This is a genomic window from Sphingomonas sp. P2_B6 (assembly GCF_056404755.1).
In genome coordinates this window covers 1-57,671 of record NZ_JBFUDK010000016.1, presented here as the reverse complement: position 1 = coordinate 57,671, position 57,671 = coordinate 1, and the positions used below count along the sequence as shown (strand labels likewise).

The window sequence follows — 57,671 nt, the reverse complement described above, 5'->3', positions numbered from 1 at the left end:
TCTCGACTTCGCTCGAAACGAACGGAGAGGGGGCGATCCGTCGTGACTGGACCCGCCAGGAAATCGCCGCGCTGTTCGATCTGCCCTTTACCGAGCTCGTCTTCCGCGCCGCCGAAGTCCATCGCGCGCACCACGCCGCGGGCGAGGTGCAGCTCTGCACGTTGCTCTCGATCAAGACCGGCGGTTGCCCGGAGGATTGCGGTTATTGCTCCCAGTCGGCTTCCGCAGAGTCCGGCCTCAAGGCCGAGAAGCTGATGGAAGTGCAGGCCGTGCTCGCCGCCGCCGCCGAGGCCAAGGCGGCGGGCTCGCAGCGTTTCTGCATGGGCGCCGCCTGGCGCAACCCCAAGGACCGCGACATGGGCGCGGTCGTCGCGATGGTCGAGGGCGTCAAGGCGATGGGCCTCGAGACCTGCATGACGCTCGGCATGCTCGAGCCGCATCAGGCGCATCAATTGGCCAAGGCGGGGCTCGATTACTACAACCATAATATCGATACCTCGCCCGAACATTATGGCGAGGTCATCACGACGCGGACCTTCCAGGACCGGCTCGACACGCTGGAGAATGTCCGCCAGGCCGGCATCAATGTCTGCTCGGGCGGGATCGTCGGCATGGGCGAGACGCGGGCCGACCGGGTCGGTCTCGTCCACACGCTGGCGACGCTGCCGCGCCACCCGGAGAGCGTGCCGGTCAATGCGCTGGTGCCGGTCCGGGGCACCGTGCTGGGCGACATGCTCGCCGACACGCCGCTCGCCAAGATCGACGATATCGAATTCGTCCGCACCGTCGCGGTCGCACGCATCACCATGCCTCTGTCGATGGTCCGCCTCTCGGCCGGCCGCGAGAGCATGAGCGAGGCGACTCAGGCCTTGTGCTTCATGGCGGGCGCCAACTCGATCTTCACCGGCGAGAAATTGCTGACCACCGGCAATGCCGGCGGCGGTGCGGACGAAGCGCTGTTCGCCAAGCTCGGCCTCAAGCCGATGGAGGGCGAGGAGCCGATGCGCGAAAAATCCCCCTCCCGCCTGCGAGTTTCAGGTCGGTCAAGCCCCCGGCTTGACCTGAACGATGCGGGGCATCGTTCACCTGAAACTGGGCCAGGGGAGGGCCTGTCCTTCAGATCGGACCTGGCTGTAGCGGGACAGGCCCTCCCCCAACCCCWCCCGCAAGCGGGAGGGGAGTAAGTGTTCAAGAAAATCCTGGTCGCGAACCGCGGCGAGATCGCGTGCCGCGTCATGCGTACCGCCAAGAAAATGGGGATCGCCACCGTCGCGGTCTATTCGGATGCCGATGCGCGCAGCCCGCATGTACTGATGGCCGACGAGTCCGTGCGGCTTGGCCCGCCGCCGGCGGGCGAGAGCTATCTGCTGGCCGACCTGATCCTGCTGGCGGCCAAGGAAACCGGCGCTGACTGCATCCATCCGGGTTACGGCTTCCTGTCCGAGCGCGAGAGCTTTGCGCGCGCCTGCGCCGAGGCCGGCATCGCGTTCGTCGGTCCGCCGCCGAACGCCATCGCCGCGATGGGCGACAAGATCGAATCCAAGAAGCTGGCCAAGGCGGCCGGCGTCAATGTCGTGCCCGGCTTCCTCGGCGAGATCGACGATACCGAGCATGCCGTGCGCATCGCCTCGGACATCGGCTATCCGGTGATGATGAAGGCCTCGGCCGGTGGCGGCGGCAAGGGCATGCGGCTTGCTTATTCGGAGCAGGACGTCCGCGAGGGCTTCGAGGCGACCAAGCGCGAGGGCCTGGCCAGCTTCGGCGACGACCGCGTGTTCATCGAGAAGTTCATCGAGAGTCCGCGCCATATCGAGATCCAGGTGATGGGCGACCAGCACGGTAACATCGTCTATCTCGGCGAGCGCGAATGCTCGATCCAGCGCCGCCACCAGAAGGTCGTGGAAGAGGCGCCGTCGCCCTTCGTCACGCCCGAGATGCGCAAGGCGATGGGCGAGCAGGCCGTCGCGCTGGCCGCGGCGGTCGGCTATTTCAGCGCGGGCACGGTCGAGCTGATCGTCTCGGGCGCCGACAGCTCGGGCAAGGGTTTCTACTTCCTCGAGATGAACACCCGGCTCCAGGTCGAGCATCCCGTCACGGAATGCATCACCGGCCTCGATCTGGTCGAGCTGATGATCCGCGTCGCCGCGGGCGAGCCGCTTGGCTTTACCCAGGACGACGTCACGCTCACCGGCTGGGCGATCGAGAACCGCGTCTATGCCGAGGACCCCTATCGCGGCTTCCTGCCCTCGATCGGGCGGCTGGTGCGGTATAACCCTCCTGCGAGCACTGAGACGCCCTATCATGAAGTCCCCCTCCCGCTTGCGGGAGGGGTTAGGGGAGGGCCTGTCACGGACTCCGCCTCCGACAGGACAGGCCCTCCCCCGACCCCTCCCGTCAACGGGAGGGGAGAAGAAGCGGACGGCGAAGCCTATGTCCGCGTCGATGACGGCGTGCGCGAGGGCGGCGAAGTCTCGATGTTCTACGACCCGATGATCGCCAAGCTGATCACCTGGGCACCGACGCGCGAGGAAGCGATCGACACCCAGATCGCGGCGCTCGACGCGTTCGAGATCGAGGGGCCGGGCAACAATATCGACTTCGTCTCGGCGCTGATGCAGCATCCGCGCTTCCGCGAAGGCGCGCTGACCACCGGCTTCATCGCCGAGGAATATCCCGATGGTTTCCACGGCGCGCCGGCATCGCCCGAACTGGTCCGCAGTCTCGCCGCCATCGCCGCCTTTGCCGCGACCGCCGAGGCCGACCGCGCGCGGCGGATCGACGGGCAGCTTGGCAAGCGGCTCCAGCCGCCGTCCGACTGGGTGGTGAAGATCGGCGATGCCGAGCATGCGGTGACGATCTCGCCCGACGGCCTCACCGTCGATGGCGAGGAGCTGGACATTGCGCTCGAATATACGCCGGGCGACCGGGTGGTCGAGGCGGAGATCGGCGACGAAATACTGATCGTGAAGATCGCGCGCGCCGGCGCCGGGTTCCGCCTGACCACACGCGGCGCCTCGCACCAGGCGCGTGTGCTGCCCGCGCATGTCGCGCCGTTCGCGAAACACCTGATCGAGAAGATCCCGCCCGACCTGTCGAAATTCCTGCTCGCGCCGATGCCGGGGCTGCTGATGCGGCTCGATGTCGCGGCGGGCGACAAGGTCGAGGCGGGCCAGCCGCTCGCCGTGGTCGAGGCGATGAAGATGGAGAATATCCTGCGCGCCGCCAAGACCGGAAGGGTCAAATCGATCAATGCGGCGCCGGGCGACAGCCTCGCGGTGGATGCGGTGATCCTGGAGCTGGAATAACCGCCGGACAGCGCTCCGCGGTGCTTGTCGGAGTATATTTTGGTCTTCGACCGGGCAAGTAACGACACTGCAAGATTGTGAAAAAGCGCGTTATTTCGGTCGTTCCGCGTTCCGGGGCGACAAATTGCGACAATATTTCGATGGACCCAAACCGGCCCCATGGCCATTTGTGCCGGTATGTTTCGCAAGCGCATCCTTCTGTTGCTCACCGTCGCCCTGCCGCTTCAGGCGTGCGTGGTCGGCCCGGATTATGCCCCGCCCGCGCCCGGTGCGCTGGGCGTGCCGGGGGGCTATTCCACCCCGGCGCCGTCGGGCCAGCCGGCCGATATCGCGGCCTGGTGGACCAGCTTCAACGATCCGCTGCTGACCTCGATCATCGACCGGGCGCGCAGCGGCAATCTCGATATCGCCCAGGCCGTGGCGCGGCTGCGCCAGGCACGCGAATCGCTGGTACAGGCCCGCGCTGCGCGGCTGCCGAGCGTCAGTGGTTCGGCCGGCTATGGCCGCGACCTGCTCGACGCGACCGGCCCGCGCGACAGTTTCTCGATCGGGGCGGATGCCTCGTACCAGGCCGATCTGTTCGGCGGCGTCAGCCGCAGCATCGAGGCGTCGCGCGCGAGCTATGCTGGCAGCGGTTATGATCTCGCCACGGTGCAGACCTCGATCGCGGCCGAGGCGGGGCGCAACTATATCCTCGCCCGCCAGGCCCAGGCCAGTCTCGCCATTGCGCGCAATTCGCTCGGCATTCAGGACGACAATCTCGAGATCAGCGGCTTCCGGGTCCAGGCCGGGCTCGTCTCCTCGCTCGATGTTGAGCAGTCGCGCGCCCAGCGTGCGCAGACCGCGGCGACCATCCCCTCGCTCGAGCAGAATTACCAGTCGGCGGTGAACCGGCTCGGCGTGCTCACCGGCCAGGCGCCGGGCGCGCTCAAGGCCGAACTCGAGGCGACCGCGCCGATTCCCGCCGGGCCGGCAACCATCGCGGTCGGCATTCCCGCCGATGCGCTGCGCCAGCGCCCCGATGTCCGCGCGGCCGAGCGTCGCCTCGCTGCCGCCACCGCGCAGATCGGGGTGGCCGAGGCGCAGCTGTATCCGGCGCTCAACATCACCGGCAATATCGGCACGGCTGCCACCTCGTTCGGCAGCCTGGCGAGTGTCGTCACCGGCGGGCTGTTCGCTGGCCTCAGCCAGCTGATCTTCGACGGCGGACGCGCTCGCGCGCAGGTCCGCTCGCAACAGGCGGCAGCCGAGGGTGCCCTCGCGCTCTACAAGCAGACCGTGCTGACCGCGCTGGAGGATGTCGAGAATGCGCTGACCGCGCTTCAGGCGGCGAAGGATCGGCAGGCGCAGTTCGTCATCGCGCTCGACGCGGCGAACAACAGCGCGATCCTGTCGCGCAGCCAGTATCGCGCCGGCCTGACCGATATCACCACGCTCAACACCAATGAGAGCGCGCTGCTCTCGGCGCAGAACGGGCTGTCCAATGCGAAGGCCGATCAGGCCCAGGCGCTGGTCCAGCTCTATCTTGCCCTTGGCGGCGGCTGGGACAGCACGACCGTGCCCCAGGCCCCGACGACACAGACTCCCTAGGAAGCATCGATGGCCGATCCGAACAGCAATGATCTCGACGAATTCCTCGGCGTGAAGACAGCGCCGGCATGGCAGCGCTACGCCAAATGGGGGGCGATTGCCGTCGGCGTGATCCTGCTCCTGCTGCTGGCGAAGAGCTATTTCGCGGGCCCCACCACGGGTGGCTATGCGACCGCCGAGGTGCGGCGCGGCTCGCTGTCGGTGACGGTCTCGGCCACCGGCAAGCTCGCCCCGACCAATCAGGTCCAGGTCGGCTCGGAGCTTTCGGGTCTCGTCACCAAGGTGGTGGCGGATGTGAACGATCGCGTGGTGGCGGGCCAGCCGCTCGCGCTGGTCGATCCCTCGCGGTTCCAGGACACGGTCAACCAGAGCAAGGCCGCGCTCGATGCGGCGGTGGCGACGGTCGGGCAGAACCAGGCGACCCTTGCCCAGTCCAACGCGCAGCTGTCGCGTCTGCAGGAAGTCAGCCGGCTGTCGGGCGGGCGCGTTCCGGCCAAGACCGAGATGGAGCAGGCAATCGCTGACCGCGACCGCGCGATCGCCAACCTGCGTGCCGCCCAGGCGAACGTGGTGTCGGCGCGTGCCGCCCTGTCCTCCAACAACACCCAGCTGACCAAGACGGTGATCCGCTCGCCGGTCAACGGCGTGGTGCTCGCGCGCCAGATCGAACCGGGCCAGACCGTTGCCGCCTCGTTCAATACACCGACGCTGTTCGTCATCGCGCAGGACCTGTCGACGATGAAGCTCGAGGTCGCGATCGACGAGGCTGATGTGGGGTCGGTGAAACAGGGCCAGCAGGCGACCTTCACGGTCGATGCGTTCCCGGGCAAGACCTTCCCCGCCTCGATCACGCGGGTCGATCTCGGATCGAACCTCAGCGCGCAGACGACCACGACGACGACCACCACGACGGCGCAGGTCGTGTCCTATGGCGCCACCTTGAGCGTCGCCAATGCCGATCAGCAGCTTCGCCCCGGCATGACCGCGACCGCCGACATCGTGACCAATGCGCGCAACAACGTGCTGCTCGTCCCCAATGCGGCGCTACGCTTCACGCCGACTGTCGACACGCCCGCGGCGTCCGCCAGCGGCGGCATCGCGGGCGCTCTCGTCCCGACCCGGCGGCGTGGTGGCGCGGGTGCGCCGCGCACCGCGACAATCGGCGCCGGGGCGAAGCAGACCGTCTATATCAAGGGTGAGGACGGCAAGCCCAAGCCAGTCGAGATCACCACCGGCGTGACCAACGGCACCGTGACCGAAGTGGTCGGCGGTGGCCTGAAGCCCGGCGACCAGGTCATCACCGGCCAGCTCAGCGGCGACAGTTCGAAGAGCGGCAGCGGCCAGCGGCGGCGCTCCGGCGCGGGCGGTGCTGGTGGGGTCGGTGCAGGCGGTGGGCAGCGCAGTGGCCAGTGAAACGCCAGCGGAGGGTCCGCTGCCCCTTATTCGGCTGCGCAAGATCACCAAGACCTATGGCGTAGGCCCGACCGCGTTCAGGGCGCTGAAGGGTGTAGATCTCGACATCCAGCAGGGCGATTTCATCGCGGTGATGGGCGCGTCCGGCTCGGGCAAGTCGACCACGATGAACATTCTAGGCTGCCTCGACGTGCCGAGTTCGGGCACCTTCCTGTTCCGCGGCCATCATATCGAGACGCTCGGCCGCGACGAGCGCGCGCTGCTGCGCCGGCGTTATCTCGGCTTCGTGTTCCAGGGCTTCAACCTGCTGGCGCGCACCACCGCGCTGGAGAATGTCGAGCTGCCCCTGCTCTATCGCGGCGATCCCAAGAAGGAACGCCATGACGCGGCGATGGCGGCGCTCGACAAGGTCGGGCTGGCGAAATGGTGGGATCATACGCCGGCGGAACTGTCGGGCGGACAGCAGCAGCGCGTGGCCATCGCCCGCGCGATCGTGACCTCGCCCGACGTGCTGCTTGCCGACGAGCCGACCGGCAACCTGGATTCGGAGCGGTCGGTCGAGATCATGGAATTGCTCAGCGGCCTCAACCGCGATGCCGGCATCACCGTGCTGATGGTGACGCACGAACCAGACATGGCGGCGTTCGCGCGCACCATCGTGCATTTCAAGGACGGGCTGGTCGAGCGAATCGACAGCAAGCACCATGAAGGGGAGCAGGTGTCGTGAGGCGTCTCACTTCTTCATCCCCCTCCCGCTTGCGGGAGGGGCTAGGGGAGGGCCTGTCAACCAGCGCTCCGCTCTCCTTCGGACAAGCCCTCCCCCGACCCCTCCCGCAAGCGGGAGGGGAGTAAGTAAGATGCTCGCCACCACCTTCCTCCTCGCGATCCGCTCGATCCTGCGTCACAAGCTCAGGTCGTTCCTGACCACGCTCGGCATCATCATCGGCGTCGGCGCGGTCGTCACCATGGTGACGCTCGGCCAGGCGACCACCGCAGCGGTGCAGAAACAGATCGCCGCGCTCGGCACCAACGTGCTGCAGGTCCGTCCCGGCCAGGGCTTCGGCCGTGGCGGCGGCGGTCCGCGTCCGGCCGATTTCAAGCCGGAGGACGTCACCGCGATCAAGGACCAGATCGCCGGCGTCACCGCGGTCGCGCCCCAGGCGCAGACCACCGCGACGGCGATCTATGAAGGCGCCAACTGGTCGACTACGATCAACGGCACCACGCTCGGCTATTTCGAGGTCCAGCCCTGGCCGCTGACCGCGGGCCGGCTGTTCACCACGACCGAGGAGCAGGCAGGCAAGAGCGTCTGCATCATCGGCAGCACGGTCGCGCAGAATCTCTATCGCGGCGGCGCGGCGGTGGGCACGCGCATGCGCATCGGCGGCATCTCCTGCGACGTGATCGGCGTGCTCTCGACGCGCGGCCAGGCTGGCTTCGGCGGCGACCAGGACGATGTGGTGATCATGCCATTAAAGGCCGTGCAGCGCCGCTTCATCGGCAGCACTGACGTGCGCCTCATCCTGGTCGGCGTCGACGAGGCCTATTCGACCGCAACGGTGCAGACCGGGATCGAAGGCCTGATGCGCGAGCGGCGCAACATCACCGGCAGCAAGACCGACGATTTCAACATCTTCGACACCAAGCAGATTTCCGACACGCTGACCGGCACCACGACCCTGCTGACCAGCATCGTCACCGCGGTGGCGGCGATCTCGCTGCTGGTCGGCGGGATYGGGATCATGAACATCATGCTCGTGTCGGTGACCGAACGGACCCGCGAGATCGGCATCCGCCTCGCGATCGGCGCGGTGGCGCGCGAAGTGCTGCTGCAGTTCCTGGTCGAGGCAGTGGCGCTGTCGTGCCTCGGCGGGCTGATCGGCCTGGTCGTGGCGCAGATCGCGATCGTGTCGCTGGCGCCGCTGATGAAGGTGAGCTGGATCTTCGTGCCGCAGATCAACGTGCTGGCGTTCGGGATATCGGCGGTGATCGGCGTGGTGTTCGGCTATTTCCCGGCACGGCGGGCGGCGTCGCTGAACCCGATCGACGCGCTACGGCACGAGTAAGATCCTCCTCGTACCAGGGAGGATTGAAGGCTTAGAAAACCAACCCCCGCAGCCTTTCCAGATCCTCCGGCGTATCGATATCGATCAGCTCCGCCGGCGACGTCACGACATGCCGGCCTTTGCGGACCAGATCGCGGGCGCCGGCATCGCCTTCGAGCGTCAGCAGGAAATCGAATTGCCCGGCACCGAACACGGCGGGCGGGCAGGGGCGGATGCCGTCGCTCGACGCGACCACCGAATGCCGCGAGTCCACCGCTTCGAGCAGGTGATAGACATGCGAGGCGGTGACGCGTGGCATGTCGGCGAGCGCGATCAGTACTGCCTCGGCACCCTCGTCCCGGGCGGATTGCACGCCGAGCTTCACGGAGCGCGACATGCCGATCATTGGCTCGTCATTGTGGATCACCTGATAGCCCCGGCTGGCGAAGTCGAGGTCAGTGCCGTTCTTCACCACGATGCGCGACTGGAACGGGATGTCCTCGAACGCCGTCACCACATGCATCGCCAGCGGATGGCCGAGGAATGTCTGCTCGAGCTTGTCCAGATCGCCGAAACGCTCGGAGCGCCCGGCCGCGAGCAGGATCAGCACGGTCTTCTCGACATGGATCATGCGTGTTTGCCGTCCCTTGAATTGAAGGCCCCGACCATTGCCGCCGCGATCGACAGCGCGATCTCGGCCGGGCCGATCGCGCCGATGTCGAGGCCGACCGGCGCATCTATGCGGTCGATATCCTGCGCACCAACCCCCTGGGCGGCGAGCCGTTCCCGGCGCGCGGCGTGGCTGCGGCGGGAGCCGAGCGCGCCGACATAAGCGGTCGGCGCGGAGAGGGCGGCGAGCAAAGCGGGGTCGTCGATCTTGGTGTCGTGGCTGAGCGTTACCACGGCGGTCGAGGGGCCGGGCGCATAGGCGGCGACGGCTTCGTCCGGCCAGCGATCGTCGAGGGTGACCCCGGGGAAACGCTCTTCGGTGAGGAAACGCGCTCTCGGATCGATCACCACGGTGTCGATCCCCAGCTCGCGCGCGAGGCCGGCCAGGGCCTGGGCGATCTGTACCGCCCCGACGATCAGCAGCCGGCGCGGCGGATCGTAGCGGTTGAGGAAGGCAGAGCCGGTCTCGAGCGGCCGGGCGTCGCTATGGCCGGTTTCGAGATCCGTCGCGACGGTCAGCGCCTGGCCGGCATCGCGTGCCTCGGCGATGCGGTCGAACAGCTCGGGGTCGAAGCCCTCGGCCGAGACCGGCTGGACCATCACCGCGATCTCGCCGCCGCAGGGCAGGCCGACTTCCCAGGCAGCGGCATCGGCCACGCCGTACGTCTTCACCTGGAACGGCGCACCGGCGATCACCTCGGCGGCGGTGGCGAGGATGTCGCTCTCGACGCAGCCGCCCGAGACCGAGCCCTCGAACCGGCCATCGGCATGCACCAGCATATGGCTGCCGCGCGGGCGCGGCGCCGACCCCCAGGTCGAGACGACCGTGGCGATCGCCATCGGTGCGCCTTTCCACGCGGCGGCGGCGGTCAGGACGGTGTCGTTATCGGCCATAAACTTCCTTCGTCATGCTGAACTTGTTTCAGCATCCATGCGCGGCCAATTGATCCAAGAGCGGCGCCCGAGAGGCAGATGGCCGCGCATGGACCCTGAAACAAGTTCAGGGTGACGGATGTGTGGGATCATATCGGCGGCAACCCGGCCAGCACCTTGTCGAGCGTCATCGGGAAGTCGCGCACCCGTACCCCGCAGGCATTGTAGATCGCGTTGGTCACCGCCGCCCCGGCGCCGGAGATGGTCAGCTCGCCCAGACCCTTCGCGCCGATCGGGTTGGCGTGACGGTCATGGTCCTCGATGAAATGGACGTCGAGATGCGGCACATCGGCGTGCACCGGCACATGATATTCGCCGAGATCATGGTTGACGAACAGGCCGTAGCGCTGGTCGATCTCGGCGCCTTCCATCAGCGCATAGCCGATGCCCCAGATCATGCCGCCGATCGCCTGGCTGCGCGCGGTCTTGGCGTTGAGGATGCGGCCCGCCTCGAACACGCCGAGCATGCGCCGCACCTGCACCGCGCCGGTTACGGCATTGACCGCGACTTCGGCGAACTGCGCGCCGTGCGCTGCCTGGCTATAGGTGCGCGCGTTCCTGCCCTGGCTGATCTTGCCCATCGCGACGATCGGCTTGTCGCCGACCAGGGCGTCCAGCGCGACGCGGCGGTTGCCGGCGATGGCGTGGCCGTCCTTCAGCGTCATGTTTTCCGGCGTCGTCTCCATGCGTTTCGCCAGCTCGGCGACCAGATCCTCGCAGGCCAAAGCCACCGACGATCCGGCGCTCGCCGCGCCGAACGATCCGCCCGATCCGGCGCCGGGCGGCAGATCGGTATCGCCAAGCTTCACGTCCACGCAGCGGATCGGCAGGCCGAGCGACTCCCCCGCGATCTGGGCGAGGATGGTGTAGGTGCCGGTGCCGATATCGGTCATGTCGGTCTCGACCGTGGCGCGGCCGTCAGTGCCGAGCGTCACCCGCGCCTGCGAATCCACCAGCAGGTTGATGCGCACCGCCGCCGCCATGCCCATGCCGATCAGCCATTCGCCGTCGCGCACCGATCCGGGCGTCGGTTCGCGCCGCGCCCAGCCGAACAGCGCGGCGCCCTGGTCGAGGCATTCGACCAGGCGCCGGGTCGAGAAGGGCTGGCCGGTGGTCGGAGCGGTCTCGGGCTCGTTGAGCTTGCGGAAATCGACCGGGTCGCGGCCGAGCTGTTCGGCCAGTTCGTCGATCGCCGTCTCCAGCGCGAGCATGCCGACCGCCTCGCCCGGTGCGCGCACCGCGCCGGCCTGGACCATGTCGAGCGTCACCACCTTGTGGCTGAAATGCCGGACCGGCGCGGCGTAAAGCGGGATGGTGCCGAGCGCGACCGGCTCCATGAAGCCGCCGTCCGGGCCCTGGCTCACCACGCTGTCATGCCCGATCGCGGTCAGCCTGCCGTCGGCATCGGCGGCGAGGCGGATGCGCTGATGCGTGTCGGTGCGGCGATAGACATTGTGGAACAGCTGGGCGCGCGCCATCGCGATCTTGACCGGCCGGCCGATCCGCTGCGCGGCAATGGCCGCCATCACTGCCTCCGGCCCGAGCATCTTTCCGCCGAATCCGCCGCCGATATAAGGCGAGATGATGCGAACGTCGTCGGCCTTGATGCCCAGAGCCGCGGCGAGGATCGGCTTTGCCGCGTTGAGGATCTGCAGGCTCGAATAAAGGGTGAGCTTGCCTTCGTCCCACACCGCGATCGAGGCATGCGGCTCCATTGCCGCATGGACCTGATTGGGTGTGGCATAGATCTGGTCGATGCTGGCCGCCGCGCCTGCCATCGCGGCGTCGATATCGCCGATCGCCATGTCCTGCAGCCGCGAATCCTTGGGCGGGCCGCTTGCCTCGGCGACATTGGCCATGGTGTCGAACCGGCCCTCTTCCGCCTCGATGGTCACCCGCACGGCACGCGCCGCGTCGCGCGCTGCCTCGAAGCTGGTGGCGATGGCGGCGCCAAGTATCTGATCCCAGTGATCGATCTCGCCATTGCCCGCATGGGCCGGCGTGAAGGCGGCGGCCTGGCGCGGAATGCGGGGATCGTCGACAAGGATGTCGATCACGCCGGGCAGGGCACGCGCGGCCTCCACGTCGAAGCCGGTTACCTTGCCCTTGGCGGCCGGCGCGGTGATCAGATAGCCATAAGCGACATTGTCGATCCGGTGCTCATAGCCATAGGTCGCCGCGCCGGTGACCTTGAGCACGCCCTCGACCCGGTCGAGACCCTTGCCCAGCACGTCCTGCACCCCGCGATCGAGCGCGAGGCCGGGGTGATCGGCGTCCATCTTATAGTCGGTCATCGTAACTCCACCACTTGCCCGACCGCTCCATCTCCGTTCGCCCTGAGCTTGTCGAAGGGCTGCTCTTCCTTTCTGGCCAAGAGGAAGGACAGTGCTTCGACAAGCTCAGCACGAACGGAAAAAGAAGTCATAAATCCGGCAACCCCGCCAGCAGCTTGTCGAGCGTGATCGGAAAGTCGCGCACGCGCACGCCGCACGCATTGTAGATCGCGTTCGCCACCGCCGCGCCTGCGCCGCAGATACCCAGCTCGCCGATACCCTTGGCGTGGAGCGGGTTGGTGTGCACGTCGCGCTCGGTGAGGAAGGTCACCTCGATATGCGGCACGTCCGCATGCGCCGGCACGTGATATTCCGCGAGGTCGCGGTTGACGATCTTGCCGTTGCGCGGATCGTGGATCAGGTCCTCGGTCAGCGCGGCGCCGATGCCGAAGATCATGCCGCCGATCGCCTGGCTGCGCGCGGTCTTGGCGTTGAGGATGCGCCCCGCGGCGAACACGCCCAGCATACGCCGCACCCGCACCTCGCCGGTCACGGCATTGACCGCGGCCTCGCAGAAATGCGCGCCATAGGCGGCCTGGCGTGTCTCCTTCGCCTGCCCGCCGGGAGAGATTTCCCCGGTCGCCTCGATCCCGTCGCCGACCAGTGACCCGATCGGCACGCGGCGATTCTCCGCGATGGCAAAGCCGTCCTTCAGGGTCAGCGCCTCGGTCGCGCAGTCCATCGCCTCGGCGATCCGCGCGCGCAGCGCCTCACAGGCGAGATAGACCGAGGACCCGCTCGAGGTCGCGCCGTACGATCCGCCCGACCCAGCGGCGGGCGGGAAATCGCTGTCTCCCAGCCGTACCTCGACCCGGTCCGCCGGCAGCCCGAGCATCTCGCCGGCGATCTGGCCGAGGATGGTGTAGCTGCCGGTGCCGATATCGGTCATGTCGGTCTCGACCAAGGCCTTGCCTTCGGGCGTGATCGCCACGCGCGCCGCTGAGGGCCGCAGCAGATTGCTCCGCGCCGCCGCGGCCACGCCCATGCCGATCAGCCATTCGCCCTCGCGCCGCGTGCCGGGCGTCGGGTCGCGCTGGTCCCAGCCGAACTGCGCGGCGCCCTCGTCGAGGCAGCGGCTCAGCTGACGGGTCGAAAAGGGCACGCCGGTTTCCGGATCGGCTTTGGGATCGTTGCGTTTGCGCAGCTCGACCGGATCGAGGCCCGCCGCTTCGGCCAGCTCGTCCATCGCGCCTTCCAGCGCGAGCATGCCGCTGCCTTCGCCCGGCGCGCGCATCGACCCCGACAGGAGCCGGTCGAGGCTGACCATGTCGTGCGTGATCAGCCGGCTGGCGCCGCCATAAAGGAAATGCGTCGCCACCCCGGCGGGCTCGAAATAGGGCTCGCCGGGCAAGTTGCTGCAGATCGTCTCATGCCCGATCGCGGTCAGTATGCCGTCTTCGTCCGCGCCTAGGCGGACGCGCTGTTCGGTATCGGAACGTCGGATCGTCGTCTCGAACACCTGAGGCCGAGACATCACAGCCTTGACCGGGCGCCCGACCGCTTTCGACGCGATCGCCGCCGCGACCGCCTCGGGCGCAAGGCCGAGCTTCGAGCCGAAACCGCCACCGACATAACGCGACACCAGCCGTACCTGCTCCGGCTTCAGTCCCAGCGCATCGGCCAGTTGCAGCCGGTTATGGGCCACCACCTGATAGGAGCCATGGACCGTCAGCCTGTCGCCGTCCCAGGACGCGATCGAGACATGCGGCTCCATCGCCGCGCTGCTCTGGCTCGGCGTGGTCCAGATGCGATCGACGGACCAGGCAGCCTTGCGCATTGCGTCATCGACATCGCCCTGCGAAAAATGGGCCGGCACCAGCCGGTCGCCCGGCTTTTCCGCTTCGCCGCGCAACCGATGGAAATCGAAGCGGCCCTCGACCGGCTCATAGTCGATCCGCACCGCGCGGGCGGCGTCGCGCGCCTGTTCGAAACTTTCCGCGACGACGATCGCGACGATCTCCCCGGCATAGCGGACATCACGCACGCCCTGAGTCGGCGCCTTCGGGTTGCCGGCCTGTTGCGGGTTGCGCAGGAAGCGGTCGAGATCGGTCACGACGTCGATCACTCCCGGCATCGCCCGCGCGGCGCTATCGTCGATCCCGGTGACCTTGCCCCGCGCGAAGGGCGCGCCGACCAGATACCCATGAGCGAGCCGGTCGAAGCGATATTCAGCCGAATAGGTCGCCGCGCCCGAGACCTTCAACGGCCCCTCGGTGCGGTCGATCCCTTCACCGATCAGCCCCTGCGCGCCATGGTCGAGCAGGCTGACCGGGACCGGCCGGTCCATCTTCAGGGCGTTGGCCCGGCTCATTCCGCCGTCAGGTCGCGCAGGCAGGCGATCAAGGTGCGGCGGGTGAGGGGGATCTTGAAGTCGTTCGACCCGTAACCCTTCGCGTCCGCCAGCAACGCATCCGCCGCCGCTTCGAACGCCGCAGTCGACGGCGCCTGGCCGATCAGCGCCGCTTCCACCGCGGGATCGCGCCACGGCATCGGCCCCAGCCCGCCGAACGCGAGCGCGGCCGAGGCGATCCTGCCGTCCTCGACGGAGACGAGCCCCGCGACCGACACCAGGGCAAAGGCATAGGAGGCGCGGTCGCGGACCTTGCGGTACAGCTGCTTGCCGGCGGGCGGCGGGGGCAGTTCGATATGGGTGATCAGCTCGCCCGGCTGGATCACCGTTTCGATATGCGGCGTGTCGCCAGGCAGCCGGTAGAAATCGCCGATCGCGATCCGCCGCCGGTCGCCGCCCGGCTGGAGCGTGACGATCACCGCGTCGAGCGCGCGCATCGCCACCGCCATGTCGCTCGGATGAGTCGCGATGCACTGCTCGCTGGTGCCGAGGATGGCGAGGATGCGGTTGAACCCGCCGATCGCCGCGCAGCCCGATCCGGGTTCGCGCTTGTTGCACGGCATGGCAGTGTCGTAGAAATAATAGCAGCGCGTCCGCTGGAGCAGATTGCCCCCGGTCGAGGCCTTGTTGCGAAGCTGCCCGGAGGCGCCGGCGAGCAACGCCCGGCTGAGCACGGGATAACCCTTGATGATGCGCGGGTCGGCGGCGAGATCGCTGTTCGGCACCAGCGCACCGATCGTCAGCCCGCCATCGGTCCGTTCCTCGATCGTGGCGAGATCGAGCCGGCTGATATCGACCAGCTTTTCCGGCGTCTCGATCTGCAGTTTCATCAGGTCGAGCAGGTTGGTCCCGCCCGCGATGAAACGCCCGCCTGCGGCTACCGCTGCCTCGGGAGTGTCCGCTTTGGCATATTCGAACGTCTTCATGAGGTGGCGACCTCGCGACCAGCGGGCGCAAGCCCGGCCACTTCGGAAATCGCGTCGACGATGTTCGGATAGGCCGAACAGCGGCAGAGATTGCCGCTCATCCGCTCCGATATCTCCACATCGGTCAGCTCGATATTGTCGAGCGCTCCGCTGACATGGCTCGGCCAGCCCTTCGCTACTTCGTCGAGCATGCCGACCGCGGAGCAGATCTGACCGGGCGTGCAATAGCCGCACTGGAACCCGTCATGCTTCACGAACGCTGCCTGGAGCGGGTGGAGAGCCTCCGCGCTGCCCAGGCCTTCGATCGTCAAGATGTCATCATCCTGATGCATCACCGCGAGCGTCAGGCACGCATTGATCCGTCGCCCGTTCACCAGGACGGTGCACGCGCCGCACTGGCCRTGGTCGCASCCCTTCTTGGTGCCGGTCAGGCCGAGATGCTCGCGCAGCAGATCGAGCAGGGATGCGCGGATATCGGGATCGGCGTCATGCTGCGCGCCGTTGATCGTGAAGTGCATGGGGTCGCCCCTCCTGGCTGATTGGGGTAACGCGTTTGGGAAGGATCGTTTCCGGTAATGGATAGCATAGTGAAACTTTTTCGTACGTCATTGCGCAAGCGAAATCTTTTGAGTTTTGCCCTTGCGCTGGCGCCTGCCGCCGCGATCGGGCAGACCGCGCCGGTGACTCAGCTTTCGCCTGCCACGCCGCTGTCGCCGCCCATCGTCATCGCGCATCGCGGCGTCAGCGGCCTGCGCCCGGAACACACGCTCGCCGCCTATGAGCTGGCGATCGAACAGGGCGCCGACTTCATCGAGCCCGATCTGGTGCCGACCAAGGACGGCGTGCTGGTCGCCCGGCATGAGAATGACATCACCGAGACGACCGATGTCGCGAAGCACCCCGAATTCGCCGGTCGCAAGACGACCAGGACGATCGACGGAGAGAAGCATGTCGGCTGGTTCACCGAGGATTTCACGCTCGTCGAGCTGAAGACCTTGCGCGCCAAGGAGCGGCTGCCGATGCTCCGCCCCGACAACATGAAATATGACGGCCAGTTCGAGATCCCGACCTTTGCCGAGGTGATCGCGCTGGCCAAGAAGCGCTCGGTCGGCGGGCGCACCATCGGCATCTATCCCGAGACCAAGCACCCGACCTATTTCGCCTCGATCGGCCTGCCGACGAACGAAAAGCTCGTCGCGCAGCTCAACGCCGCGGGCTGGAAGGATGCGAAGGCGCCGGTGTTCATCCAGTCCTTCGAGGTGAACAATCTGAAGGCGCTGCACAAGCTGACCCGCGTCCGGCTGATCCAGCTGATGGATGCGAGCGGCGCGCCGGCGGACGGCGCCGCGCCCAGCTATGCCGCGATGGCGACGCCCGAGGGACTGAAGGCGATCGCTGCCTATGCCTGGGGCATCGGCCCCAACAAGGATCTGGTGATGAAGGGCAATGAGCCGCCCTCGAGCATTGTCGCCGACGCGCACAAGGCGGGCCTGCGCGTGCATCCCTGGACCTTCCGCGCGGAGAATTTCTTCCTGCCCGCCTCGATGCGGGTCGGCATCAATCCGCGCGGCCATGGCCGTCTTTCGGACGAAATCCAGCGTTATCTGGACCTTGGCATCGACGGCTTCTTCACGGATTTCGCCGGAATCGGCGTCGAGGCCCGCGATGCCCGGGCGAGGCTCACGCGCCCACAGTGAAAGAGAATTCCATGCGCACATTCCTGCTCCCCCTGGCGGCCCTTGTTCCGCTGCTCGCCGGCGGTTGCGTCCGCACGGTGGCGAGCGTCGTCACCGCGCCGGTCAAGGTGGTGAGCAAGACCGCCGACTGGGCGACGACCAGCCAGGACGAGGCCGACCGCAACGCCGGCCGCAAACAACGCAAGGAAGACGAGAAGCGCGCGAGGGAAGAGCGCAAGGCTCAGCGCGAACAGGATCGGGAGCGGGACTAGCGCCAATCACGCCGTCATGCCGGACTTGTTCCGGCATCCATCGTGCCGCGAGAGCCGAAGCCTATGGTGTGCGGCACGATGGACCCCGGAACAAGTCCGGGGTGACGGCTGGATTTGGTTGAGCGACTACCCCCGTATCGCAACCGCCTCGGAAACCAGCCCAGCATTCGCCAGTTCGCGCTCGGCCTGCATGAAGCCATAGGCCGGCACGATCTCGCCGGTCCGGTCCGAGACCTCGCGCCAATGCGCCACGACCTGCTCGCCCGCATCCGCGCCGGCCCCGACATAATAGCCATCCGACAAGGTCACGCTTGCCGTCGCGAAATGGCCCGCGCCGGCGCAGAGGATCGCGCGTGTCGGCGCTTCCTCGCCGACCAGCGCCAGCAGGCCGGGGCTCACCAACGCCGGATCGAGCAGCTTCAGGCTCTCGTCGGCGAGCACGCCGTGCGTCATCTGGGTCGCCGCGGTGGGGGCGAGGCAATTTGCCCGGATGCCGTATTTCTCGCCCTCGATCGCCAGGGTCTGCATCAGCCCGACCAGCGCCATCTTCGCCGCGCCGTAATTGGCCTGGCCGAAATTGCCGTAGAGCCCGGACGAGGAGGTGGTCATCACGATGCGGCCGTAACGCTGCTCGCGCATGATGTCCCACACCGCCTTGCTGCAGATCGCGGCGCCCATCAGGTGCACGTCGACCACCAGGCGGAAATCGTCGATGCTCATCTTGGCGAAGCTCTTGTCGCGCAGGATGCCGGCATTGTTGACCAGAATGTCGATCCGGTTCCAGCGCGCCATGACGATGGCGACCATCGCGGCGACCGCGGCCTCGTCGGTCACCGATCCGGCGGCGGCGATCGCCTCGCCCCCGGCCGCGACGATCTCGGCGGCGACTCGCTCGGCCGCCTCGAGGCCGAGGTCGTTGACCACCAGCTTCGCGCCCTGCCGCGCGAGGAACAGCGCATGCTCGCGCCCCAGTCCACCGCCCGAACCCGTGACGATCGCGACGCGTCCCTTCAGTGACATCCCACAGCTCCCCTTCTCGTTGATCTTGCGGTGCGGAATATCGCGATTCTCATTCACTCACAAGATAGCGAATATCATTTCACGCCGGGACTGCTGGGTGGCGGCCAGCGCTTTCGGTCCGGTTGCCGATCACACGCGATGGCATCGTGGAAATGGCGCACTCCCTATAGTAAATTATATTCGTTATCGGGAGCAGGTCATGTCGAACTTGAAGCTCGTGGTTGGAGCGTTGTCTCTTTGTTTGTCTGGTTTATTCAGCCCCGCTACCGGGCAGACCGTTGCCACCCGCCCTGACGCTCCCGTACCGGCGACGTGCCATTTCTCCCGTCCCGCCCGTCTCGTCACGGCGATGCGTGATGCCCCCGAGATTGCTGCAGAATTCAAAAGGCAGAAGCTTGACATGGCTGATGTCGGGGAACGATTCATACCGTTCGACGTGGAAGACAACGCGTCGAAGGGATTGCCCCATCGCCAGTTCGTTCGCGCCTATTTCTTCGATGATCGAGCGATTGTTTGGTATTATCAAGGGGGATACGCCACCATCTTTCATGTCGTCGAACTTCGCACTCTGGGCGACACGGACGGATCGGCACCGATTCTTCGTCTTACGGGAACGGCGCTCGGTGGCCCGCTTTGCGTCGCAACACAGGCCATTCTGGATGGCGTTATCGGCCAGTCGGGCTGGTAGGCGGCGCTGAATGGGGCGCTGCCGTCTCGCCTATTTAGCGTAGTTTCGGTGACAGTTTACTAAATAGCCTATTTAGTAAAATGTGACCGAAACWGGATGCGCCGTTCAAGTGCCCGGGGCGAACACGCGCAGCCGGTGGCCATCGGGATCGAGCGCGACGAAGGTAGTACCGAAGCTCATCTGTGTCGGAGCCTGAAGGATCGGCACGCCGCGCTGCTGCCAGTCTGCATGAATCGCCTCGACGCTGGTCCCATCGGGGACCGCAAAGGCAATCTCGCTGGCGCCGGTCTGGCCGCTGCTCTTCGGCTCGACCGTCTCGCGCCCCCACAGGCCAAGCATGACTCCGTCTCGCAACGGCAACATGGCAAAGCCCGGCTTTTGCTCGATGATCGGGATGTCGAGCAGTGCATGGTAGAAGGCGGCGCTGGCTGCATCGTCTTCGACGTGAAGCAGCAGGAAGCTGAAATCCGGCATGATGGTCTCCTCTGGCCGGCGGAGGCGGGATCGCCCGCCGGCCAGAATGCTTTACGCAATCATGCTGTCAGTTTCTGTCAGCAGTCAGGCCGTGGTCATTGCTCGGGGATATTGCGCACCATCCGCCAATCCTTGAGCAGCGAGGCACGCCGGCGCGGGTAGCGGCCTGGCGTCACGTCGAGCGCAGTGATCCGGTCGGTCCTGAAATGGCGATAGCCCCCGCGCAATTCGCACCATGCCACGACGACCCGCACGCGATCGTAAAAGGCCAGCGCAAAGGGCCAGATCGCGCGCTGGGTGGCGAGCCCCTGTTCGTCGGCATAGGCGATCTGCACCCTTCGTTCGGACCGGATCGCCTCGCGGATCGCGGCAAGCTCGGTATCTCCGGCGGCGATCGGCTCACCCGGCCCGATCAACAGGCCCGATGCGTCGATACTGTCCTTCAGGTCGTCGGGAAGCACCGCACCGATCTTGGCGAGCACGTTGCGCGCAGCCTTGCCCAGAAGCCCGTCCGCCCGTTCCGAAACCCAGCGCGACCCGAGCACCAGCGCCTCGATTTCCTCCTCGGAGAACATCAGCGGCGGCAGCATGAAGCCCGGGCGGAGCACATAGCCGACGCCCGCTTCGCCATCGATGTGCGCGCCCTGTGCCTTCAGGGCATCGATGTCGCGATACAGCGTCCGCAAGGATATGCCGAGTTCTTCCGCCAGCACGGCGCCCGCAACGGCGCGCCGATGACGGCGCAACACCTGAATCAGGTCGAGAAGCCGTTGCGCGCGCGACAAGGGGCACCTCCAGTCGTTGTCTGGTCCCGCTGCCATAATGTGGCAGCAGGTGCAGTCAAATCTCAAAGCGCCAGTTCGAGCACCTCCTCGCGAGCGCGATCGACGTCAGGCATGCGATAGTGCTGCTCTTCGATCGCCGCGAGGCGGGACGGAACGATCTCTGCACTGGAGACGCCATAGAGCTTCTGAAAGTTCATGATGAGAGGCTGCCACCTGGCGGGATCGATCCGGTTCTCGTGACCGTCCATGAGCAGGCCGGGATGCACGTGAACACGGGTGATGCGCACTTCGAAGGCCGAAATCAGTCCGGCGACCTGGGGGTCGTCGGCCATGATGTCGTGGCGCGCCGCCACCACGGCTTCCAGCTGGATGGGACATTCCAAGACGCGCGGTGCGGTCACGGTCTGCGATGCGATCGGCGTCACGCCGGCTGCTTCGAACTTGCGAGGCTCATAGGCGTAACCCAGACGCTGCTTCAGGTCGGGTATGGACTCGGTGCCGGTGAGACGCGCCAGCCTGTTCACTGCGTCCGCCTGGGCGGGTGACGCCAGGTTGAGCACGCACTGCCCCGTCCGGATCATGTTCTGCGGTGTCTGCGACGACGTCTGGAGGCCGAGCATGGCACGCCAGCCGAGCCACCATGCCGACGACATCGGCGCAAGATTGGCCGTGCCGTCCTCATTCTGCGTGCTGATAAGGACCACGGGCGTGCCGAAATAGAGGATCGCGGGTTCGATCGTCACATGGGGATCGTTCATGAGAGGCTCCGTCGCTTGAGGATGAGCCGCCTATGGGATCCTATGGGTAGCGCAGAACCCCGTTACTTGCGCTGAAAAGGGATTGTCGAAGATCGTTTCGGCACTGCGCAACGCGTCCGTCGGCGGTTCATGAAGCGGCCGCCTCAGATCGCCGTCGTACCCGAACGCTGCCGGCACAATTCCACGAAACCCGCCGCCATGAACGACGCCATGCGGTCCTTCACCGCGACGAAGTCGTCCGACTTGCACAGGCCGCCCGACAGCTTGTCGATGCGCCCGGTGCGCGCCAGCGTCAGCATCAGCGCGCCGGTGACGAAGTGATAACCCCAGAAGATGTCGGCCTCGGCGCAGTCGGGCAGGGCCTTTTTCAACAGGCTGATCAGGCGCAGTACGACGGGGTCGAAATGCGCGTCCATCAGTTCCGCGCCCCATTCGGGCACATTGGCTACCTGCGCGCCGAGCGCGGCGTAGTTCTTCCAGCCCTCGCCGCCCTCGATATAGAGGTCAAGATCGGTATCGAGGAACGCGCGGAGCGCCCCCTCGACGCTCGGCTTGCCGCCGGTCGCGGCGTCATATTCGTCGAGCGCCTTCATCCGCCGCTCGCTCGTCACCACCGCGCGCCTGGCGAACACCGTGTCGAACAGCGTCTTCTTGTCGTCGAAATAATAGTTGAGCAGCGTGTGGTGAACGCCCACGCTTTTCGCGACATCCTTCAGGGTCACCCCGTACAGGCCATGTTTCGAGAAGAGATACTCGGCCGCGTCGAGGATCTGCTCCATCATCTCGGCGCGCTGTTCCGCCTTGGTGGAACGCCGGCGGGGTGTAACGTCTTCGGGCAATGAGCGCCTTTCTGTCTTGCCGTGGCTGGCGTCGGGCCAGCCGGCAGCTGGACCGTGGCTCAAACGCCGCCATATTCCGATCTCAACCGTATCTTGTCGATCTTGCCCGTCGACGCCAGAGGCATGTGCCGCAGGCGCACGATCGCGTCGGGGATCCACCAGGGCGCGACCCGGCCCTTGAGCGGCGCGAGCAGCGCTTCGTCGCTCATCGCCTGATGGTCGCGCATCTCGACCAGCAGGATCGGGCGCTCGCCCCATTTCTCGTCCTGGCGGCCGATCACCGCTGCTAGCGACACTTCGGGCAGGGCGCCGACCACGGCCTCGATCTCGGCCGGGTTGATCCATTCGCCGCCCGATTTGATCAGGTCCTTGGCCCGCCCGGTGATGATCAGGTTGCCGTCGGCGTCGATCCGCGCGAGATCCCCCGTCCCGAACCAGCCATCCGCGTCAGTCGCGCTTTCCTCCTGCCCGAAATAGCGCTCGACCACCGCCGCGCCGCGCACGCGCAGATGCCCTTCGGGTCCGCGCTGCTGGGGCAGGGCGACCCCATCGGCATCGACCAGCAACAGATCGACCCCGATCGCCGGGCGACCCGCCAGCGCGGCGGACCGCGCCGGATCATTGGGCAGGGATACCGTGCCCGATGGCGACAGCTCGGTCATGCCCCAGCTCGTCTGGATGGTGACGCCCAGCCGGCGCTCGATCCGCTCCATCAGCGCCGGCGGCAGCGGCGCGCCGCCCATGATGATGCGCTGCAGCGACGGAACCTCGCCACCGGTCGCCTCCAGATGCTCGACCAGGCCGAGCCATACGGTAGGCACGCCCACGGCGATTGTCACCTCCTCGGCGGCGATCAGCCGCGCGAGGCTGGCACCGTCCATCTGCCGGCCGGGCAATACCAGCTTGCCGCCCGCCGCGGGCACCGCGAAGGGCAGGCCCCAGGCATTGGCATGGAACATCGGCACCACCACCAGCACGCTGTCGACGCCGGAGATCGCCATCACATCGGCCTGCAACAGGCGCAGCGTGTGGAGGAAGCTCGACCGGTGGGTATAGGTCACGCCCTTGGGGGCGCCGGTCGTGCCCGAGGTGAAGCACAGGCCGGACGGCGCGGTCTCGTCGAAGCCGCCCCAGGCGACATCTGCGCAGGCCTCGGCAATCAGCGGCTCGAGGGCGAGCACGGAGGCCGCGCCGGCCTTGAGCTGAGTCGTGCCGTCGATGACGAGCACGCAGTCGATCGCCGGTACCCGCTCGACGATCTGGGCGGCGAGCGGCATCAGGTCGGCGCTGGCGATCAGGATGCGCGCGCCCGATTGCTCGACCATCGCGCCGAGCTGCGCACCGGTCAGCCGCGGGTTGAGCGTGTGGCACACCGCGCCCATGCCCATGACTGCATACCAGGCCTCGACATGCGCCTGGCTGTTCCAGGCAAGCGTCGCGACCCGGTCGCCGGTCCGCACGCCGAGCCCGGCCAGCACCGCCGAGACGCGCTGGCTGCGCTCGAGCAGCCCGGCATAACCGATCCGGTCGACCCCGCCATCCTCACGCGCGGTGACGACTTCGCGACGGGGGTGCCATTTGGCGGCGTGTTCTAGGAACTTGTCGAGCGTCAGGTCGAACGGCTGCATTTCTCCGTCGATCATTTGCAGGTCGCCGCCTTTGCCAGAACCGGGGAGAAGACGCCGGTATTCCAGTTCCATGGCTGGTCGCCCGCCGCCCGCCGGCGGCACACCGCCGCTTCGTGCAGCGCGAACATCCCTGGGAACAGCTTCCTGCCCGGCGTCGGCGCCTGGGCGAAGGCCATGTAATTCGCGTCCTTGCCATAAGGCTGCCAGGCGGGCTGGTCCTTGGCGACGGGATCGCCGGTGGTCGCAAACGACACCCAATAGCTCATCATCGCATCGGACAGGCGCCGCTCGGCCAGCGCGTCGGGCACCTTGGGCCAATAAGGCGGGGTCTGGCCGGCCGTGCCGAAGACATAGGGCAGTTCCGAGGCGTGGAAGGCGTGCAGTCCATTGTCGTCCGCGGCAGGATAACCATGGTCGAACAGATAGAGATAGCCGCGCTGGCCGATCGCGGTCTGGCCGATCGCGAGCCGGGTCGATGTCCAGCCGTAAAGCGCGTCGCGGGTGTTGGCGAGCATGCTCTCGTCGATCGTGGCCGAGGGATAGAGCGCGAGATAATAATCGGCGAGATCGCCATAGCGGCTGCGGATCGCTGCCTCATAGGCTGCGGCATTCGCCGGCGCCGGCGGCAGCAGGATGCGCAGCGAGCGGATCTCGCCGCTGTTGAAGCCGGCGAGAACCGGCACCGGAGCCTGCTCGCCGCGATCCCAGGTGTCGACGAGCTGGCGGGTCAGCACCTTGCCGTCGATCGCGCCCCAGGGGCCATAGCCCTTGGCCGCCGCGGTGTCGGTGATCTTCTCCGCGTCCATCGCGCGCAGCGCCGGCAGGTCGGCGGCACCCAGCACGGTCATTGCCTGAACGCCCGCGGCTTCGGCGGAGGGCGTTCCGTGCGCCGTCTGCTTCAGCTCTGGCGTGGAGATCATATAGGCGCTTTCGGCGATCGCCTTGTGGAACAGCCCGCGCGCCCGCGGCGAGGCCATCAGGTACATCACGCTCAGCCCGCCCGCCGATTCCCCGGCGATCGTCACGTTACCGGTGTCACCGCCGAACGCGCCGATGTTGCGCTTCACCCATTCCAGCGCCGCGATCTGGTCGAGCAGGCCGTAATTGCCCGAAATGCCTTCCGCCGACTCAGCGCTCAGCGCGGGATGGGCGAGATAGCCGAGGATGCCGAGCCGGTAGTTGATCGAGACGACGACCGCGCCTTTCGCCGCCATGCGCGCACCGTCATAGACCGGCTCATGGCTGTAGCCGCTGACCAGCGCGCCGCCATGGATCCAGACGAACACCGGCAGCTTCTTCGCGTCCCTGGGCGCCCAGATGTTGAGCGTCAGGCAATCCTCGCTCATCTTCGCGGGCGGGTTGCTGTAGATGCTCGGGCCGCGCGAATGCGGCTGGACGCAGGCCGGACCGAATTCCGTCGCCTTGCGCACGCCCTGCCAGGCCGGGAGAGGGGCCGGCGCCTTCCAGCGCATCTGCCCTACCGGCGGCTGGGCATAGGGGATGCCCTTGAAGACGCTGACATTGCGCTGGACGCTGCCCTGCACGGTGCCGGCGGGAGCATCGACCGTCGCCGATTGGGCAAGCGCCGGGCCGGTGACCAGGAGAGCCGCCAGCGCGGCGAGACGATAGTGTTTCATGCGGATATCTCGACGGAGTTGCGGTTCTCGCGGCGCAGGATCCGCGCGAGCCAGAGGAAGAGCGCGATCGCGATCAGATAGAAGGGCGTCAGCGTGTACAGGGCTGATTGCAGATATTGGGCGTGGCCATGCGCCTTGAACCAGTCGCTCGCCTGGCCGACCCAGGTCGGCCCGAGCCCGAGGCCGATGAAGTTCATCACCAGCAGCAGCAGCGCCCCGGCCAGCACGCGCTGATTGGGCCTGACCTCGTCCTGCACCAGCGCGACGGACGCGGAGAGATAGAAATAGTTGAACATCATCACGACGGCGAGCAGCGCGAGCGCCAGCGGCCAGGTCGGCGCCCAGATAAAGGCGAGATAGAAGGGCATGGCGACGGCGAGCGACAGCGCGGGTGCGACGGCATAGCCCGCGCGCGAGCGTCGCGTCATGCGGTCGATCACCCGGCCGGAAATGACCATCCCGCCGCCCATGCCGACAACCAGCACCAGCGCGTACCAGATCGCGACTTCGCTCAGCACCATGCCCTTGTCGCGCATCAGGAACAGCACGGCGAAATTGCCCAGGCCATAGGTGACGAACTGGGTCGCGCCACTGCCCAGCGCCGCGAGCATCAGCACGGGATGCGAAAAGAACATGCGCACGGTCGGCCAGAACTCGGCCTTGTCAGCACCGCCCTGCACGCGCACCTGGTCGGTCGCGCCGCGTTCCGGCTCGCGCAGGAACAGCCGCACCAGCAGCGCCGTGACGATGCCGATCACGCCGATGATGATGAAGGGCATGCGCCAGCCGAACCGCTCCGCGATCGCCGCACCGAAGGCGACGCCGATCGCGGCGCCGATCGCCGGGCCGAGATTGAAGATGCCGAGCGCGGCGGCGCGCTTGCCGGGCGGATAGGTGTCGGTGATGATCGCATAGGATGGCGGCACGCCGCCGGCTTCACCGAAACCGACGAGCATGCGCGCGACGACGAGCTGCGGGTAGGTCGCGGCCATGCCGCAGGCGATCGTCGCCCCGCTCCAGATCGCGCAGGCGAGCGACAGCACGTTGACGCGGTTGGTCCGGTCGGCGAGCCAGCCGACCGGGATCGCGATGAAGCAATAGAACATCGCGAAATAGAGGCCGCCGATCAGGCCGAGCTGGCCGTCGCTGACCTGGAGCGAGTCCTGGATCGGCTTGGCGAGGATACCGATCAGCTGCCGGTCGAGGAAGTTGAGCACATAGACGAAGGTGAGCGTGATCAGCATGAGCCATGAGCGCGTGCCGACCACCCCGGTGGAACGCGCAGCGGCCGGCTCCGTCACGCCGATCGGAGGAATGGAGCCGGCCGCCACCGATCAGAGACCATAGCCGAGGCGGATGCCGATGGTGCGCGGCCTGAGCGTGCCGAACCGGCTGACGAGAAACGCTTCGGGATGGATGTAGGTGACCGAGTGATCGTCGAAGACATTCTCGACATAAAGCTGCGCCGAGATATCGCCGCGCTTCAGCCCGAAGGTCAGGTTGGTGTTCACGAATTCGTCGGTCTCGCCAAAGGTCACCAGGCGCACGGTCGGCGCGCCCGGCGTATTCGGGAACGAGCTGTTGTACGATCCGACATATTGCGCGTTCACGGCGAGGTTCGCCCGGGTTTCGTTGCCCAGATCGAAGCCATAAGAAGCATAGAGCGCGCCCTGGAGCCGCGGCGCCGATAGCCTGTGGCCGAGGACCGCGCCGGAAATCGCCGCCTCGGTCGCGCTGAGCTTGGTGATCTTCGAATCATTGTACGAGGCGTTCAGGCCGATGAACACGTCCTTGGCGGGAATGATGCCCATCTCGACCTCGAAACCCTTGCTGCGCGCGCCGCCGATATTGGTGGCGAACTGCACCGAGTCCGATACGCGATTGGCCTGCGCCTGGATATTGGTCCAGTCGATCAGATAGGCGGCGAGGTTGATCGTCACCTGGCCATTGAGGAACCGCCCCTTGGCGCCGATCTCATAGCTCTTCAGATCGTCCGACGACGCGCCATTGGGGATGATGATGTCGTTGGGATTGACCAGGCTCGGCCGTCCGGCGAACGCGTTCACGATCGGCGCGCGGAAGCCGGTGGAGAAGGTGGCATAGGTCGTCACCGACTCGGTCGGCTTGAAGCTCGCGCTGGCCTTCCAGCTCGGCTTCGAACCCGATGCCTTGACGCCCGTCACCGCGGTGTACGGCGTGAAGGTATCGAACTTCACCGGAATCTTGAGCAGCGCATAGGTAAAGTAATTCTGGCCGAACGCCGTCGCGAGATAGCCGCCCGGCTCAGTGAATCCCTGAGCTGAGGTACGTCCGTAGCGCATACCGCCAGTCAGCCAGAACTTGCTTGAGAAGCGATAGGTCAGCTCGCCGAATCCGGCCAGTTCCTCGCTGATCTGATGGGTATATTGCTTCTGATAATATTGGTCGGGCAGGCCGGTCAGGCCGCGCGCCTGCAGGAAGGGAAGGCTGGACCGGTAGAAATAATCCACGTCGCGGCGGCGGTTCAGATAGAAGCCGCCCAGCACGAACTGGAGCGGGCCGTCGAGCGACGAGACCAGCCGGGTCTCCTGCACGAACACCTTGTCATAGGCATTGGCGTCCAGGCCGAAGGCGATCGGCGCGCCGACAAAGGATCCGGGCGCGAAGGTGCCCGCGAGATCGACCCAGAAACGCTGGTCGAACTTCGAATAGGTCGACGAACTGGTCAGCTTGGCAAAATCGAAGTCGTAATCGAGCGTGCCGTTGATCACCGTCTGCTTGCCGGTAAAGCGGTCGGGCTGGTCCGACACGCGCTTCTCGCGACCCAGCGACGGGCTGGTCAGCGAGGAATCCTTGGGATCGCTGTTCTCGTACGAGCCGAGCAGCTTGATCGACAGCCGGTCGGTCGGCCGCCACAAGGCGACGAGGCGGCCGCCCCAGTCGATCAGCTTGTTCGAATTGTGGACGCCGGTGCCGACATTGTCGAGATAACCGTCTTCATGGCGATAGAAGCCGACGCCGCGGATCGCGAGCTTGTCACTCACGACGGGGATGTTGACCATCACATTGTAGCGCTGGCGCACCGAATCCGATCCGGTCAGGCCGATATCGGCGAGCGCGGAATAATCGAACTCGTGAAGGTTCGGGCTCTTGGTCAGGATGCGCATGGCGCCCGACAGCGAGCCCGATCCGAACAAGGTGCCCTGCGGCCCGCGCAGGAACTCGACACGCTCGACGTCGAACAGATTGGGATCGACCACCGTGGTGTTGCCGATGGTCGAGACCGGCAGTTCGTCGATATAGACGGCGACCGAGCTTTGCAGATTGGCGTTGTACCCGTTGGTGGCGATGCCGCGCGCGGTGAAATTGTTGAAATTCTGGGTCGGGCGGTTGAGCACCACGCCCGGCGTCTCGCGGGCGATGCCTTCGAAGCCGACGATACCCTTTTCGGTCAACTGTTCCTGCGAGAAGGCGGTGACGCTGAGCGGCACGTCCTGGATGCGTTCGTTGCGGCGGGTGGCGGTGACGATGATGTCGTTGCCGGACGCGTCGTGAGCCTCGTCCTGTCCGGTCGATTCCGGTTCAGTGCTCTGCGCCAGCGCGGGCGTTGCCGATACGACGAACGCGGCGGCGCAAGCCGACGCAAGAAGAATGGCCCTCATGTTCTCTCTCCCATGAACGCCGATCGTTGGTGCCGGCGATGTGAGGGAGAGAATGCCGGTCTCGCCTGCCGATGTCAACACTCACTCTCACGCGTGTGAATAACATTAAGAGGGGTCAGATAGCGCGACGGTAAGTCCCCCTCCCGCTTGCGGGAGGGGCTAGGGGTGGGCTCGCGCTATCCTCGGATGCACCGTTTGTGGAGACCGGGCGCCCACCCCTCGGTCCCCTCCCGCGAGCGGGAGGGGAGGAAGAAGCGCGCTACGCCCCGCCCAATATCTTCGCGATCGCCAGCAACACTTCGGGCCGCACCTGAACGCCGATATGGCTGCTCCGCACCTCGACGCTGCGACAGCCCGGCTCCCGGCAGATCGCGCCGTTGACCAGCCCGTCGCTGGCGCTCCAGATCGCGGTAGCAGGGACGGGCAGGGGTTCGGCCACCTCATGCCCCAGCGCCACCACCTTGGGATCGTCGATGCGGTCGCCGGTCAGCCATTCGAAGGCGCGCCACACATTGGTCGCGCGCGGGCTGCCCGCGAAGGGCGAGCTGACCGTGATCACCTCGCGCACCAGCTCGGGCATGCGGTGCGCCGCCATCCGCGCCATGATCCCGCCCAGGCTGATGCCGATCAGCGTCACCTTCTCGCCGGTCTCGTCATGGATGGCGCGGATGCGCTCGAACAGCTTCTCGCCTTCGGGCCCGATCGCGCGCGCCCCGAAATTGCGGCCCAGCCCCCAGCCATGAGCGCGGTAGCCGAGCCGGTTGAGATAGTTGCGCATCGCGACGTTCGACCGGTCGGCATTGACCAGGCCCGGCAGGATCAGCACCGGCCGACCGTCGCCCTTCGGCCCGTCGCTGCGCAGGCGCCGGTCCCAGAAGAGCTGGCCGAGCCCGATCGCGCCGCGCGGTACTTCCATCGCCCAGAGCAGCAGGGACGGGGCCTTGGCGTCGGTCATCATCACTGGAACCATCCCATCACCGTCACGGGAAAGGGCGTCCAGGCCCCGACGCGCACGCCGGCATGGCGCAGCGCGTCGCCGGTCCAGGCGTTGCAGGTCTGGGTCGCGCTGTAGCGGCCACGCGCGTCGTAAAAGGCGTCGTAATCGCCATAGCCGAACTGGTGCGCGGGGCGCTGGCCGTTGTCGGCGCGGAAGCTGGCGCGGATAAAGGCGGCAAGGCGGCGATATTCCTCTGGGCGCAGCACGATGCTCCGCATATCCGCGTCAACGCGCGGTTCGGGCACATGGGCCACATGCATCACGGTGCGCTCGCTGCCCGCCGCCGCGGCCAGCACGGTCAGCGGTTTCACGTCCGCCCAGGTCGGCGTCTCGACATAGAAGGTGCGGTCGCCCCAGCCGATCGAGACATGGCTGTACCGGGCATAGCCCGGATCGCGCAGGTCGCCCGGCTGGAGCAGGTCGCCCCAGTCCTCGCCCCCGCCGGTCTGCGGCACGACGATGCCGGTATGGACGCCGTTGCTCTCGATATAGATGCGCACGCCCGACTCGGGCTCGGTCCAGGCGGCGTTGGAGGGTATCGCCCCGCCGGTCATGCCGGCGGCGGCATAGGCCAGCAGAATCCCGATCAGCCCGGCAAACGCGGCCCCCGCCAGTCTCGCGCCGTGCCGGAAGGGATGGATTTTCGGCGGCATCGCGACTGTGATATGGCATTTTTCATGGCCGAAGAAACGCATGTTCTCGATCGTCCGCCGGAAGGCGCGGCACCGGACTGGACCGTCCCGCAGGACTGGTCCCATTATACCGCGGACGAGCATGCGGTGTGGGACACGCTGTTCGACCGCCAGGCGAAACTGCTCCCCGGCCGCGCGTCCGAGGCCTATCTGCGCGGGCTCGACGTGCTCAAGCTGTCCAAGCCCGGCATCCCGGATTTCGCGGAATTGTCCGAACGGCTGATGGGGCTGACCGGCTGGCAGGTGGTGGCGGTGCCTGGCCTGGTGCCCGATGACGTGTTCTTCGATCATATGGCGAACCGGCGTTTCGTCGCGGGCAATTTCATCCGCCGGCCGGACCAGCTCGATTATCTGCAGGAACCCGACGTGTTCCACGACGTGTTCGGCCATGTGCCGATGCTCGCCGACCCGGTGTTCGCCGATTATTTAGAGGCCTATGGCCGGGGCGGCCAGCGTGCGCTGGAGCTCGGCGCGCTCAAGCATCTCGCCCGGCTCTACTGGTACACCGTGGAGTTCGGCCTGATCGCCGAGCCCGAGGGCCTGCGCATCTACGGTTCGGGCATCGTCTCGAGTTTCGCCGAGAGCCGCTTCGCGCTCGACGATCCCAGCCCCAACCGCATCGCCTTCGATCTGAAGCGGGTGATGCGCACCGACTATCGGATCGACGATTTCCAGCAGAATTACTTCGTGATCCCCAGCTTCGACGAGCTGTTGCGGGTGACGGTCGAGACGGATTTCGCCCCGCTCTATGCCGAGATCATGGCCGAGCCGGATGTGCCGGTCGCGGAGATCCTGCCGGATGACCTGGTCCTGACGCATGGCACACAGGCCTATGCGCTGGAGAAGGCTGCGGCGCTCTAAATCCTTCCCGTGCCGGGGAGGAATTGGAGTTACCAGCTCCCGAACCCCGGCGTCTCCGCCGTCTTGCCGCTGTCGCGCACCGGCCGCCGCCATCCGACCCGCTGCCGCTTGCGCAACCGCAGGGTCGGCCAGTCCCCGATCTGCGTTCGCCCGGCGAGGAACAGCCCCTCGCGCCGATAGGCCCGCGCCACCGCCGCTGCCTGCGTCTCCAGCAATCCCGCCAGCACCAACGTCCCGCCCGGCTCCAGCGCCGCCGCGATCGCGGGTGCCAGCGCGATCAGCGGCCCGGCCAGGATGTTGGCGACGATCAGGTCGTACGGCGCCCGCCGGAGGATCAGTGGGTGGTCGAGCCCCGAGGCGACCGCCAGCGCCAGATGTCCCTTGCCATGCCCCAGCGCCACGCCGTTGAGATCGGCATTGTCCGCCGTCACCTCGATCGACGCCGGATCGATGTCGGACGCGGTGGCATAGGCGCGCGGCCAGAGATGCATCGCGGCAAAGGCGAGCAGCCCGGTGCCCGTCCCGACATCGACGATATTGCGGAACATCGCCCCGCGCCGCTTCAGCGCGTCGAGCGTCAGCAGGCAGCCGGTCGTCGTCTGGTGCTGCCCCGTGCCGAACGCCCGGCTCGCCTCGATCCGGAAGGCGCGCGTGCCCGGCGGCACCGTGCCGCGATTGGCCTCGGTATGGATATAGAAGCGCCCGGCATGGACTGGCTCGATCCCGGCCTGGCTCAAGGTGACCCAGTCCTGCTCGACCACCGGTTCGGGCTTCGCCTTGCTGTTCGCCCCGCTCGGCACCAGCGCGCGCACCGCCGTCACCGTCGCCGCATCGGGCTTGCCGTCGAAAAAGGCGTCGAGCCGCCAGCGCAGCGGATCGTCCTCGACTTCCTCGCTGGTCAGCAGCACCGGCGCCGGGTCGAGCGCGGCCAGCGCCTCGGCTTCGAAGTCGATCGCCTCCGCTTCGTCGCGGGTGCAGGGCAAGGTCAGTTTCCAGCTTTCGGCCATGACGTGCCTGTGTCTCCATTCTTTCGAACCGCCAAGCAGAAGAACGCGGCGGCGACAAGGTCATGGGGTCGCGCTTCCGATGGTTCCCACTGGCCGATCCGCGTCGATCGGGCGTAAGGAAGCATCATGAACATCAGCGCACGCAAGGGCCAATAGGATGCGGGTCGGCCTGCTCAAGCTGAAGCTGCAGCTCCTGTGCGGCGACGGCTATGCGATGGGACCCGGCAAGGCCGATATCCTCGCCGCGATCGAGCGCGACGGGTCGATCTCGGCGGCGGGCCGGTCGCTCGGCATGAGCTATCGCCGCATCTGGCTGCTCGTCGACGAGATGAACCGCAGCTTCCGGGAGCGGCTGGTCGAGACCCAGGCCGGCGGCAGCAGCGACCGCGGCGCGCACCTGACCGATCAGGGCAGGGCGGTGCTCGCTGCCTATCGGGAGCTCGAGGCCGAGGCCGCCGTCGTGACTGAAGGCGACGCCTATCGGCGCCTCAGCGCGCTGGTCCGCGAGACGCCGCTCCCCGCCAGGCCGGGCCCGGCCCGAAAATAAACCCCGATTGGCGGCACTTCCGCGACGCCCGGCGCTTTCCCCGATCCGATCACACTATATACGGGCATATATATCGACTCGACGCGCAGCCAAATGGCAGGTCGAACAAAAGGGGATTTCGATGGACGCACTTCGGTCCGGCGCGGCGCTCGTGTTTCTTTTCACTGCCTGTGCAGCCCCCGCCGGCGCGCAGATCGTCGCGAGCCCCGCCGCCGCGGTGCGCGACGATGCGGAGGACGATCCCGCGCTCGGTGAGGTGACCGTCACCGCCCGTCGCCGCGCCGAGGACGCGCAGCATATTCCGGGATCGCTGTCAGTGGTCGATGGCGCGCTGCTCGACCGCTCCTATACCGTGAACACGCAGCAACTGTCGCAACTGGTGCCCGCGCTCAACTACAGCTCGGCCAATCCGCGCAACACCGCCTTCACCATCCGGGGGCTCGGCAGCAGCGTGGTCGCGGTCAGCCAGGCCAATGACGGGCTGGAGCCGGGCGTCGGCTTCTATGTCGATCAGGTCTATCACGCCCGCCCCGCCACCGCCGCGTTCGACTTCAGCGATGTGGGCCAGGTCGAGGTCCTGCGCGGACCGCAGGGCACCCTGTTCGGCAAGAACAGCACCGCCGGCGCGATCAACATCACCACGCGCCTGCCGACCTTCACGCCCGAAGCGACCGAAGAGCTGTCGGTCGGCAGCTTCAACTTCGTCCAGGCCAAGGTCGCCGCCTCCGGCCCGCTGATCGGCGATGTGCTGGCGGCGCGCATTTCCGCCGTCGTCACCCGCCGCGACGGCGTGATCGACAATGTCCGCACCGGGCAGGACCATAATGGCATCGGCAACCAGGCCGTGCGCGGGCAGCTGCTCTACAAGCCGTCCGAGCTGTTCCAGCTCCGCCTGATCGCCGATTTCACCAATTTCGAAAGCAATTGCTGCACCCAGGTCTATTACCGCGTGGCGGAACGGCCCGCGTCGCTGCGCACCCTGTCGCGGCAATATCCCGCACTCGCCGCCGGGCTCGGCTATGCGCCGCCCAGCCTCAACCCCTATGACCGCGTCACCGATATCGATGCGCCGCTCGGTGTCGACACCAATGAAGGCGGCGTCTCGGCGATCGCCGACTGGAATGTCGGCCCGGTCACCCTGACCTCGGTCAGCGCCTGGCGTTTCTGGAACTGGGATGCGGCGAACGACCGCGACTATACCGGCATCCCGATCCAGACGGTGCAGCACATTCCCTCGCGGCAGGACCAGTATAGCCAGGAATTGCGCGTCGCCTCGAACGGCAATGGCCCGCTCAGCTATGTCGGCGGCCTCTATTTCTTCCGCCAGCGCGTCATCGGCCGGCCGATCTCGATCTATGGCCCGCAGGCGGCCTATTGGCTGATCGGGCCGAGCACCGGCGCCAATGCCACACCCGTGCCGGCCAATCTGCTCGACGGGTACGGCACGGACGGGCGCACCGATTTCCAGTCGAACAGCTATGCCGCGTTCGGTGAGGTCAACTGGCGCCCGGTCGATCGCCTGACGCTGACCGCGGGCCTGCGCTACACCTGGGAGGACAAGAAGGGCAGCTACGACACCTTCGTGTTCGGCGGTCTCGCCACCTCCAACACCGCGCTGGTCAACGCCAAGCTGTCGATCCTGCGCGGGCAGAGCTATGCCGCGACGATCGGCGACGGCGCGCTCACCGGCCGCGCCAACATCGCCTGGCAGGCCACCGACAATGTGCTCGGCTATGCCAGCTTCGCGCGCGGGGCGAAGTCGGGCGGCATCAACATGTCGGGCCTGCCGCTCAACGACCAGAACCTGCCCGCGCTCGGCACGGCGGTGGTGAAGCCGGAGCAGAATACGGCCTATGAGGTGGGCGTGAAGACCCGGCTGTTCGACAACCGGCTGATCCTCAACATCGATGGCTATTACACCCGCGTCACCGATTTCCAGTCGAACGTCAGCGATACCCGCGCCGCGGCGGCGCTGCGCACTTATCTCGCCAATATCCCGCTGGTCACGGTCAAGGGGGTCGAGGCCGACGCCACCGCGCTGGTCGCCCGCGACGTCTCGCTACGCGCGTCGGTCGCCTATGCCGATGGCAAATATGCGAAATACCCCAATGGCCCGTGCCCGATCGAACTGATCGGCAACGCCGCCGCGCCCTGCAACCTCACAGGGGTCGGGCTGCCCGGCCTGCCGAAATGGTCGACCACCATCGGGGCGGATTATGCCCATGCGGTCCCCGGCTTCGGCAGCGGCGGCAAGGCGTTCGTGCATCTCGACGCCAATGCGAAGACGAAGCAGTTCGGCGACCCGACCGGATCGCGCTTCACCGTGATCCCGGGCTATACCGTGGTGAATGGCAGCATCGGCATCCGCAGCGGGCATGGCTGGGAAGTGGCGCTGTTCGCGCGCAACCTGTTCGACCGGGATTATATCCAGAACGTCACGATCCAGGCCGGCAATTCGGGCCTTATCCTCGCGACGCCCAGCGACCCGCGGACGATCGGCCTGACCTTCCGCGCCCGGCAATAGTCTCAACTAGCGGACGTAGCTGGCCCCGTTCACGTCGATCACCCCGCCGGTCATCGAGGCCGGCGCGGCCAGCGCAAGGAACCGTGCCGTCTCGGCCACTTCCTCCGGCATGGCGACGCGGCCGAGCGGGATGTCGGCGAGCAGCTTGTCGCCGCCCCGGCTCGACAGATATTCCTCGGCCATGCCGGTCATGGTGAAGCCCGGGCAGACCGCAAAGGCCAGGATGCCCTCGGCGGCATAACCGCGCGCGATCGACTTGGTCATCGCGACCATGCCCGCCTTGGACGCGGCATAATGCCAGTGCGCCGGGCTGTCGCCGCGATAGGCGGCGCGGCTGGCGATGTTGACGATCCGCCCGCCTGACCTGCGCTCCTGCCAGTGGCGCACCGCGAGCCGGCACAGCTCGGCCGATGCCGTCAGGTTGATGCGCATGGTGCGCTCCCAGTCGGCGACCCAGTCGTCATGCGGCCGGTCGAGCGGATTGGCTTCGAACACCCCGGCATTGTTGATCAGCACGTCGATCCGCCCGTCGAGCCGTTCCAGCGCGGCGTTCCACAGCGCCTGCGGCGCCGCCGGATCGGCGAAGTCGGCCGGGATGCCGCTTGCCGTGCCATGGCCGACCAGGCTGACGTCGGGAAGGGTGAGGGCGGTTGCGATCGCCGCGCCGATGCCGCGGCTGCTGCCGGTGAGGAGGATGTTGGTCATGGCCCGCGCCATAGCCGCGCCCGCCCGCCCGCGTCACCCCCGCCAGAGCCGCCTTCGGGACGAAAGGCCGGGAATCGAGGCTTCCAGACCCTGCATGGCTGCGTGTAGGGTCATCCCATGCGGGGTTTTCTGGCGACGCGGACGGGGATTGTGGCGGCGCTGCTGCTGCTGTCGGCCTGTGCCGGCGGCAATTTCCGCCCGGTCAGCGATCTGCCGGTCAAGATCGGCCAGCCCTACCAGGTGCGCGGTACAACTTATGTGCCCGCTGCCGATCCCGGCTATGACATGCTCGGCTATGCCAGCTGGTACGGCAAGGAATCGGGCAACCGCACCTCCAATGGCGAGCGTTTCGAGCCCGGCTGGATCACCGCCGCACATACCACGCTGCCGCTGCCGACCTATGTCGAGGTGACGGCGCTCGACACCGGGCGGCGCATTCTCGTCCGGGTCAATGATCGCGGACCCTTTGCGCGCGGCTCGCGCATCATCGATCTGTCGCGCGGCGCGGCGGAACTGCTCGGCATGAAGGCGCAGGGCCAGGCGCCGGTGCGCGTCCGCCGCGTCGAACCGCGGGAACGGGACCGCGAACGCCTGCGCAAGGGCAAGCCAGCGGAGGAGCTGCCACCGGTGCCGGACCGGGTGTTGCGTAACCTCCGGGCGCAGCTCGCGGCGGTAGTGCCGTCGGGAGGGAGTGCCGGTCTCGATCGCTAGGGATGGCGTGTTTCTCGCGTCGATTGGCCGGCCGCTATCCGCTCTACACGCCACCCCCGTTCGTTTCGAGCGAAGTCGAGAAACATTGACGGAGCGCCAGGCCCGGTTTCTCGACTTCGCTCGAAACGAACGGAGAGAGGGCGACGCTTACGGGAATCGACACGGCCGTATACTATGCGTCGGGCAGATCATGGGGTGACGCATGAGCGCGGAACGGTATGGGCAATCCATTGTCGGCCTCGGGCTGCGCGCGCTCAAAGGCGGTGCCGTAGTCGTCGCGCTCGCGGTCGATCGCGGCGAGCCCCACCTTCTGCTCGCCACCTTCCTCGCAACCCATGATGAGGGCGACCGCCTGTCGCTCGAACCCTATGGCGTCGCGGCTGGGATGGCACTGGGTCCTGACGGCAAGGCATCGGCCGAAGCTATCGCCACCGTGGCGGAGGGGCGGAAACGCCAGGACCGGCTGGCGGCGGAGGGCCTGCAGGCTATCGTCGATCGCCTGAAGGCCGAGGGGCATGACAAGGTCGCCGCGGCGCTCCTCGTCAATCGCGCCGGCTGGGTCACCGATCTGCTCGACTACAGCCTCGCCTGGGCGGACCATGTGCCCGTCGCCGAAGGGCTCGCCGTGCGCGAGGCGTTGCGGTCCGGAGTGCAACACTGTCGCATCGACAGGGTCGAGCTGGACGAGAAATCGCTTCCCGATCTCGCGCATGAGGTGCTCGGGCTGTCAGCAGCAGAGATCGGTGCGCATCTGAAGGATTTGGGCGCGACGGCGGGCAAGCCGTGGCGAAAGGAGCAGAAGGCTGCCTGCCTGGCCGCCTGGATCGCGACCGTGCGGAGGACCTGATAAGGGGCGGGCCGAGCCTGGTCTGCCTTCTGCTCCCCGGCGAAGGCCGGGGCCCAGTCGGGAAGGCCAAGGTAATTTCGCGCAAAGCAAGCCATTATCGTCCCCCAACTGGACCCCGGCCTTCGCCGGGGAACGGCCGGCGAGATGAACGCGTCTGGCTCAGATTTCGCTCATTTTCAGGCCGCCACGCTCGCCGAGAACGTATCCGCCGCGCCCTTCAACCCGCTCAGCCGGTCGTCCACTTCGCCGAACTCGCGCCCAAGCGCGTCGATCTCGGTCGCCACGCCTTCGGTGTCCTCGCGGATCGTCGCGATGGTGTTGGACATGGAATCGGCGGCGAGCGCCGTCTCGTCGACGGCCGCCGTGATCGCGGTCACCGTCTGCGCCTGTGCCTCCATCGCAAAGCGGATGCGGTTGGCGCTTTCCTGCACATCGGCGACGGTCGTCCTGATCGAGGCATTGGTCTCGACCGTGGAGCGGGTGGCGGACTGAATCGCGGCGATCTTGCTGGCGATGTCGTCGGTGGCGCGCGCGGTCTGGCTGGCGAGCGACTTCACTTCCTGCGCGACCACGGCGAACCCCCGGCCGGCATCGCCCGCGCGGGCGGCCTCGATCGTGGCGTTGAGCGCGAGCAGATTGGTCTGGCCGGCGATGTCGCGGATCAGCCCGAGGATCGATTCGATCGACTGGGCATGGCCGCTCAAGGTTTCCGACATGCCGACCGCTTCACCCGCCTGGCTGGAGGCGCGCGTCGCGATTTCCGCAGCCGCTTCCACTTCGCTGCGCGCATCCTCGATCGCCCGGATCAGGCCGGCGGCGGTGCGTGCCGCTTCGCGCATCGCGACGGCCGATTGTTCGGCGGCGGCGGCGACTTCGGAGGTCTTGCCGAGCATGCCGCGCGCCGAGGCGGAGGCGCGGTGCGCCTGTACCCGGATGCGATTGCCGAGCGAGGCGGTGCCCTCGATCGACTGGGCGATGCTTTCGCTGAACTGGGCCGAGCGCGCACGGCGTTCCTCGCGCGCCTGCTCCACGTCGCGGGCGCCGAGATGCGACGCCATCACATCGGCTTCGACGAGGCCGAGGCGCTGGATCACGTCGCCGATCTCGCGCAGCCGGCTGGTGTCGTCGCCCATCTTCTCCTCGATCACCTCGAGCGTGCGGCTGTGCGAGAAGCTCAGCGACGACAGCAACGCCTGGAGCGGGATGTTGAGCTTGTGCGATCCGGAGGCGTGCTTGATCGCCATCTGCATCCAGGCGTCGTCGAACGGCCGCTGATATCTGGCGCGGGTATATTCGGCACTCCGGCGTACGCGCCTGGCAAGCTGGTCGGGGTCGAGCAGCGGGCGCAGATGCGCCACCACCGGCAGCGACAGATAATGTTCCCAGAAAGAGGCCGCGATGACCTCCTCGCTGCCCTGGATCAGCCGCGCGATCTCGGCCGCGGCCGGCGCGATCGCCCCGTCCCAGTCATAATTCGCGACATGCTCGGCGACGGAGCGCGAATCGCCGCTCCAGCCCCCTATCGTGCCGTTACCTTCTTGCGCCATTCAGCCATCCTCCCAATGCCCCATCCTCCCGATGCTCATGAGTCTCGGGCTCATGCTGCAACCTTGGCGACGAACTCGCCCGCACTGTTCTTGAGCGTGCCAAGCCTACCATCCAGTGAATCGAATCCCTGGCCGACGCGTTCGATGTCCGATGCGACCATTTCGGTATCCTCGCGGATCGCGGCGATGGTGTTGGACATGGAATCGGCGGCCAGCGCCGTCTCGTCGACCGCGGCGGTGATCGCGGTCACCGTCTGCGCCTGCGCCTCCATCGCGTAGCGGATGCGGTTGGCCGATTCCTGCACGTCGGACACCGTCGCCTTGATCGAGGCATTGGTGTCGACGGTGGAGCGCGTGGCCGACTGGATCGCGGCGATCTTCGCGGCGATGTCGTCGGTCGCGCGCGCCGTCTGGTTGGCCAGGCTCTTCACTTCCTGCGCGACCACCGCGAAGCCGCGACCGGCGTCGCCCGCGCGCGCCGCTTCGATCGTGGCGTTGAGCGCGAGCAGATTGGTCTGGCCCGCGATGTCGCGGATCAGGCTCAGGATCGATTCGATCGACTGGGCATGGTCGGACAGGGTTTCGGACATGCCGACGGCAAGGCCCGCCTGGCCGGAGGCGCGGGTGGCGATCTCGGCGGCGGCCTCGACCTCGGAGCGGGCATCCTCGATCGCGCGGATCAGGCCGGCGGCGGTCCGCGCCGCTTCGCGCATCGCAATGGCCGATTGTTCGGCGGCGGCGGCGACTTCGGAGGTCTTGCCGAGCATGCCGCGCGCCGAAGTGGAGGTGCGCAGCGACTGGCCGCGCAGCGCGCTCGATTCCTGAGTCGCGCTTTCGACCATCTGGGCGATGCCGTCGCGGAACTCGGCGGCCAACCGGTCGCGCCCGCCCTGGGCGAGATGCTCGCGATAGCCATTATAGAGCGCGACGGTGATCTCCCCCTCCAGCGCGGAGAGGCGCATCAGCGTATCGACCAGCACCGGCAGGCAATCGTCGTCGCGGTCGATCTTGCGGGTGACCACGCCGAGCGCGACCCGGTCGCTCGCGTTGATCATCGACAGCAAGGCAAGCGGGGAGACATTGCCGAGAAAGGCGGCGGCGACCGATCGTTCGACCGATTCGATCCAGACGCGGCCGGTCGTGTCGAGGAAACGGTTCCGCAGGAACACGCAGCCCACCTCGATCATCTTCTCGGTCTCGTGCGACGCCCAGACCCGGTCGTCGGCGAAGCAACGTAGCCATTGCTGCCAGTAACCTTCCGAGATCGACCGGATTTCCGGCTCGATCACGCTCCACGCATCGCGACTCGCGCGCGCCAGCGACCCGTCGACATCGAACACGCGCAGCCTGGCCGCGATGTCGACCTGGGCGGCAATCGTGCCGGGGGCGGGCAAGTCACTGGGGGTCAAGGGCGAAACTCCGATAGCTGGCGACCGACCGCCTCGGGGCGGTTCGCACGGGAGTTACGCCGGATAAGATTAAAGGGCGGTTAGGATGTGAGGGCGGATCGGCGCGGTCAGCAGTCCAAAGCGTCATGCCGGACTCGTTCCGGCATCCAACCTCCCGCAGGCGTTGTCGGGGATTTGGAGAGATGGCCTGACAACAAGTGCCGGGGAAGTAGGGTGCTTGGGAGCAGCCTGCTTTTTGAGTCTGAAGGGCGACTCAGGGCGCTCATGATCCGCGAGTGATTCACTTCATACTCCTGATCTGGTGAAATCACCTCGCCGCCACCGACACATCGGCACGGCAAATAGAGGCAAGTAAAGCACCATGAACTCCTCATACCCCTCGCGTAATTTGGTAAGTCGAGCAGCAATCATGTCATGGTCGAGTAGCCCGGCCGAATCCGCGCCTCGCAAGTGCACCCCAAGAACCCGTTCGCACCCTTCAAATAACATCCGCACAGGCGCCAAGAACCACTCGATTTTGCCCCGCTCGCAGGTGGGTCGCGAAATTCAGCGAATAGTTGCCAGTCGGTCGCAACTTAGCGCATTTTCCAACGCCGTTTCTGCCGCGCTACTTGACGCGAACGCTCCCATCCGCTCCGCCGCGCCCGTCCAATCCGCCTTGCATCGCGGCACGCGCGGACTAATACGGCGCCACTGACCGTCCGAGAGGATTTCCCGCCTTGGCTAGCCCACGCAACCCCGCCCGACCAATCTCGCCGCATCTCACGGCGTGGAAATGGGGCGTCCACATGACCGTCTCGATCCTGCACCGCGTGACGGGTGACGGGCTGGCGACGGTCGGCACGATCCTGCTCGTGTGGTGGCTCGCGGCGCTGGCCGGCGGCAAGGAAGCCTATGCGGCCTTCACCGACATCTTCACCGTGGCGGACGGCAAGCTCAACATCATCGGCTATGTTGTCGGCATCGGCCTGACCCTCTCGCTGTTCCAGCACATGGCCAGCGGCATCCGCCATTTCGTGATGGATGCGGGCGCCGGCTTCGAGCTCAGGACCAACCGCACCGGCTCCTGGCTGATCTTCGTCTTCTCGATCACCTTCACCGCCCTGTTCTGGGCCTATCTGCTCGTGGGGAAATAAGATGGGCAACGGTACCGAACTCGGCCGGGTCCGCGGCCTCGGCTCAGCCAAGGAAGGCTCGCATCACTGGTGGAACCAGCGGCTGACCGCCGGCGCCAACCTGTTCCTGATGCTCTGGCTGCTGCTCTCGATCGCACGCCTGCCCAATTATCAATATGAGACGCTGCACGACTGGATCGCCTCGGCCTGGGCCGCGATCCCGATGATCCTGCTGATCGCCTCGGTCTTCTATCATTTCCGCCTGGGGCTTCAGGTGGCGATCGAGGATTATCTCCACGACGAGGCGCGCGTCGCCGCGATGCTCGCCCTCACGTTCTTCACCGTCGCGTCCGCCGCGATCGCCATCTTCTCGATCCTCAGGATCGCCTTTGCCGCCGGAGCGCCAGTCTGATGCCGGAAGCCTATAAGATCATCGACCACACCTATGATGCCGTGGTCGTGGGCGCCGGCGGATCGGGCCTGCGCGCGACCATGGGCATCGCGGAGTCGGGCCTGAAGACGGCCTGCATTACCAAGGTGTTCCCGACGCGCAGCCACACCGTCGCGGCGCAGGGCGGCATCGCCGCCAGCCTGGGCAACAATACGCCGGATCACTGGACCTGGCACATGTTCGACACCGTCAAGGGATCGGACTGGCTCGGCGACCAGGACGCGATCGAATATATGGTGCGTGAGGCGCCTGCGGCCGTCTACGAGCTTGAACATGCCGGCGTGCCGTTCAGCCGCAACGAGAGCGGGACGATCTATCAGCGCCCGTTCGGCGGCCATATGCAGAATATGGGCGAGGGGCCTCCCGTGCAGCGCACCTGCGCCGCGGCCGATCGCACCGGCCACGCCATGCTTCATGCGCTCTACCAGCAGAGCCTGAAATATGACGCGGACTTCTACGTCGAATATTTCGCGCTCGACCTGATCATGGAGAATGGTCAGTGCCGCGGCGTGATCGCGCTCTGTATGGAAGACGGCTCGATCCACCGTTTCCGCAGCCATGCCGTGGTGCTCGCGACGGGCGGCGGCGGCCGCGTCTATCAGTCGGCGACCTCGGCCCATACCTGCACCGGTGACGGCAACGGCATGGCGCTGCGCGCCGGCATCSCGCTGCAGGACATGGAGTTCGTGCARTTCCACCCGACCGGCATCTAYGGCGCGGGCGTGCTCATCACCGAGGGTGCGCGCGGCGAGGGCGGTTATCTCACCAACTCCGAGGGCGAGCGCTTCATGGAGCGCTATGCGCCGTCCGCGAAGGACCTGGCCAGCCGCGACGTGGTCGCGCGCTCGATGGCGATGGAAATGCGCGAGGGCCGCGGCGTCGGCGAGCACAAGGATTATATCTACCTGCACCTCGATCATATCGATCCCAAGGTACTGCACGAGCGCCTGCCGGGCATCACCGAGACGGGCAAGATCTTCGCCGGCGTCGACCTGACGCGCCAGCCGCTGCCGGTCACGCCGACGGTGCATTATAATATGGGCGGCATCCCGACCAATTATCACGGCGAGGTCGTGCATAATAAGGACGGCAATCCCGACACGATCATCCCCGGCCTGTTCGCGGTGGGCGAGGCGGCCTGCGTCTCGGTGCACGGCGCCAACCGGCTCGGCTCCAACTCGCTGATCGATCTCGTCGTGTTCGGCCGCGCGACCGGCCTGCGCCTCAAGGACCAGCTCAAGCCCAACACCCCGCACAATGCGCTGCCCAAGGGCGCGGAGGAGTTCGCGCTCACCCGGCTCGACCATTTCCGCAACGCCAAGGGCGCCGCGCCGACCGCGCAGATCCGTGCCGAGATGCAGCGCACCATGCAGAAGCATTGCGCCGTGTTCCGTGACACCGCGCTGCTGGCCGAGGGCGTCACCAAGATGGACGCGGTCTATTCCAGTTTCGCCGATGTCGGCATCAGCGACCGCTCGCTCATCTGGAACACCGATCTGGTCGAGACGATGGAGCTCGACAATCTGATCGGCCAGGCCGTGGTCACGATCAAGGGCGCGGCCAATCGCAAGGAAAGCCGCGGCGCACACATGCACGAGGACTTCCCGGACCGCGACGACGCGAACTGGATGAAGCACACCGTCGCGACCTTTAACGGCTGGGGCGGCAAGGGCGGCACCACCGAGATCGACTACCGCCCGGTGCACGATTACACGCTCACCGACGACATCGACTATATCAAGCCGAAGAAGCGGGTTTACTGATCCGACCCGGCAATTTGATTCAACATCCGGCTCGACGCTGATAGACGGTTCTCCGCTGTTGTTGACGCGAGGAGCCCGCGGCTGAGACGATGAACTATCGCGGGCGTCTCGTGCTGCTGCTCGGTTGCATTCTCCCGATGCAGATCGTCGCGGCGTGCGCCTCTCCCGTGCCGGATGTCGCCTCGCCGCCGGCGTCTTTATCGGTCGACCCCTTCTACGCGAAATATGTGGATGCGGACGGCATCCCCGTCCTGTCCTCGGCCAAGGTGCCCGATCGCGCGCTGCTGGTGGCCAGGCAGATCATCCAGGGCATGCTCGATCATCGCCCCGATCTCGCCCAGGGGCTGGCCGCCTCGGGCTACCGCGTCGCGATCATGGCGGAGGACGAGAGCACGCTCGACCTGCCCGAGCAGCGCGACTGGAAGAGGCCCGGCCGCGGCGATCCCCGGCTGACCCGCTGCGAGCGCAAGCATTATGACGAGCGCGTCGGCCGCATGACCGACCGTGCCTATTGGAACTACCGCGCCCGCGGCATGGCCGGGAAGCTAACGAGCGGCGCGGTCGAGGATCTGCTCGGCCAGCGCAACTCGCGCTATTACGGCCAGACCATCTTCCTCCACGAATTCTCGCACGACATCCTCCAGGCGATCCGCGCGATCGACCCGGTCCTCTACCGGCAGGTCGATCGTGCCTATCGCGCAGCCCTCAGGGCCGGCCGGTGGAAGGGCGAATATGCCTCGACCACGATCGACGAATATTGGGCGGTGGGCAGCCAGTTCTGGTTCAACTCGGGTCGCATCGTGATCTTCGATGGCCGCCGCATCCTGTCCCATGACGATCTCAAGGCCTATGACCCCGCGCTCTACGCGGCGCTGGGCAGGGCCTATGGCGCGAGCCACCGGATCGAGGGCGATCCCTTCTATCTGAGCGAGGCGCGCATCCCGCCGGGGCCGCTACCGGCCAATACTGCTGAAGTCTGTTGAAGCTGCTATCCGGTCTTTTCGCGTCGACCCGGAACCTCCCGGTCGCGACTCAGTTAGGGGCGCCATGACCGAACCTCGCTATCCGCTCCTCGCCAAGCCGCACATCCGCCTGTCCGGCCCCGTCGATCAATATATGTATCAGAGCTTCCGCCAGCAGCTCGATACCTGTCCGGAGCAAGGCGCGCTGGTCATCGCGATGACCACGCTCGGCGGCGACCCCGAGGTCGCGCGGACCATGGCCGACGATATCCGCCTGCTCGAGGACCATGACGGCCGCGAGATCCTGTTCCTCGGCAAGGTCGCGGTCTATTCGGCCGGCGCGACCTTCATGGCGGCCTTCCCAGTCGATCGCCGCTTCCTCACGCGCCACACGCGGCTGATGATCCATGAGCGGATCATCTCGAAGCAGCTCAACATCAACGGCCCGCTGCGCATGTGCATCGCCAGCCTGAAGGCGACCCTGCATGAGATCGAGCATTCGATCCTGATCGAGGAAGAAGGCTTTCGCGATATCGTGAAGGGTAGCCGGGTCGATTTCGAGGACCTGCGCGAACGTGCGCCCGCCAACTGGTATATCGAGGCGGAAGAAGCGCGCGACCTGGGGCTGGTGCTGGACGTGATCTGAGGGGAGGGACAGGCCTGCACGCGTTCTGCACAACCATTCCTCCCGATCCACTTTGGCGTCCACCCCGGCGCCCCGCTAGCTGAAGGTCTCCTAAAAGGGAGACCATCATGTCCGCACGCCATGCGTCAGAACGCTCGCCCGGGTTCAAGCTGTTGCTGCCGTTCCTGATCGGCACGCTGCTCGCGATCCCGCTCTTCGCCATCTATCTCCTCGTCTATGATCGCCAGACTCAGTCGGAGACCGCCCAGGCATCGATCGCGCAAGGCTGGGGCGGGCCGCAGGCGATCGCCGGGCCGGTGCTCGTCATCCCCTATTCGAAGCAGACGACCGAGACCGTCACCGAGAATGGCAAGCAGGTGACCAGGACCAGCACGAGCTGGCACGACATGACCCTGTCGCCCGATGCGACCAGGCTGAAGACCGATCTCAAGCCCGATCTGCGCCACCGCTCGATCTACGACGTGGTGGTGTTCGAGGCGCGCAACCAGGGCAGCGCACGCTTCACGCTGCCGGCCGACCTCCAGCGTTTCGGTGTCGCGCCGGATGCGCTGGCGCTCGATCGCGCGCAGATCCGCTTCGGCATCAGCGATGCGCGTGGCCTGTTCGGCTCGCCGCCCGCCGTGTCGGTCAACGGCAAGCCCGTCTCGCTCCAGCCGGGCAACGGCATGCGCGAGACGGGCGGATCGGGCTTCTATGCCTGGTTCGATGCGAGCGATCTGCGTGGCCGGCCGATCGGCGTGGCGTTCGATTATGCGGTGCGCGGCAACGGCTCGCTGTCGCTGGTGCCGAACGGCGGCGATACCGCATGGCGCGTGCTGTCGTCCTGGCCCAGCCCGAGCTATCAGGGCGGCTTCCTGCCAGTGCAGAAAAAGCCGTTCGGCAAGGGCTTCGATGCCAGCTGGCGCGTCGGCAACCTCGCGCTGGGCAGTCCGCTCGTCGCCTTCGACCAGGCCTCGGGCGACGCGTCGTCCGCCCAGGCCGCCGGCGAGGGGCGCCGCGCTGGCGAGACGGCCGAGCATGAAGCACGGGTCGACCTGCTCACGCCGGTCGATCTCTACAGCCAGGTCAACCGCTCGGTGAAATACGGCTTTCTGTTCGTCGGTTTCACCTTCCTTGCCTTTCTGATGTTCGACGTGATCGGTGGGGTGCGGGTGTCGGCGATCGAATATGGCCTGGTCGGATCGGGGCTGGTGCTGTTCTTCGTGATGCTGCTCGCCTTTGCCGAAGTGATCGGGTTCACGCCGGCCTATGCGGTGGCGGGCGGCGCGATCGTCGCGCTGCTCACCGCCTATTCGGCCGCGGTGCTGGGCAGCTGGCGGCGAAGTCTGTTCATCGGCGCGCTGATCTCGGCGCTCTACGGCGTGCTCTATGTGCTGCTCAGCCTCGAGGACCTGTCGCTGCTGGTCGGTTCGGTGATGCTGTTCGTGGCGCTTGCCGCGGTGATGTTCCTGACGCGGAACATCGACTGGGGCGGGGCGCCGATCCAGCCAGAAAGGGAAGCGGCCTAGTATTAAAAGCCCCTCCCCTTCAGGGGAGGGGTTGGGGGTGGGGGCCTCCGATTTCCTCCAACTCCAGCATTTGAGGGACTGCCCCACCCCAACCCCTCCCCTGAAGGGGAGGGGCTTGAGAAGGTCAGTTCCGCCAGCGCAAATTGCCCCGGGTCAGCTCCGCCACCGACTTCACCCCCATCAGCTTCATGTCCCGCTCGATCTCCGCCTGCAGCCGCCCAAGCACCCGCTCGACCCCGGGCTGGCCCGCCGCCGCCAGCGCATAGAGATACATCCGTCCGCCCGAGCAGGCCTTGGCCCCGACGCTCAGCGCCTTCAGCACATGGCTGCCGCGGCGGATGCCGCCGTCGCAGATCACGTCGATCCTGTCGCCGACCGCATCGACGATCTCGGCCAGCTGATCGAAGGGCGATCGGCTGCCGTCGAGCTGCCGCCCGCCATGGTTCGACACCATGATCGCCGTCGCGCCGATATCGACCGCGCGCTTCGCGTCCTCGACTGACATGATGCCCTTCAGGCAGAATTCGCCGCCCCATTGCGCGCGCACGCCCTCGGCCGTCTTCCAGTCCATCGACGGATCGAGCATCTTGTTGAAATAGTCGGCGACCGACAGCGCGACATTGGTCCCCTCGGACACATGATCCTTCAGGTTCGATAGCTCGAACTTCTCGCGGAACAGATAATCGAGCGTCCAGCCCGGGTGAGTCGCGAAGCTGATCGCCGAGGCCGGGGTCAGCTTCGGCGGCGAGGTGAAGCCGGTGCGCAGGCAGCGCTCGCGATTACCCGACACGATCGTGTCGACGGTCAGTGCGATGCAATCGAACTTCGCTTCCTTGCACCGTTCGACCAGCGCATGGTTCAGGCCCTTGTCCTTGTGGATATAGAGCTGGAACATCTTGGGTGTGCTGATCGTCCGGCCGATCTCCTCGATGCTGACGGTGCCGAGGCTCGAAATGCCGAAATAGGTCCCGAACTTCTCGGCCGCGCGCGCGACGCCGCGCTCGCCATGCCAGTGGAACAGGCGCTGCAAGGCGGTAGGCGACAGGAACAACGGCATGTCGATCTTGCGGCCCATGACCGTGGTGCTCATGTCGATCGTCTCGACGCCGGCGAGGACGCTCGGCACCAGGTCGCACGACTCGAACGCCTCGGTGTTGCGCCGCTTGGTCGCCTCGTCGTCGGCCGCGCCGTCGATATAGTGATACACTGGGCCGGGCAGGCGCTTGCGGGCGAGGGTGCGGAAATCCTCGACATTGTGGCAATCGCTCAGTCTCATATTTTGCCCCGTTTGGTCATATGCTGGACTTCGCCCTACGATTCTTGCCCGGCGCCCGCAACGCCGGCGATGATGCCTGCTCCGTCGCGGAATTTGCAATCATGCGGTGATCCGACGCCGCGGACCGCGCCAAAGGGTTGCACGCGCGCGCCGAAAGGCATAGCCGCTTTCCGCGACGCACCATTTCGTTTCCGCCGGAGACTTTCAGGCATGGCCGAATTCAGACTGCCCCCGAACAGCCGACCCAAAAAGGGCGGCAAGGTCCACAAGGCAGCCGCCGAGGCAAAGCGGGTCAAGAGCTTCAAGATCTATCGCTACGATCCCGATGCCGGCGAGAACCCGCATTACGACATTTTCGAGATCGATCTCGACAATTGCGGCCCGATGGTGCTCGACGCGCTGATCAAGATGAAGTCGGAGCAGGACAGCTCGCTGACCTTCCGCCGCTCCTGCCGCGAGGGCATTTGCGGGTCGTGCTCGATGAACATCGACGGCAAGAACGGCCTCGCCTGCACCACCGCGATCGAGGACGTGAAAGGCGATATCCGCATCACGCCGCTGCCGCATATGGAAGTGATCAAGGACCTCGTTCCCGATTTCACGCATTTCTACGCGCAATATTCCTCGATCAAGCCATGGCTGCAGACCGTCACGCCGCCGCCCTCGGGCAAGGAGCGGCTGCAGTCGCCGGCCGATCGCGAGAAGCTGGACGGCCTGTACGAGTGCATCCTGTGCGCCTGCTGCTCCACTGCCTGCCCGAGCTATTGGTGGAACAGCGACAAGTTCCTCGGCCCCGCGATCCTGTTGCAGGCCTATCGCTGGCTCGCCGACAGCCGCGACGAGATGACCGGCGAACGACTCGACGAGCTGGAGGATCCGTTCCGCCTCTATCGCTGCCACACGATCATGAACTGCGCGAATGTCTGCCCCAAGGGTCTCAACCCGGCCAAGGCCATCGCCGAGATCAAGAAGATGGAAGCAGAGCGAGTCGTCTGAGGCTCGTCGCGTGACCGAACCCAGCGCGCCCGCTACCTTCCTCTACGAGGAGGACCCGGATCATCCCGGCTGGATGCGGTGGGGCTTCACTGATCCATCGCGCTACAACAGCTTTCTCGGCCCGATGATGGTGCGGGTCGAGGGCGGCATCGCCCGCGTCCGCATGACGCCGGAGCGGCGCCATTCCAATCTGCGCGACAGCGTGCATGGCGGCGCGATGCTCGGCTTCATCGATGTCGCGCTGTTCGCTGCCTCGCGCAGCTTCGGGCTGATCACCGCGGGGTCGGCGGTGACGCTCGACCTTTCGACTCAGTTCATCGGCGGCGGCCGCATCGGCGAGCCGCTGGAGGCGCAGGTCGAACTGCTGCGCGAGACCGGGCGGCTGCTGTTCCTGCGCGGCCTCGTTGTGCAGGACGAGGACAAGGTCGCGAGCTTCTCCGCCACGATCCGCAAATCGGCCCGGGTCGCCGCGCCACCGGCCGAGGCCTGAGAATTTGCCCAACGTCCTTTCCCGCTACGAAGCGCTGATCGCCGCCGGCGAGCTCCGGCCCGATCCCGAACAGGAGGAAGCGGCACGCCGCCTCGACGCATTGGCGACCGAACTCGAGGCAGCGCCGAAGCGCGGCTCGGTGCTGTGGCGCGCGCTGGGCCGACGGCCCGAGGCGCCGGCGGGCATCTATCTCTGGGGTGGGGTCGGTCGCGGCAAGTCGATGCTGATGGATCTGTTCTTCGGATGCATCAACATGCGGCGGAAGCGGCGCATCCATTTCCTCGAATTCATGCTCGACGTCCATGCGCGGCTGCGCGTCGAGCGCGAGAAGGAAGTCGGCGATCCGATCCTCCCCGTCGCCGCCGCGATCGCCGAGGAAGTGAAGGTGCTCTGCTTCGACGAGATCATGGTCACCAACAGCCCCGACGCGATGATCCTGTCGCGGCTGTTCACTGAGCTGCTGCGCCACGGCGTGACGGTGGTGATGACCTCCAACCGCCCGCCGACCGATCTCTACAAGGACGGCCTCAACCGCGAGCATTTCCTGCCCTTCATCGATCTGATCCAGAGCCGCATGCAGGTGCTCGCGCTCAACGGGCCGGTCGATTACCGCCGCGACCGGCTCGGCCAGGTCGAGACCTGGCTGGTGCCCAACGGGCCCGAGGCGACCGCCCAGCTTTCCGCCGCCTTTTTCCGCCTGACCGACTATCCGCCCGAGGACCGCGACCATGTGCCCTCGGAGGAATTGCCGGTCGGCGGCGGGCGCACCTTGCATGTGCCCAAGAGCCTGAAGGGCGTCGCGGTCTTCTCGTTCAAGCGGCTGTGCGGCGAGGCGCGCGGCTCGGCCGATTATCTCGCGGTCGCGCGGCGTTTCCACACCATCATCCTGGTCGGCATCCCGCGGCTCGGGCCGGAGAACCGCAACGAGGCGGCGCGTTTCGTCCAGCTGATCGACGCGTTGTACGAGCACAAGGTGAAGCTGCTCGCCGCTGCCGATGCGCCGCCGGGCGAGCTGTACGAGAAGGGTGACGGCCGTTTCGAGTTCGAGCGCACGATCAGCCGGCTCGAGGAAATGCGCTCCGACGACTATCTCGAACTGGGTCACGGCGCGAACTGACCTTCGCCATCGCCCGACCATTTGCTATCGTGCCGCGGCCGGCCATGGAGGGAAGAAGATGCTCGTCACCACCACCGAGAATGTCCCGGGCCATACCGTACTCAAGACGCTGGGTCAGGCATTCGGCGTCGTCGTCCGCAGCCGCGGCATCGGCGGCAACATCACCGCCAGCCTGCGCTCGATCGTCGGCGGCGAAATTCCCGAATATACCCGGCTGGTCGAGGATACGCGGCGCCATGCGATCGACCGCCTTGTCGCCAACGCCGCGCTGATGGGCGCGAACGCCGTCGTCATGATGCGTTTCGACTCGGGCGAGATCGCCCAGGCGATGAACGAGGTGGTCGCGTACGGCACCGCCGTCATTCTCGATCCCGCGCCCGAATGATGCTGCGTACCTTCGTCCTGGTGATCGCGATGCTGTTGTTCACCGCGGCGGTGATCGGCGCGGTGATCGATCCGGCGGTGTGGCCGACGCTGATCGCCGCGACCGTCGTGCTTGTCGGCATCATGCTCGAACGCCGCCGGTACGGCGCTTCGCAGGCGAAACCGATCGGCGGCGGGTGGCGCGAGACGTCCGAACGTTTCGTCGACGACGCCAGCGGTCGTCCCGTGACGGTATGGTATAATGACGCGACCGGCGAGCGTCGCTACGTCGATCCCGAAGGCGATCCACGCAGCTAAATGCAGTTGCGAATTAATTGCAATAAGTTGGCGAAAATATAGGCTATTAGCGGTTGCCCCTACGGCGAAACGCGCCTAAGCCGCCGCCCAGTTCGCCGCGCGCGCGGCTTTATCATTGCCGAAAGGACGAGGAATGGCCCGCAAGAAGATCGCGTTGATCGGTGCCGGTAACATCGGCGGCACGCTTGCTCATCTCGCAGCACTGAAGGGCCTGGGCGACATCGTCCTGTTCGACGTGGTCGAGGGCGTGCCCCAGGGCAAGGCGCTGGATCTCAGCCAGTGCTCGCCGGTCGAAGGCTTCGACGCCAAGATCACCGGCACGAACGATTACGCCGACATCGCGGGCGCGGACGTCATCATCGTCACCGCCGGTGTCGCCCGCAAGCCGGGCATGAGCCGCGACGACCTGCTCGGCATCAAYCTSAAGGTCATGAAGGCCGTGGGCGAGGGCATCGCCGCCAACGCGCCCGACGCTTTCGTCATCTGCATCACCAACCCGCTCGATGCGATGGTCTGGGCGCTGCGCGAATTCTCGGGTCTCCCGCACCAGAAGGTCGTCGGCATGGCCGGCGTGCTSGACAGCKCSCGCTTCMGCYAYTTCCTCGCYGAAGAGTTCAAGGTCTCGGTCRAGGACGTCACCTCCTTCGTGCTCGGCGGCCACGGTGACACGATGGTCCCGGTGATCAGCTACTCGACCGTCTCGGGCATTCCGGTTCCCGACCTGATCGAGATGGGCTTCTCGACGCAGGAGCGCATCGACGCGATCGTCGCGCGCACCCGGTCGGGCGGCGGCGAGATCGTCGCGCTGCTCAAGACCGGCTCGGCCTATTATGCCCCCGCCACCTCGGCGATCTCCATGGCGGAGGCCTATCTCTACGACCAGAAGCGCCTGCTCCCGGCGGCGGTCCATCTGACCGGCCAGTACGGCGTCGACAATCTCTATGTCGGCGTGCCGGTGGTCATCGGTGCCGGCGGCGTCGAGAAGGTGGTCGAGATCAAGCTCGACGAAGAGGCCAAGAAGAATCTCGACGTCTCGGTCGAGGCGGTCAAGGAATTGCTGGTGGCGTGCAAGGCGATCGACGGAAGCCTGGCCTGAGCCAAGAATAGCTGTTCCCCGGCGAAGGCCGGGGCCCAGTTGGGAGAACCCTGGAGGTGGAGAAGGCCGGCTTCGTCTACATCATGGCGAGTGGCAGAAACGGCACGATCTATCTCGGCGTAACGAGCGACCTTCCCAAGCGAGTCTGGGAGCATCGCAACGATCTCGTCGACGGGTTCACGAAGAAATATCAGTGTCACACGCTTGTCTGGTACCAAGCTTACGACACCATCGAAGAAGCGCGGCAGCGAGAGCTGCAAATGAAGGAGTGGAAGCGGGCCTGGAAATTGCGGGAGATCGAAGGGCTGAATCCCGACTGGGATGATCTGTTCGAGACGATCGCATGAACCATGACCGCTTTCCCAACTGGGCCCCGGCCTTCGCCGGGGAACAATGAGGAAGAGAATAGAATGGCAATCCTCGTCGACAAGAACACCAGGGTCATCACCCAGGGCATGACCGGTGAGACCGGCACGTTCCACACCCAGCAGGCGCTGGCTTATGGCACGCAGATGGTCGGCGGCGTGACGCCGGGCAAGGGCGGCACCGAGCATATCGGCCTGCCGGTCTATGACACCGTTGCCGAGGCCGTTGCGAAGACCGGCGCGACCGCGTCCGTCATCTATGTGCCGCCGCCCTTCGCGGCCGACTCGATCCTCGAGGCGATCGACGCCGAAGTGCCGCTGATCGTCACCATCACGGAGGGCATTCCGGTGCTCGACATGGTCAAGGTGAAGCGCGCGCTCAGCGGCTCCAAGTCGCGCCTGATCGGTCCGAACTGCCCGGGCGTGCTGACCCCCGGCCAGTGCAAGATCGGCATCATGCCCGGCAGCATCTTCAAGCAGGGCTCGGTGGGCGTTGTAAGCCGCTCCGGCACGCTTACCTATGAAGCCGTCTTCCAGACGTCGAATGCGGGCCTCGGCCAGACGACCGCGGTCGGCATCGGTGGCGATCCGGTCAACGGCACGAACTTCATCGACGTGCTCGAACTCTTCCTCGCCGACGACGAGACCAAGTCGATCATCATGATCGGCGAGATCGGCGGCTCGGCCGAAGAGGAAGCCGCGCAGTTCCTCCGCGACGAGGCCAAGCGCGGGCGGAAGAAGCCGATGGCCGGTTTCATCGCGGGCCGCACGGCGCCTCCGGGTCGCCGCATGGGCCATGCCGGCGCGATCGTGTCGGGCGGCCAGGGCGGCGCCGAGGACAAGATCGCGGCGATGGAAGCGGCAGGGATCAAGGTAGCGGACAGCCCGTCCGAACTGGGCACGACGCTGCTGTCGGTGTTGAAGGGTTAACCAGGCCCCGCCTCGGGCGGGGACAAAGCAGCATCACCTCCCCAGGGATGCGCCGAGGAACAGCCAATGGGCTACGAAGGCCAGGATTTCGCTGACATCGCCGGGGGCGTGAGCCCGGCGTTCATCGATGCGCTCTACGCGCGGTACAAAGTGTCTCCGGACAGCGTCGAGCCGGGCTGGCGCGGCTTTTTCGAAGGCCTTGAGGGCAATGCGACCGGCCCGAGCTGGAGCCAGTCCAACTGGCCGCTCAGCTCGACCGACGATCTGACCGCGGCGCTCGACCCGACCCAGATGGAGCCGGCGCCCAAGCCCGCCAAGGGCGGCGCCAAGCCTGCCGCGGCACCGGCCGCGCCCGCGCCCTCGCAGGACGACATCGTCCGTGCCGCCGCGGATTCGATCCGTGCGATGCTGCTGATCCGCACCTATCGCGTGCGCGGCCATCTTGCCGCCAATCTCGATCCGCTCGGCCTGTCCAAGCGCGAGATGCCGGCCGATCTCACCACTGAATATCACGGTTTTTCCGACACCGATCTCGACCGCCCGGTCTATCTCGGCGGCACCATGGGCCTGCAATGGGCGACGGTGCGGGAGCTCGTCGGCATTCTGCGCGCGAATTACTGCGGCAATGTCGGCCTCGAATATATGCACATCTCGGACGTGGAGGAGCGCCGCTTCCTCCAGGAACGGATGGAAGGCAAGGACAAGGCGATCGAGTTCAGCCCGCTGGGCAAGAAGGCGATCCTCAACAAGGTGATCGAAGCCGAGCAGTGGGAGAAATTCTGCGGCCGCAAATATGTCGGGACCAAGCGTTTCGGCCTGGACGGCGGCGAGAGCATGATCCCGGCGCTGGAAAGCGTCATCAAATATGGCGGTCAGTTCGGCGTGCGCGAGATCGTGTTCGGCATGGCGCATCGCGGCCGTCTGAACGTGCTGTCCAACGTGATGGCCAAGCCGTTCCGCATCATCTTTCATGAATTCGGCGGTGGCTCCGACAATCCCGACGACGTGGCCGGTTCGGGCGACGTGAAATACCATCTCGGCACCTCGACCGACCGCGAGTTCGACGGGATCAGCGTGCATATGTCGCTGGTCGCCAACCCTTCGCATCTCGAGGCCGAGGATCCCGTCGTGCTGGGCAAGGTCCGTGCGATCCAGACGATCGCCGGCGACCTGAAGGAGCACAAGGCGTCGCTGCCGGTGCTGATTCACGGCGACGCGGCGTTTGCGGGCCAGGGCATCGTGTGGGAATGCCTCGGCTTCTCCGGCATCCGCGGTTACAATACCGGCGGCTGCATCCATTTCGTCATCAACAACCAGATCGGCTTCACGACCAGCCCGCAATTCGCGCGCTCGTCGCCCTATCCGTCGGATGTGGCGAAGGGCGTCCAGGCGCCGATCTTCCACGTCAATGGCGACGATCCCGAGGCGGTGACCTTCGCCACCAAGATGGCGATCGAGTTCCGCCAGCGCTTCCACCGCGACATCGTGATCGACATGTGGTGCTATCGCCGCTTCGGCCATAACGAGGGCGACGAGCCGAGCTTCACCCAGCCGCTGATGTACGATCGCATCCGTGCGCATCCGCCGGTCAGCGAAATCTATGGGACCAAGCTGATCGAGCAGGGCGTGATCGATCGCGCCTGGATCGACGACAATATCGCGACCTTCACCACCCTGCTCGAAGGCGAGTTCGAGGCGGGCGCGAGCTACAAGCCGAACAAGGCGGACTGGTTCGCCGGACGCTGGTCGGGCCTGCATGCGCCGGCCGATGCCGAGAGCGCGCGCCGCAATGTCGAGACCGGGATCGAACCCAAGCTGTTCGACTCGCTCGGCCGCACGCTGACCACGGTTCCCGACGACCTGACCATCCACAAGACGCTCGGCCGCGTGATCGACGCCAAGCGCGAGATGTTCAAATCGGGCGCCAATTTCGATTGGGCGACGGGCGAGGCGCTCGCTTACGGCTCGCTGCTGTCGGAAGGCTATGGCGTCCGCCTCTCGGGGCAGGATTCGGGCCGCGGCACTTTCTCGCAGCGCCACGCGGTGTGGATCGACCAGAAGGACGAGCACAAATATCTGCCGCTCGCGCAGCTCGAGCATGGCCGTTTCGAGGTGCTGGACAGCCCCTTGAGCGAATATGGCGTGCTCGGCTTCGAATATGGCTATGCGCTGGCCGACCCGAAGACTCTGGTGCTGTGGGAGGCGCAGTTCGGCGACTTCATGAACGGCGCGCAGATCATGATCGATCAGTTCATCGCGTCGGGCGAGGCCAAGTGGCTGCGCGCCAACGGCCTGGTGATGCTGCTGCCGCACGGGTACGAGGGCCAGGGTCCGGAGCATAGCTCGGCACGCGTCGAGCGTTTCCTGCAGCTGTGCGCGCAGGACAATATGCAGGTCGCGAACTGCACCACGCCGGCSAAYTAYTTCCACCTCCTGCGCCGGCAGATGCATCGCAGCTTCCGCAAGCCGCTGATCMTSWTSACGCCSAAGTCGCTGCTGCGCCACAAGCKGGCRGTATCGAGCGCGGCCGATTTCCAGGGCGACAGCCACTTCATGCGGCTTTTGTCCGATCCTTCGGCGCCGGCGGACCTGGACGTACGACGACTCGTGCTGTGCACCGGCAAGGTCGCTTATGACCTGATGGAGGCGCGTGATGCGGCCGGCGACAAGAACACCGCGATCGTCCGGGTCGAGCAGCTCTATCCTTTCCCGAGCGAGCCGCTGACCGCGCGCCTGCAGAAGCTGCCCAATCTCGAAGAAGTGGTCTGGGCGCAGGAAGAGCCGAAGAACAACGGCGCGTGGAGCTTCGTCGAGCCGTTCATCGAGGAATGCCTGGTCGGGGCCGGGGTCAAGCCGGTGCGCGCGCGCTATGCCGGCCGCGCCGCCGCCGCATCGCCGGCGACCGGCCTGATGAAGCGTCACCAGATGGAACAGGCCGCGCTCGTCGCTGACGCGCTCGGCCATAATGTCCGCGAAGAAATCCGCCGCACGCGGAAGAGCTGAAGCATTGGGGCTGTTCCCCGGCGAAGGCCGGGGCCCAGTCGGGAAACGGATGTGATGACTCGCGGCGCTCGCCAATGATCGCTGCGTAACTGGGCCCCGGCCTTCGCCGGGGAACAAGGGAAGTAAGAGATGGCAACCGAAGTAAAAGTGCCCGTCCTGGGCGAATCGATCACTGAGGCAACGCTCGGCGAATGGCTCAAGCAGCCCGGCGATGCCGTGGCGATGGATGAGCCGATCGCCAGCCTGGAGACCGACAAGGTCTCGGTCGAGGTGCCGAGCCCCGTCGCCGGCGTCATGGGGGAGCAGGCGGTGAAGGTCGGCGATACCGTCCAGGTCGGTGCGATGATCGCGACGATCGACGCTGGCGCGGGCGCTCCCAAGGCCGCCGAGGCGCCGCAGCCTGCCGTGACCGCGGCACCTGCTGGTGACCGCGGCACCTGCTG

General features: G+C 66.4%; 52 protein-coding genes (1 of these 52 running past the window's edge). 30 read left to right on the top strand and 22 right to left on the bottom strand.

What is annotated here, in order from left to right:
• The 6 genes from bioB to AC1DX5_RS19470 form a co-directional block, all read left to right on the top strand.
• Positions 1-1,184 carry the 3' portion of a biotin synthase BioB gene (gene bioB, locus AC1DX5_RS19495; protein ID WP_478016887.1) on the top strand. The gene continues 79 nt to the left of window position 1, outside the view, so 1,184 of the gene's 1,263 nt are visible here — the last part of the coding sequence; the start codon falls outside the window, past its left edge; the stop codon is at positions 1,182-1,184.
• Entirely contained in the window at positions 1,185-3,305 is a 2,121-nt protein-coding gene (locus AC1DX5_RS19490) for an ATP-binding protein (protein ID WP_478016884.1), read from the top strand.
• 177 nt (positions 3,306-3,482) lie between these two features.
• Positions 3,483-4,895, top strand: a complete 1,413-nt coding sequence (locus AC1DX5_RS19485; RefSeq protein ID WP_465181616.1) for an efflux transporter outer membrane subunit — start codon at positions 3,483-3,485, stop codon at positions 4,893-4,895.
• 9 nt (positions 4,896-4,904) lie between these two features.
• Positions 4,905-6,308 carry an efflux RND transporter periplasmic adaptor subunit gene (locus AC1DX5_RS19480; protein ID WP_465170273.1) on the top strand — a complete coding sequence of 468 codons (1,404 nt, stop codon included), beginning with the start codon at positions 4,905-4,907 and terminating at the stop codon, positions 6,306-6,308.
• Positions 6,298-7,035, top strand: a complete 738-nt coding sequence (locus tag AC1DX5_RS19475) for an ABC transporter ATP-binding protein (RefSeq protein ID WP_465170272.1) — start codon at positions 6,298-6,300, stop codon at positions 7,033-7,035. The genes AC1DX5_RS19480 and AC1DX5_RS19475 overlap by 11 nt, the downstream gene beginning before the upstream one ends.
• 130 nt (positions 7,036-7,165) lie before the next feature.
• Positions 7,166-8,374, top strand: a complete 1,209-nt coding sequence (locus AC1DX5_RS19470; RefSeq protein ID WP_478016882.1) for an ABC transporter permease — start codon at positions 7,166-7,168, stop codon at positions 8,372-8,374.
• Between the two features lie 31 nt (positions 8,375-8,405).
• Here AC1DX5_RS19470 and AC1DX5_RS19465 read toward each other — a convergent pair whose 3' ends face one another.
• From AC1DX5_RS19465 to AC1DX5_RS19440, 6 genes are all read right to left on the bottom strand, one after another.
• Positions 8,406-8,984, bottom strand: coding sequence for a nucleotidyltransferase family protein (locus AC1DX5_RS19465; RefSeq protein ID WP_478016881.1), 579 nt, complete (start codon positions 8,982-8,984; stop codon positions 8,406-8,408).
• On the bottom strand, positions 8,981-9,916 hold the full coding sequence (locus AC1DX5_RS19460; protein ID WP_478016880.1) for an XdhC family protein: 936 nt from the start codon (positions 9,914-9,916) through the stop codon (positions 8,981-8,983). The genes AC1DX5_RS19465 and AC1DX5_RS19460 overlap by 4 nt, the downstream gene beginning before the upstream one ends.
• Positions 9,917-10,044: 128 nt before the next feature.
• Positions 10,045-12,249, bottom strand: a complete 2,205-nt coding sequence (locus AC1DX5_RS19455; protein WP_478016879.1) for a molybdopterin cofactor-binding domain-containing protein — start codon at positions 12,247-12,249, stop codon at positions 10,045-10,047.
• Between the two features lie 127 nt (positions 12,250-12,376).
• A complete protein-coding gene (locus tag AC1DX5_RS19450) occupies positions 12,377-14,599 on the bottom strand; it encodes a xanthine dehydrogenase family protein molybdopterin-binding subunit (RefSeq protein WP_478016878.1) in 2,223 nt (740 codons plus the stop codon).
• A complete protein-coding gene (locus tag AC1DX5_RS19445) occupies positions 14,596-15,564 on the bottom strand; it encodes an FAD binding domain-containing protein (RefSeq protein WP_478016877.1) in 969 nt (322 codons plus the stop codon). Before AC1DX5_RS19445 ends, AC1DX5_RS19450 begins: the two co-directional genes overlap by 4 nt.
• A complete protein-coding gene (locus AC1DX5_RS19440) occupies positions 15,561-16,082 on the bottom strand; it encodes a 2Fe-2S iron-sulfur cluster-binding protein (RefSeq protein ID WP_465174524.1) in 522 nt (173 codons plus the stop codon). Before AC1DX5_RS19440 ends, AC1DX5_RS19445 begins: the two co-directional genes overlap by 4 nt.
• A 57-nt stretch (positions 16,083-16,139) precedes the next feature.
• Between AC1DX5_RS19440 and AC1DX5_RS19435 the strand changes: the two genes are divergently transcribed.
• Both AC1DX5_RS19435 and AC1DX5_RS19430 read left to right on the top strand, forming a co-directional pair.
• Positions 16,140-17,261 carry a glycerophosphodiester phosphodiesterase gene (locus AC1DX5_RS19435; RefSeq protein ID WP_478016874.1) on the top strand — a complete coding sequence of 374 codons (1,122 nt, stop codon included), beginning with the start codon at positions 16,140-16,142 and terminating at the stop codon, positions 17,259-17,261.
• 11 nt (positions 17,262-17,272) lie between these two features.
• Complete coding sequence (locus AC1DX5_RS19430) at positions 17,273-17,512, top strand: hypothetical protein (protein ID WP_478016871.1); 240 nt, start codon at positions 17,273-17,275, stop codon at positions 17,510-17,512.
• Positions 17,513-17,638: 126 nt separating this feature from the next.
• Here AC1DX5_RS19430 and AC1DX5_RS19425 read toward each other — a convergent pair whose 3' ends face one another.
• Complete coding sequence (locus AC1DX5_RS19425; RefSeq protein ID WP_465174522.1) at positions 17,639-18,532, bottom strand: SDR family NAD(P)-dependent oxidoreductase; 894 nt, start codon at positions 18,530-18,532, stop codon at positions 17,639-17,641.
• A 199-nt stretch (positions 18,533-18,731) separates the two neighbouring features.
• On the opposite strand from AC1DX5_RS19425, the gene AC1DX5_RS19420 reads away from it, so the two are divergent.
• Positions 18,732-19,220, top strand: coding sequence for a hypothetical protein (locus tag AC1DX5_RS19420; protein WP_465170261.1), 489 nt, complete (start codon positions 18,732-18,734; stop codon positions 19,218-19,220).
• A 105-nt stretch (positions 19,221-19,325) separates the two neighbouring features.
• On the opposite strand, the gene AC1DX5_RS19415 is transcribed toward AC1DX5_RS19420, so the two are convergent.
• The 10 genes from AC1DX5_RS19415 to AC1DX5_RS19370 all read right to left on the bottom strand — a co-directional run bounded on the left by AC1DX5_RS19415 (position 19,326) and on the right by AC1DX5_RS19370 (position 30,674).
• On the bottom strand, positions 19,326-19,694 hold the full coding sequence (locus AC1DX5_RS19415; RefSeq protein WP_478016869.1) for a VOC family protein: 369 nt from the start codon (positions 19,692-19,694) through the stop codon (positions 19,326-19,328).
• 95 nt (positions 19,695-19,789) lie between these two features.
• The gene (locus tag AC1DX5_RS19410; RefSeq protein WP_478016867.1) at positions 19,790-20,479 is read right to left on the bottom strand and encodes a helix-turn-helix transcriptional regulator; all 690 of its coding nucleotides are present in this window, start codon (positions 20,477-20,479) and stop codon (positions 19,790-19,792) included.
• Between the two features lie 62 nt (positions 20,480-20,541).
• On the bottom strand, positions 20,542-21,237 hold the full coding sequence (locus tag AC1DX5_RS19405; RefSeq protein WP_478016866.1) for a flavin reductase family protein: 696 nt from the start codon (positions 21,235-21,237) through the stop codon (positions 20,542-20,544).
• Between the two features lie 143 nt (positions 21,238-21,380).
• Entirely contained in the window at positions 21,381-22,076 is a 696-nt protein-coding gene (locus AC1DX5_RS19400; protein WP_465174518.1) for a TetR/AcrR family transcriptional regulator, read from the bottom strand.
• 59 nt (positions 22,077-22,135) lie between these two features.
• The gene (locus tag AC1DX5_RS19395; protein ID WP_478016864.1) at positions 22,136-23,719 is read right to left on the bottom strand and encodes an AMP-binding protein; all 1,584 of its coding nucleotides are present in this window, start codon (positions 23,717-23,719) and stop codon (positions 22,136-22,138) included.
• Positions 23,716-25,341, bottom strand: coding sequence for a carboxylesterase/lipase family protein (locus AC1DX5_RS19390; RefSeq protein ID WP_478016861.1), 1,626 nt, complete (start codon positions 25,339-25,341; stop codon positions 23,716-23,718). The genes AC1DX5_RS19395 and AC1DX5_RS19390 overlap by 4 nt, the downstream gene beginning before the upstream one ends.
• Positions 25,338-26,642: a spinster family MFS transporter gene (locus AC1DX5_RS19385; RefSeq protein WP_478016858.1), complete on the bottom strand. Its 1,305-nt coding sequence runs from the start codon at positions 26,640-26,642 to the stop codon at positions 25,338-25,340. Before AC1DX5_RS19385 ends, AC1DX5_RS19390 begins: the two co-directional genes overlap by 4 nt.
• Before the next feature lie 33 nt (positions 26,643-26,675).
• Positions 26,676-28,982: a TonB-dependent receptor gene (locus AC1DX5_RS19380; RefSeq protein ID WP_478016856.1), complete on the bottom strand. Its 2,307-nt coding sequence runs from the start codon at positions 28,980-28,982 to the stop codon at positions 26,676-26,678.
• A gap of 259 nt (positions 28,983-29,241) precedes the next feature.
• Positions 29,242-29,940 (bottom strand): esterase/lipase family protein, encoded by a 699-nt coding sequence (locus AC1DX5_RS19375; RefSeq protein WP_478016961.1) that lies wholly within the window; start codon positions 29,938-29,940, stop codon positions 29,242-29,244.
• Entirely contained in the window at positions 29,940-30,674 is a 735-nt protein-coding gene (locus AC1DX5_RS19370; RefSeq protein WP_478016854.1) for a TIGR02117 family protein, read from the bottom strand. Before AC1DX5_RS19370 ends, AC1DX5_RS19375 begins: the two co-directional genes overlap by 1 nt.
• Between AC1DX5_RS19370 and phhA the strand changes: the two genes are divergently transcribed.
• A complete protein-coding gene (gene phhA, locus AC1DX5_RS19365) occupies positions 30,657-31,532 on the top strand; it encodes a phenylalanine 4-monooxygenase (RefSeq protein ID WP_478016852.1) in 876 nt (291 codons plus the stop codon). The two genes, AC1DX5_RS19370 and phhA, sit on opposite strands and share 18 nt — an antisense overlap.
• 29 nt (positions 31,533-31,561) lie before the next feature.
• Here phhA and AC1DX5_RS19360 read toward each other — a convergent pair whose 3' ends face one another.
• Complete coding sequence (locus AC1DX5_RS19360) at positions 31,562-32,539, bottom strand: 50S ribosomal protein L11 methyltransferase (RefSeq protein WP_478016851.1); 978 nt, start codon at positions 32,537-32,539, stop codon at positions 31,562-31,564.
• 157 nt (positions 32,540-32,696) lie between these two features.
• On the opposite strand from AC1DX5_RS19360, the gene AC1DX5_RS19355 reads away from it, so the two are divergent.
• Both AC1DX5_RS19355 and AC1DX5_RS19350 read left to right on the top strand, forming a co-directional pair.
• The gene (locus AC1DX5_RS19355; protein WP_465170248.1) at positions 32,697-33,086 is read left to right on the top strand and encodes a winged helix-turn-helix domain-containing protein; all 390 of its coding nucleotides are present in this window, start codon (positions 32,697-32,699) and stop codon (positions 33,084-33,086) included.
• 121 nt (positions 33,087-33,207) lie between these two features.
• The gene (locus AC1DX5_RS19350; protein ID WP_478016849.1) at positions 33,208-35,610 is read left to right on the top strand and encodes a TonB-dependent receptor; all 2,403 of its coding nucleotides are present in this window, start codon (positions 33,208-33,210) and stop codon (positions 35,608-35,610) included.
• A 6-nt stretch (positions 35,611-35,616) separates the two neighbouring features.
• Here the strand turns inward: AC1DX5_RS19350 and AC1DX5_RS19345 are convergent, their stop codons facing one another.
• Positions 35,617-36,315, bottom strand: a complete 699-nt coding sequence (locus AC1DX5_RS19345) for an SDR family NAD(P)-dependent oxidoreductase (protein ID WP_465174510.1) — start codon at positions 36,313-36,315, stop codon at positions 35,617-35,619.
• Between the two features lie 117 nt (positions 36,316-36,432).
• Between AC1DX5_RS19345 and AC1DX5_RS19340 the strand changes: the two genes are divergently transcribed.
• The gene (locus AC1DX5_RS19340) at positions 36,433-37,026 is read left to right on the top strand and encodes a septal ring lytic transglycosylase RlpA family protein (protein WP_465174509.1); all 594 of its coding nucleotides are present in this window, start codon (positions 36,433-36,435) and stop codon (positions 37,024-37,026) included.
• 202 nt (positions 37,027-37,228) lie between these two features.
• Positions 37,229-37,873 (top strand): hypothetical protein, encoded by a 645-nt coding sequence (locus AC1DX5_RS19335; protein ID WP_478016847.1) that lies wholly within the window; start codon positions 37,229-37,231, stop codon positions 37,871-37,873.
• A gap of 176 nt (positions 37,874-38,049) precedes the next feature.
• Here the strand turns inward: AC1DX5_RS19335 and AC1DX5_RS19330 are convergent, their stop codons facing one another.
• Together AC1DX5_RS19330 and AC1DX5_RS19325 are read right to left on the bottom strand one after the other, a co-directional pair.
• The gene (locus AC1DX5_RS19330) at positions 38,050-39,420 is read right to left on the bottom strand and encodes a methyl-accepting chemotaxis protein (RefSeq protein WP_478016845.1); all 1,371 of its coding nucleotides are present in this window, start codon (positions 39,418-39,420) and stop codon (positions 38,050-38,052) included.
• Between the two features lie 50 nt (positions 39,421-39,470).
• Positions 39,471-40,814, bottom strand: coding sequence for a methyl-accepting chemotaxis protein (locus tag AC1DX5_RS19325; protein ID WP_478016959.1), 1,344 nt, complete (start codon positions 40,812-40,814; stop codon positions 39,471-39,473).
• Between the two features lie 734 nt (positions 40,815-41,548).
• On the opposite strand from AC1DX5_RS19325, the gene sdhC reads away from it, so the two are divergent.
• The 6 genes from sdhC to creD all read left to right on the top strand — a co-directional run bounded on the left by sdhC (position 41,549) and on the right by creD (position 47,274).
• The gene (sdhC, locus tag AC1DX5_RS19320) at positions 41,549-41,965 is read left to right on the top strand and encodes a succinate dehydrogenase, cytochrome b556 subunit (protein ID WP_478016843.1); all 417 of its coding nucleotides are present in this window, start codon (positions 41,549-41,551) and stop codon (positions 41,963-41,965) included.
• A gap of 1 nt (position 41,966) precedes the next feature.
• Positions 41,967-42,356 (top strand): succinate dehydrogenase, hydrophobic membrane anchor protein, encoded by a 390-nt coding sequence (gene sdhD, locus AC1DX5_RS19315; RefSeq protein WP_465170240.1) that lies wholly within the window; start codon positions 41,967-41,969, stop codon positions 42,354-42,356.
• The gene (gene sdhA, locus AC1DX5_RS19310) at positions 42,356-44,158 is read left to right on the top strand and encodes a succinate dehydrogenase flavoprotein subunit (protein WP_478016842.1); all 1,803 of its coding nucleotides are present in this window, start codon (positions 42,356-42,358) and stop codon (positions 44,156-44,158) included. Before sdhD ends, sdhA begins: the two co-directional genes overlap by 1 nt.
• 89 nt (positions 44,159-44,247) lie before the next feature.
• Entirely contained in the window at positions 44,248-45,141 is an 894-nt protein-coding gene (locus AC1DX5_RS19305) for a glycoside hydrolase (protein WP_478016840.1), read from the top strand.
• 64 nt (positions 45,142-45,205) lie between these two features.
• Entirely contained in the window at positions 45,206-45,766 is a 561-nt protein-coding gene (locus AC1DX5_RS19300) for an ATP-dependent Clp protease proteolytic subunit (protein WP_465170237.1), read from the top strand.
• 107 nt (positions 45,767-45,873) lie between these two features.
• Entirely contained in the window at positions 45,874-47,274 is a 1,401-nt protein-coding gene (gene creD / locus AC1DX5_RS19295) for a cell envelope integrity protein CreD (RefSeq protein ID WP_465174503.1), read from the top strand.
• Positions 47,275-47,398: 124 nt separating this feature from the next.
• On the opposite strand, the gene AC1DX5_RS19290 is transcribed toward creD, so the two are convergent.
• Positions 47,399-48,550 carry an alpha-hydroxy acid oxidase gene (locus AC1DX5_RS19290; RefSeq protein ID WP_478016839.1) on the bottom strand — a complete coding sequence of 384 codons (1,152 nt, stop codon included), beginning with the start codon at positions 48,548-48,550 and terminating at the stop codon, positions 47,399-47,401.
• A gap of 210 nt (positions 48,551-48,760) precedes the next feature.
• Between AC1DX5_RS19290 and AC1DX5_RS19285 the strand changes: the two genes are divergently transcribed.
• The 10 genes from AC1DX5_RS19285 to AC1DX5_RS19240 form a co-directional block, all read left to right on the top strand.
• Positions 48,761-49,546, top strand: a complete 786-nt coding sequence (locus AC1DX5_RS19285; protein ID WP_465170234.1) for a succinate dehydrogenase iron-sulfur subunit — start codon at positions 48,761-48,763, stop codon at positions 49,544-49,546.
• A gap of 10 nt (positions 49,547-49,556) precedes the next feature.
• Entirely contained in the window at positions 49,557-50,036 is a 480-nt protein-coding gene (locus AC1DX5_RS19280) for a PaaI family thioesterase (protein ID WP_478016837.1), read from the top strand.
• A 4-nt stretch (positions 50,037-50,040) separates the two neighbouring features.
• Positions 50,041-51,153, top strand: a complete 1,113-nt coding sequence (gene zapE / locus AC1DX5_RS19275) for a cell division protein ZapE (protein ID WP_478016835.1) — start codon at positions 50,041-50,043, stop codon at positions 51,151-51,153.
• 58 nt (positions 51,154-51,211) lie between these two features.
• Positions 51,212-51,538: a YbjQ family protein gene (locus AC1DX5_RS19270; RefSeq protein ID WP_465170232.1), complete on the top strand. Its 327-nt coding sequence runs from the start codon at positions 51,212-51,214 to the stop codon at positions 51,536-51,538.
• Positions 51,535-51,834: a hypothetical protein gene (locus tag AC1DX5_RS19265; protein ID WP_478016833.1), complete on the top strand. Its 300-nt coding sequence runs from the start codon at positions 51,535-51,537 to the stop codon at positions 51,832-51,834. The genes AC1DX5_RS19270 and AC1DX5_RS19265 overlap by 4 nt, the downstream gene beginning before the upstream one ends.
• A 133-nt stretch (positions 51,835-51,967) precedes the next feature.
• The gene (gene mdh, locus AC1DX5_RS19260) at positions 51,968-52,930 is read left to right on the top strand and encodes a malate dehydrogenase (RefSeq protein WP_478016831.1); all 963 of its coding nucleotides are present in this window, start codon (positions 51,968-51,970) and stop codon (positions 52,928-52,930) included.
• A 56-nt stretch (positions 52,931-52,986) separates the two neighbouring features.
• The gene (locus AC1DX5_RS19255) at positions 52,987-53,277 is read left to right on the top strand and encodes a GIY-YIG nuclease family protein (protein WP_478016829.1); all 291 of its coding nucleotides are present in this window, start codon (positions 52,987-52,989) and stop codon (positions 53,275-53,277) included.
• A gap of 63 nt (positions 53,278-53,340) precedes the next feature.
• Positions 53,341-54,225, top strand: a complete 885-nt coding sequence (sucD, locus tag AC1DX5_RS19250; protein ID WP_478016827.1) for a succinate--CoA ligase subunit alpha — start codon at positions 53,341-53,343, stop codon at positions 54,223-54,225.
• 66 nt (positions 54,226-54,291) lie between these two features.
• Positions 54,292-57,228 (top strand): 2-oxoglutarate dehydrogenase E1 component, encoded by a 2,937-nt coding sequence (locus tag AC1DX5_RS19245; protein WP_478016825.1) that lies wholly within the window; start codon positions 54,292-54,294, stop codon positions 57,226-57,228.
• Between the two features lie 129 nt (positions 57,229-57,357).
• A partial coding sequence (locus AC1DX5_RS19240) for a biotin/lipoyl-containing protein (protein ID WP_478016822.1) occupies positions 57,358-57,671 on the top strand: 314 nt, incomplete at its 3' end.

Bases quoted from the DNA above. Each gene is read 5' to 3' on its own strand.
- sucD (WP_478016827.1), top strand. From the start codon at position 53,341: ATGGCAATCCTCGTCGACAAGAACACCAGGGTCATCACCCAGGGCATG.
- AC1DX5_RS19270 (WP_465170232.1), top strand. From the start codon at position 51,212: ATGCTCGTCACCACCACCGAGAATGTCCCGGGCCATACCGTACTCAAG.
- AC1DX5_RS19435 (WP_478016874.1), top strand. From the start codon at position 16,140: ATGGATAGCATAGTGAAACTTTTTCGTACGTCATTGCGCAAGCGAAAT.
- AC1DX5_RS19340 (WP_465174509.1), top strand. From the start codon at position 36,433: ATGCGGGGTTTTCTGGCGACGCGGACGGGGATTGTGGCGGCGCTGCTG.
- AC1DX5_RS19335 (WP_478016847.1), top strand. From the start codon at position 37,229: ATGAGCGCGGAACGGTATGGGCAATCCATTGTCGGCCTCGGGCTGCGC.
- AC1DX5_RS19290 (WP_478016839.1), bottom strand. From the start codon at position 48,550: ATGAGACTGAGCGATTGCCACAATGTCGAGGATTTCCGCACCCTCGCC.
- sdhD (WP_465170240.1), top strand. From the start codon at position 41,967: ATGGGCAACGGTACCGAACTCGGCCGGGTCCGCGGCCTCGGCTCAGCC.
- AC1DX5_RS19465 (WP_478016881.1), bottom strand. From the start codon at position 8,984: ATGATCCATGTCGAGAAGACCGTGCTGATCCTGCTCGCGGCCGGGCGC.
- AC1DX5_RS19345 (WP_465174510.1), bottom strand. From the start codon at position 36,315: ATGACCAACATCCTCCTCACCGGCAGCAGCCGCGGCATCGGCGCGGCG.
- AC1DX5_RS19350 (WP_478016849.1), top strand. From the start codon at position 33,208: ATGGACGCACTTCGGTCCGGCGCGGCGCTCGTGTTTCTTTTCACTGCC.
- AC1DX5_RS19375 (WP_478016961.1), bottom strand. From the start codon at position 29,940: ATGATGACCGACGCCAAGGCCCCGTCCCTGCTGCTCTGGGCGATGGAA.
- AC1DX5_RS19450 (WP_478016878.1), bottom strand. From the start codon at position 14,599: ATGAGCCGGGCCAACGCCCTGAAGATGGACCGGCCGGTCCCGGTCAGC.
- AC1DX5_RS19265 (WP_478016833.1), top strand. From the start codon at position 51,535: ATGATGCTGCGTACCTTCGTCCTGGTGATCGCGATGCTGTTGTTCACC.
- AC1DX5_RS19285 (WP_465170234.1), top strand. From the start codon at position 48,761: ATGGCCGAATTCAGACTGCCCCCGAACAGCCGACCCAAAAAGGGCGGC.
- AC1DX5_RS19300 (WP_465170237.1), top strand. From the start codon at position 45,206: ATGACCGAACCTCGCTATCCGCTCCTCGCCAAGCCGCACATCCGCCTG.
- AC1DX5_RS19330 (WP_478016845.1), bottom strand. From the start codon at position 39,420: ATGGCGCAAGAAGGTAACGGCACGATAGGGGGCTGGAGCGGCGATTCG.
- AC1DX5_RS19395 (WP_478016864.1), bottom strand. From the start codon at position 23,719: ATGATCGACGGAGAAATGCAGCCGTTCGACCTGACGCTCGACAAGTTC.
- AC1DX5_RS19445 (WP_478016877.1), bottom strand. From the start codon at position 15,564: ATGAAGACGTTCGAATATGCCAAAGCGGACACTCCCGAGGCAGCGGTA.
- AC1DX5_RS19420 (WP_465170261.1), top strand. From the start codon at position 18,732: ATGTCGAACTTGAAGCTCGTGGTTGGAGCGTTGTCTCTTTGTTTGTCT.
- AC1DX5_RS19370 (WP_478016854.1), bottom strand. From the start codon at position 30,674: ATGCGTTTCTTCGGCCATGAAAAATGCCATATCACAGTCGCGATGCCG.
- AC1DX5_RS19355 (WP_465170248.1), top strand. From the start codon at position 32,697: ATGCGGGTCGGCCTGCTCAAGCTGAAGCTGCAGCTCCTGTGCGGCGAC.
- AC1DX5_RS19360 (WP_478016851.1), bottom strand. From the start codon at position 32,539: ATGGCCGAAAGCTGGAAACTGACCTTGCCCTGCACCCGCGACGAAGCG.
- phhA (WP_478016852.1), top strand. From the start codon at position 30,657: ATGGCCGAAGAAACGCATGTTCTCGATCGTCCGCCGGAAGGCGCGGCA.
- AC1DX5_RS19415 (WP_478016869.1), bottom strand. From the start codon at position 19,694: ATGCCGGATTTCAGCTTCCTGCTGCTTCACGTCGAAGACGATGCAGCC.
- AC1DX5_RS19485 (WP_465181616.1), top strand. From the start codon at position 3,483: ATGTTTCGCAAGCGCATCCTTCTGTTGCTCACCGTCGCCCTGCCGCTT.
- AC1DX5_RS19455 (WP_478016879.1), bottom strand. From the start codon at position 12,249: ATGACCGACTATAAGATGGACGCCGATCACCCCGGCCTCGCGCTCGAT.
- AC1DX5_RS19460 (WP_478016880.1), bottom strand. From the start codon at position 9,916: ATGGCCGATAACGACACCGTCCTGACCGCCGCCGCCGCGTGGAAAGGC.
- AC1DX5_RS19390 (WP_478016861.1), bottom strand. From the start codon at position 25,341: ATGAAACACTATCGTCTCGCCGCGCTGGCGGCTCTCCTGGTCACCGGC.
- AC1DX5_RS19380 (WP_478016856.1), bottom strand. From the start codon at position 28,982: ATGAGGGCCATTCTTCTTGCGTCGGCTTGCGCCGCCGCGTTCGTCGTA.
- creD (WP_465174503.1), top strand. From the start codon at position 45,874: ATGTCCGCACGCCATGCGTCAGAACGCTCGCCCGGGTTCAAGCTGTTG.
- AC1DX5_RS19480 (WP_465170273.1), top strand. From the start codon at position 4,905: ATGGCCGATCCGAACAGCAATGATCTCGACGAATTCCTCGGCGTGAAG.
- AC1DX5_RS19430 (WP_478016871.1), top strand. From the start codon at position 17,273: ATGCGCACATTCCTGCTCCCCCTGGCGGCCCTTGTTCCGCTGCTCGCC.
- AC1DX5_RS19405 (WP_478016866.1), bottom strand. From the start codon at position 21,237: ATGAACGATCCCCATGTGACGATCGAACCCGCGATCCTCTATTTCGGC.
- AC1DX5_RS19305 (WP_478016840.1), top strand. From the start codon at position 44,248: ATGAACTATCGCGGGCGTCTCGTGCTGCTGCTCGGTTGCATTCTCCCG.
- AC1DX5_RS19425 (WP_465174522.1), bottom strand. From the start codon at position 18,532: ATGTCACTGAAGGGACGCGTCGCGATCGTCACGGGTTCGGGCGGTGGA.